Raw genomic sequence first — 55,583 nt, 5'->3', positions numbered from 1 at the left:
CCCGGTCGAACGTTCGCGATGTCGCGCAATGCCTGCAATGCCGTCATGGCCGACGTGGGCACCGCTGCCGCGTCCACGTCCGACAGATTGGCAGGCACGGACACGAGGTGGTCCGCCGGGACGCAGGCGTACTCCGCGAGCGTTCCTGTGGTGCTCCAGCCGAACACCTTGTCGCCGGGTCGGAGAGCGGTGACGTCCTTCCCGACCGCTGCCACCACGCCAGCGAGGTCCCTGCCAGGGATGCCGTGGCGCGGCCGGCGGAGCCCGAACACCAGGCGCACCACGTACGGCTCACCGGTCATGACGAAGTAGTCGCCAGGATGTACTGAGGTCGCGCCCACCTGGACGAGCACATCGCCTCGACCGGGCAGCGGTAGCCCGACCTCGGACGACTTGAGCACCGAGGGCGGGCCGTAGCGGTGCTGGACGGCGGCCCGCATCGTCGCCGCCCCGGCCGGACTCGCCCCCGGCACCAGGCCGTCTCCGGTATTCGATCGCTGTTCGATCCCCACAGAAGCCTCCTCCTCCGAACCGCGACACTCGCTGACTCGTACACCGTACGTCGTACGCCGTACGAGTGCGTCTGCTGTACTGTGCTCGTACGCTGTACGATTGTCAATCTGTACGAGCAAGCGAGGAGACCCGTGCCCGGGAGGGAACAAAGGCAGGTCGCGTCCGACGCGGGGCTGAGCAAGCAGCGGGTGGTGGTGGAGGCGGTCCGGCTCGCCGACCGCGAGGGGGTCGACGGGCTGAGCATGCGCCGGCTGGCTCGCGCGCTCGGCGCGGGCGCGATGTCGCTCTACTACTACGTGGCGAGCAAGGACGAGCTGCTGGACGCCATGATCGACGTCGTGTTCGAGGAGATCGAGCTCCCGCCCGAAGGGACCGACTGGCAGTCGGCGATGCGACGGCGGGCGGTATCCGCCCGACAGGTTCTCGCACGCCACCCGTGGGCGAACGGCCTGATGGAGTCGCGGACATCGCCCGGGCCCGCGAACCTCCGCCACCACGAAGCGGTCACCGCCTGCCTGCGGAGGGCCGGCTTCTCGGCCTTGATGGCGACGCACGCCAACTGGTTGCTCGACAGCTATGTCTACGGTTTCGCCCTGCAGGCGGCCAGCCTGCCGTTCGACACCGCCGATGAGTTCGCGGACATGGCCGAGGACGTCTTCCTGCCCCAGCTCCCTCCTGACGAGTTCCCCTACCTCAACGAGTCCGCCGCGGCGCTCGTCTCTGCCGGCTTCGACCCGGCGAAGGAGTTCATCTTCGGCCTCGACCTCGTCCTAGCCGCCCTCGAGTCCCTGAGGGGGCCAGACCAAGTACGAGAGAAAGGGGCAGCGTCCCCTCCCACTCGGAGAAGTTCCTGATCAGTGGGTACGGCGGCGGGGTGCCAGGACCTCGGTGACCTTGGCGATGGCTTCTGCGCCGGGTTTGACGTAGCGCAGGGCGGTGCGGGGGTTCTTGTGGCGGGTCTTGCCCATGATGAGCTGCAGCGGCACTTCGGCCTCGCCGAGGTGGGTGGCGGCGCTGTGGCGCAGCTGGTGCAGATCGAGCCCGGCGTACTTCTCCAGCAAGACGCGGGCGCGGTCGTAGCCCAGGCGGGCGCGGCCGGTGTGCGGGCAGATGTCGGCGGCGGCCGGGCGGCGGGCGGGGACCGGGCGCCGCTCGGACAGAAACAGCGGACCGTGCGTGCGCGTGCTGCCGTCCGGTAGGCGTAGTAGCCGGGGCAGCAGGTGGGCGGTGCCGCGGTCCCAATACACCCACTCGGTGGCCCCGCCCTTAGAGCGGACGGGGGCGCGGCGGTGCTCCAGGTCGAGGTCTTCGACGTTCAGCGCCAGGATCTCCGCTGCCCGGGCCGCCGTCTCGTACAGCATCCGCCACAGCGTCTTCTCCCGGAGCGGGATGTCGCGGCGTGACAGCAGCTGGTGGATGGTGGTCTTGGCGACCGCGCGGGTCTCGTCGGCGCTCTCCTTGCGGCGTTCGGCGTCGGCCGGGACCGAGGGGGCGGCCCAGTGCTTCTTGGTCTGGCACCAGGCGAGCCAGGAGGTGATGGCGGCGCGGTTGCGGTTCCAGGTCGCCGGCGCGCTCGCTCCCCACAGTTCGGTGAGCGCGGTGCCGATCTCGGTGTCGGTGACGTTGGCGAGCGGCCGGTCGCGGCCAAGGAGTGTGGTGACGCGGTCGATGGCTGAGGCGTAGGCGCGGTGGGTGTTGGGGTTGGCCGTGTGCGGGGTGGCCAGGAAGGCGTCGGCCGCCGCGGCGAGCGTGACGTGCCCACCGCGAAGGGCGGTGATCTTCGGTGCGGCGCTCATGCCGCCCCCCGCGCGACGCCTGCGGCGATGTACCGGATAACGTGCCGGAGTCGCGCGCCGCCGCGGCGGGCAGTTCGCCTGGTCGCGGCGCCGCCGTGATCGCTCATGTACGTGATAATAAACCGTTATCACGTACATGTGGCCGAATGGCGATCTGGTGCACGATCGCCATTCGGCCCGATGGTTCCAGACTCCCGAATCAGCGGAGTTTGCGGAAGAATTCGCGCAGGTCGCCGATCATGAGGTCGGGGGCCTCCATCGGTGCGAAGTGGCCGCCGCGGTCGAACTCCGACCAGTGCACTACGGTGTTCTGCTTCTCGGCGATGCCGCGAATCGTGTTGTTGCCCGGGAAGACCGCGATGCCGGTGGGGACACCGGAATCGGGGAGCTCCGCGCCCCAGTGCTGGGATTCCTTGTACAACCGCATGGACGAGCCGGTGGTGTTGGTGAACCACAGGATCGAGAGATTGGTGAGCAGCATGTCGCGGTCGATCGCGTCGGAGGGCGTGGCCTTGGCGGGATTCTTGAAGGTGTTCACCACGTCCAGTACCCACGCCAGCATGCCCGCGGGCGAGTCGGCGACCGCCGGCGCGAGGGTCTGCGGGCGGGTGGCGTGCATGCCCGCATAGCCCGAGGTTTCCTTGCTGCTCCAGTCCTTCATTTGCGCCAGCTTCTCCTGATCGCTTGCGCTGTAGCCGGATCCGTCGTCGCCCCAGGAGGGAATGGTGATCGGATCGTTGAGGTGGACTCCCGCCACGTGCTCGGTGTCGATGCGGCCCAGCTGGGGTGCGATGAACGAGCCCGCATCGCCGCCCTGGGCGCCGTAGCGCTCATATCCCAACTCCGCCATGAGTCTTGCGATGAGCTCCGCGCTACGCTCGGTCGACGCCGCACCGGCCGCGCGTGTCGGGCCGGAGAAGCCGAACCCCGGGAGCGTCGGAATCACCAGGTGGAAGGCGTCTTCCGGAGCAGCGCCGTGCGCAACCGGATCGGTGAGCGCGCCGATCATGGCAGTGAAGTCCTCGAACGGCCAGCCGTGCACCAGGACTAGCGGCAGCGCGTCGGGCTCGGCCGAGCGGATATGCAGGAAATGCACACGCTGCCCATCGATTTCGGTGACGAACTGCGGATACCGATTCCAGGCAGCCTCCTGCGCCCGCCAGTCGAAGCCGGTACGCCAGTACTCGGCCAACTCCCGCACATAGCCGGTCGGGATGCCGTAGGTCCAGCCGACGCCGGGCAGTTCCTCGGGCCAGCGAGTGGCGGCCAATCGCCGGTTCAGATCCTCGAGGTCGGTGTCGGGGATATCGATGCGGAAGGGAGCGATTTTCGTCATGTCTTGAAGCTAGGAGGGCCTTAGGACAGGTTCGTTCCTAAGTTGGTGGCATTCTTGAATCATGCTCGAAACCTCGGCTCGGCTCCTGCGCTTGCTGTCCCTGCTGCAGATGCATCGCGACTGGTCAGGCGGCGATCTGGCAGAACGCCTCGGCGTCAGCGCCCGGACCGTGCGCCGGGACGTGGATCGGCTGCGCGAACTCGGCTATCCGGTGGACGCCGTCCAGGGCGCGGCGGGATACCGGCTGGCCGCGGGCAGCACCCTGCCGCCGCTGCTGCTCGACGATGAGGAGGCGCTGGCCGTCGCGGTCGGCCTGCGCACCACGACGGGCGGGACCGTGGCCGGCTTCGAGGACTCCGCGCTGCGCGCCCTCACCAAACTCGAACAGGTCATGCCCTCGCGCCTGCGGCACCGTCTGCAAGCCTTGCAGCGCTCCTTGATCCGTGTGGAGGCGACCGCGCCACGCGTGGAACCCGACACGCTCATCGCCATTTCCGACGCCTGCCACCGCCACGAGCGGCTGCGCTTCGAGTACACGAATTTCCATGGCCACCAATCGATCAAGGATGTCGAACCACACTCGGTGGTCAACTTCAACCGGCACTGGTACCTGGTCGCGTGGGACGCGGCGGCCGCGGACTGGCGTTCCTATCGGGTGGACCGGCTGCACGCTCGCACACCCACTGGCCCGCGCTTCCCACCCCGCGAGGCGCCGGAAGGGGATGTGGTCACCTATCTTTCGAATCAGCTCTCCGCGCGCGCGTGGCCCTACCGTGCCACCGTCACCCTGCACCGCTCGGCTGCCGGACTGGCCGACCGCATTTGGACTGGTATGGGCGTGCTGGAGGCGATCGACGACGCCAGTTGCCTGCTCCATGTAGGTGCCGACTCCCCGTGGGCGCTGTCCTGGATGATCACGTCCATCGACACCGACTTCACCGTCACCGATCCCCCGGAGCTGGTCGAGCAGATCGAAATCCTCGCTCGCCGTTGCGCAGCCGCGATCCGGGCTTGAGAACACGGCACCGCCCGCTGCCCGGCCAGGCACAGGCCCGCCGGTCAGCGATCACCATCAATGAACCAGGCCCTGCACCCCCAACATCACTGCAGGTCGCGGCTATATCCGACCGAAACTTCGTCAGTGCTACCGGGACCCCCGCCGACCTTGGCGTCGGCTGGTGGGCGCTTTTCCACGGTGCGGCCGTTCCTGTCGCTGCTGACCCAGGTCGTCGACTTCGGCGCGAGCCCGGAAGGGGCGCCGGTGCTGAAGGCCTTCAAGGCGCTGCTGGAGCTGATGGGCCGGAAGAAGGTCACCGGGAGGAAGGAGATAGCCGCCGACCCCGGCCGTTGTCTGGCGGCACACGGCCGCCGGACAAGGTCGCCCACCGACGAAATCAGACGTCTTCGCGCAGGTACAGGTCGCGCAGCAGGCCGATTTCGCCGCCGTGATGTGTGACCTCTTTCAGAGCGTGCAGCGCGAGCTTCAGATAGGTCTCATCGGCCCAACCGCCGGGGCCCATGCCTATCGGCGCCAGCAGGCGCTTGTCGCCGAGGGCTGCGATACGGGAGATGAAGTGCTCCCAGTCCTCGGCCAGCGCCTGGACGCCATCCTTCGCGGTGCCCGGCCACTCGTGGCGGTCGCCGAGCTCGGGGACGTCCTCGAAGCAGTAGATCACGTAGCCGCGCAGGCAGAGGTTGCCGATGTGCCAGATGCGCCAGGCGATTGTCGTGACGGGGTCCGGTTCCTCCGGACCTGATTCCGGAAAGAGCGTGGCGACGCGGAAGACACCGTCGTCGCCGGGGCGGATGCTGATGCAGTCGCTGACCGGCTCCCAGTGATACTCGGCGTCGGTCAGGCCCTCTAAGCGCCGGAACAGCCGGGATCGCACGCCTTCAAAGGTCGCGAGAACGTCGCGGGTGACGGGGTCGGTCACGATCATGTCAGCCATGTCAGCTCCAGGGCTCGGTGGTTTCGGGTCGGTCGGGATGATCAGGATCGACGGGTCGGCCGGCTCGGTTACGTGCCGCCGCCTCGGCGTGTGTCGCCGGGTGCGAGCAGGCTGGTGAGTTCGGCGATGGCGTCCGGCGACGGCTTGAAGTAGCGGCGGACGTTCTCCGCCTTCTTGTGCCGCGACTTGGCCATCAACATCAGCAGGCTCGCCCCCTGCTCCCCGAGGTGGGTCAGCCCGGAGTGCCGGAACTCGTGCAGATCCCAGCCTGTGCCCGCCCCGTGCAGCGCGGTGTGCTCGTCCAGCAGGGCGCGGGCCTGGCCGTACGACAGCCGGGCCAGCCCGGAATCCGGGCACACGTCCCGCGACGAGACGACCTTGCCCGGCCCGGGGCGGCGGTGAGTGACGAACACCGGGCCGCGGGTACGGTTCTTCAGCAGCCGCGGCAGCAGCCGGGCGGTGCCGGCCGCCCAGTACACGGGCTCCAGCACGAAATCCTCGCGGGCCTGGCCGCGGCGGCGGGCCTTGGACTGCGCGCCTTTGGCCTTCACCAGTGCGCGGCGGCCAGCGAAGTCCAGGTCCTCGATGTTCAGCGGCAGGATCTCCTCCGCCCGCGCCACGGTCTCGTACAGCATCCGGTAGAAGCACTTCTCCCGCAGGTGCACCTCGCGGCGGGCGATCAGTCGGTCGATCGCCATCTTCGAGCGCACCGGCGTCTCGGAGTCCGGCGGGGTCAAGCGCTTGGCCCAGGCCGGCACCTCCGGGCCGTCGAAGCCACGCTCGGCACACCAGGCGAGCCAGGACAGCACCGCCGCCCGGCGGGCGTTCCAGGTGTTCACCGCCGTCGAGCCCCACAGCGCTTCGAGGGCCTCGCCGATCTCGTCGTCCGCGACCTCCCCGAGCGGCCGGCCCTCGCCGACCCGTTCGGCGGTCTTGCCGACCCCGATCGCGTAGTTCCGCACCGTGTTCGGGTTGCCGAGCGCGTCGAGGAAGGCGTCCGCGGCGTCGCGGACGGTGAGCGCCTTCCCGGCGGGCAACTGCGCGACGGTGGCCACCGCTTCCCTCTTGCCACAGATAACAGGGCCGCTTCGCGTAGCGGCCTGGAACCGTCGCCGCAGGTCGCGATCAACGATGCCTCAGATAATAGGGCACTATCCGCGATAACCCCCTGATCATCTCTGACCGGTGTCGGGAAGGGTCATTCCGCGAGCGCCCATCCCGGGCTCAGCCGCGCGGCGCGTACATGATCACTGCCACTCCGGCCAGGCAGACCAGGAGAATCAGTACCCGACATGATCTTTCAACGGGTTGGTGCTCGTGGTGGTGGATGCTGTCGTGAGCACGTTCGATTGATCAATCACTCCAAATTCGTTGGACGTCCGTCGGACATTCCTGCGACCATCCGCACTGTGACAGATGAAGCCGATCGCCAGACGTCGTTCCCCACCAGTTCGAAGCATGTGCGCTTTGTCGAGTTGTCGAGCACTGCGATGTCCGCTCTGCTCGAGGGGGATCTGCCCGCGGCCGGCAACACGGCTGGGGTCGCTCTGACTGAGTACTTCGTGACAGACAGAGCACAGTGGCTGTGGCGGATTCGGATCGACCAGATGGCCGCCGACCCCCGCCACGCACGGTGGATAGCGCGGCAAGCGGTAACCGGGCCCGAGGGTGTCGTCATCGGTCATGCCGGGTTTCACGGACCGCCCGATGAGGCGGGCATGGTCGAGATCGGCTACGCGGTCGCTCCTGACTTCCGTCGCCAGGGGTACGGCCGAGCCATCCTGATCGAGTTGCTGCGCCGGGCCGCGGCCGAACCGGCGGTCAAGACCGTACGGGCGACGATCAGTCCCGACAATGTGGCGTCCCTGGCCACGATCGCCGGCTTCGGCTTCGTCAAGGTCGGAGAAGACTGGGACGAAGAGGACGGTCTCGGACTCATCTTCGAAGTCCCCGCCAACCGCAGCTACTAGGTGCAACCAACCCGGTGAAGGTTACCGGTCACAGCATTAGCGCCAAGGGCCGGCATTGGCGGCGGACCCGCCCGGGCTTGTCGTTGATCAGTTCGCCAGCGGGTACGAGCCGGTGTTGTGCAGGGCTCCGTCGGAAGTGTGCACCCTGACTTTGCCCGTCTGGACGTTCCAGGTCACGATGTCCAGGTTGCCGTCGCCGTTCATGTCGCCGAGCCGAAAGAGTCCGACGGGAACCACCCGATGTTCCAGTCCGGAACGATCGGGGCGGAGGTAACCTGGCCAGCTCCATCGAGCAGCCAGAAGCCGATGTGGCTGTTGCCGATCGAGTTGACCCCGCCCCAGGCGATGTCGGTGTGGCCGTCGTGGTTCATGTCGCCGACGCCAACGACGCGCCACTCCTTCACACAGGCGTAGCCGCAGCTCGACCCGTTGATCCACTGGTCGCCGATGACGTGACCGTTCCCGTCCAGGAGCCACGACGCCAGCAGCCCTTGCGCGGACAGATTCCACCACAAGATGTCTTCGGTGCCGTCACCGTTCATGTCGGCGAACCCGACCGGCGCCCACACGCCTGCGCATCCCGCGCAAGGCCGGTCGACGAGGATGGTGCCAACGTGTGTGGTGTCTGCGCTCTTCCAGATCCTGACCTGTCCGGTGTCTCGGTTCCAGGACAACAGGTCGTGTTCCTTCTGGAACCGGTGCCCGGAAAGCACGGTGTGGCCTCGGCTGACGGCCATCGTCCCGGTCCGGTACCACAGGTCCCCGCGGGTCGCGCACGAGTCCCGGCTCGTGCAGTCGATAGGCCAGTAGGAGTCCCCGGAGACCGTTCCGGTGGGGCCGGTGTTCCACATACCGACCAAGCCGTTGTTGTCCTTGTTGTTGCTCCACAGCACGCCGCTGGCAGGGAACGCCGCAGCAGCGGCCGACCTCCAACCTGCTGGCCCGGGCGGAGCGGGCGGGCAAGGCCGAGCAGCTGCGCACGTTCCCGAATCTGCGCAAGGCGGCGCGCACGATGGCCTCGGCGGTGGAGGTGCTGATGTCGGCGCCGGAGGCGACCGAGGATCGGCTGGTGTCGCTGGTGGAGGGGTGGAAGGCCATCGAGGAGGTGGTGCCGCGGGACAAGCTGGCTCGGCGGTGGAGACGGTCGCGGCCTTCGTGCCTGCCACCGACGATGACGCGGCCGCGCAGTGGCGGGCCGAGCTGGTCAAGCGCTACCGCACGGTGCAGGGGCTTCATCGAGCTGCTGCTGGAGGTGATCCGCTTTCGCGCCGTCGAGGCCGGCACGGCGGTCTTGGCGATGGTGCGCACCGCCGCGGCGATGGCCAAGAACCGCCGCCGCTACGCACCCGGCGACATCGCCGCGTACGAGCAACGGATCAGCGGGTCGTGGCGGCCGCTGGTCTACCGCAACCCGGACCTGCCCGACGGGCAGATCGACAAGGCCGCGTTCGTGCTGTGCGCGATCATGCACCTGCACCAGGCGCTGCGGCGGCGCGATGTGTTCGCCGACGGGGCGGAGCGGTGGAGCGACCCGCGGGCCCGGCTGCTGGACGGGGATGCGTGGCAGCAGGCGCGTCCGCGCATCCTCACCTCGCTGGAGCTGGAGATCGAACCCGCTGGGCATCTGGCCGAGCTCGCCGGCGCGCTGGAGGGCGCCTATGCCCGGGTCCTGGCCGGGCTCGGCGCCAACACCGCGGTGCAGTTCGTCGGCGGCCGGCTGCAGATGGACAAGCTCGGCGCGGCCGAGGAACCGCCGCTGATGAAGGAGCTGCGCGAGCTGCTGGACGACATGCTGCCCCGGCCGGACTTCCCCGAGCTGCTGCTGGAGGTGTTCGACCGCACCTGTCCGCGTACTTCTTTGAGTGCTCCACCAAGTACGGAGATATGTGCACCAGCTCAGGCGACCTCAGTCGCTTGTTCGATGTTCCTGAGCCGGTCTCCTGTCACATTCGGCGCCTTCGCGGGTTCATGTCCTTGAGCCTTGACGAGGGGATGATGTGACCGATGGAGGAGACCGAGTGGCTGGCCGGGCGTTTCGAGCAGCACCGGCCCCGGCTGCGGGCGGCGGCCTACCGAATGCTGGGTTCGATGGCCGAGGCCGAGGACGCCGTCCAGGACGCCTGGCTGCGACTCTGCCGGTCCGACGCCGACCAGATCGACAACCTCGGCGGCTGGCTGACCACCGTTGTGGCCCGGGAATGCCTGCACACGCTGCGTTCCCGGCGGCAGCGGCGGGAGGAGTCGCGCCTGCCCGAGCCGGTCGTGATCCTGGACGGCAATCTTGACCCCGAGCAGGAGGCGTTGCTGGCCGACTCGGTGGGGCTGGCCCTGCTCGTGGTGCTCGACCGGCTTAGTCCGGCCGAGCGGTTGGCGTTCGTGCTGCACGACATGTTCGAGCTGCCGTTCGACGAGATCGCCGGGATCGTGGGCCGCACGCCGGCCGCCGCGCGGCAGCTGGCCAGCCGGGCACGGCGGCGGGTGAACGGCGCCGAGATCCCATCGCCCGACGCGCATCTGGTGCGGCAGCGGCAAGTGGTCGACGCCTTCTACGCGGCCTCACGGGGCGGTGACTTCGACGCCCTGGTCCAGATCCTCGATCCCGATGTCGTCCTGACCTCCGACTTCGGGGCCGACGGGCAGCGTGTCGTCGTCCGCGGCGCGGCGGCCGTGGCCGAGCAAGCCCGCGGCCCGCACGGCGGGCGGCTGCAACCTGTGCTGGTCAACGACGCGGTCGGCGCGTTGATCACCGTCGACGACCAGCCGTTCGCTGCGCTGGTATTCACCGTCGCGGGCGACCGGATCGTCGCCATCGACGGGCTCCGCGACCCCGAGCGGGTCCGCCAGTTCGCCGACGCCGCCGGGATTCCTCCGCCGCCTGTCACATCGACGGCACGCGAGGGCTCATAGGGGCGACAACATTTCCCGAGCACTATGGAGGACACCGTGGGACCACGGATCCCCGACGCCAACACACACCTGCCCGAGATCCAGGAGTTGGCCGGCGCGATGGTCAAGGCCACCGGCAACGGCTCGGTGCCGGCAACCACGACCAGCCTGGTCTACCTGCGTGCCGGCCAGATCGTCGGCAGCACCTACCAGGTGATGCGGCACTCGGCCGACCTGCGTAAGGCAGGCGAGTCCGAGGCCAGGATCGCCGCCGTGGCGACCTGGCGGGACGCGCCGTACTTCACCGACGCCGAGCAGGCCGCACTGGCGCTGACCGACGCCGTTTTCCAGCCCGGCGCGCGTGGCGAGGAACGGGTACCGGACGACCTGTACATCAAGGTCGCGAAGCACTACGACGACAAGGCGATGGCCACCCTGATGATGGTGCTTGCCTCGGCCGGCTTCTGGATGAACATCGCGCTCATCAACAAGCCGACACCTGTGCCGGCCTGACCGCGGCGTCAGTCCGCACGTTCCGCGTGCAGGTGCCACATCCTGGCGAGTACGAGGTTCTGATCGTGGGCGGGGATGTTCGACAGGTCGACGGACATCCCCGCCCGGCCAAGCCGTTCGTTACCGATCTGCGCGATGGCCTTCGTGGTCAGCGCGACGGGCGGTCGAGCCGGCCGACGCCACCCCCAGCCGTTGGCGGCTCGCGTCTCATCTGGCATCGCTCGCGAAGCGATGTTCGAACGAGAAGCTGGGTACGTTCATCCGTACACGACTGAGCAAACAACCCAGTACGCCGACGGCACCGGCCTGCCCGCCAACTTCACCCACATCTCCGGCGCCGACTCACCCATAGAGGACTTCGGCGTCAGCCTGGCTGCGCTGATCGTGGCCGAGGCGTGCAACGTCGGCCTGGTCCCGATCGAGAAACCGAACGTGCCCGCGCTCACCCGGGCCCGGCTGCTCCAGGTCGACCAGGGCTACCTGCGCGGCGAGACGATCGCGGCGGCCAACGTCCGCCTGATCGCCGCTCTGGGCGTCTGGTACTTTATTCCGCCAGATTGGTTCCCGCGCAGGAGAGCGAGGGGAATCCGGCGCTGGTGGGGCAAACCCTGGCGGGTGAGCGCTTCGGAGGCGCAGTGGCTGTCGGCCTGTTCTAACACTGACCGAGGTGCTCACACCGCCGTCCCCGAGTTGCAGCGGTGGCTGCGCGAGCAGCGGGGCGCGTCATGCCGTGGCGGAGCTTGCGGTCGGCGCCGCGTAGATGATCGTGACGGAGCTCAGACGCAGGGGGCGACGGCGTCATCAGCTCCGCGAAGCCGGACGCCCTGCCCGATGGAGCGAAAGCCCTTGGACCCCCTGAGCGGGGATTCAAGGGCTTCACCTTTCACTCCGGCTTACGTGACCGGCACCAAGGCGATGCCCGTCAGCGGTGCCCGAGCCTCAGAAGGGGCTCAGTAACCACTGCTGGTTGGCGCCGTTCCAGCAGGAGGACTGGAGGATGTTGGCGCCGTCGGCGTAGCTGGCCCAGGCTACGTCAAGGCACTTGTCGCTGTGCTTGGCGACTACCATCTGGTATCCGGAACCGTACGTGCCGCCAGGCAGCCACCATCGCTGGTTGTTGGCATAGCTGCAATTGGCCTGGATCACGTTCGCCTGGGCAGCCGTGGCCGTGAGGGTTCCGGCCATCGCGCATCGCACGGTCAGCGCACCGGCCAGACCGGCCGCGATCACAGTCATGGTGCTCGGCGCAGCGTTGGAGAGGTTGCGGGATGTGGGCGGGGTGATGAGGCCATGCTGGGCCCCTCCTCGAGTCGCGATGGTGTTGATGGGGGTGGAGTAGTGTGCGCGGGAGATGAGCAGGTAGCCTCCGGGATCGAACGTCATGGCCGAGGTCCTTGCTGGTCGGAGCCCTGGCCGGGTTAAGGGTGCGGGCTGTAGAGGCGGATCTCGATGCCGTCGGGGTCGTGCAGCCCGACCAGTACGTGGCCGACGGCGCCGGTGACGATGCCGCCGTGCGACTCGCCCAGTTCCTCCAACCGGCCGCGCCACGCCTCCAGCTCTGCCCGGCCGGATCGCGAAGCGGCGTGGTGATCACAACCGGCTCGGCTTCGCTCTCGAGATGTGCGTCCAGGAGTCCCGGCACAAGCTCGCCCGCGACATCTGCCACGGCAAGAAGGGCACCATCCACCAGGCGTACCGGGACGGGATGGAGGACCGGCTCGGCTCACTCGGCCTGGTCCTGAACGCCGTGGTGCTCTGGACGACCCGCTACATCGACGCCGTCGTCGTCCAGCTTCGCGCGGAGGGTCATGAGATCCGTGACGAGGACGTGGCCCGGCTGTCCCCGCTCAAGCACAAGAACCTCAACGTCCTGGGCCGCTACAGCTTCACCCCCACCCAGCCGGCGGGCGGCACCCTGCGCCCGCTGCGCGACCCGGACGCGGCCGGACCCGATGACGACGAGGACGGCGCTGAGAACTGACGGCGTCAGGTGCCGACCAGGCGCACCGATCAGCTTGTGAGCCGCCGCCTTGGTCAGCCGCTTCGCAGCCGTGACGGTCTGCTCCCCCCGCGGCCCCGAGGCCACCACTGCGTGGTTGTAGCCGTTGGCGGGAGGCATGCCCCGGGGCGTACGAGGTGGCACATCGTCACGTCCTACTCATCCGGCTCCCAGGCGCTGAGCTGCTCGAAGAGACGCCGGTCGCCGTCGAGCTTCAGGGAGTTGATCGGGATACGGTCGTGCAGGATGAGGACCAGCTCGCTGGCCGTGCCCCGAGCGGAGAAGAAGGCGGCGGCCGCGTTCGGGTCCTGGCCGGCAGCGGTGGCCGGCACGGTGCCGGGCCCGGGGAGGCGGGCGGTCCGTGCGCCGTCGGCGGAGAGCGAGAGGCGCCAGGAGCGGCCCTCGGAGGCGTGGAAGTCGACGGCAGCGGGCTCGTGCGGCCAGGCACTTGTCGTTGCGACGCAGGTGGACAGGAACTCGTCGACACCGTCGAGCGCCACCTCGTCCGGCAGCGGCTGCGGGGCACCTACGGTGATCTGGGCGTCGTACGTGTGCACCGCCATCTGCTGGAGCTGGTGCCGAGCTACGGCACCGGAGGTCTGCGGCGACTGCGATGTCTCCCACCACGTCCAGCAACCGCGATCCGGGCCGGCCTTCCGCAATGCGTCCAGCAGTTGCTCCGTGGACTCCGCCAACCAGGCCAGCAGGGCCTCGCGCTCCCGAGGCGCAGCCGGGGCGCCCTCCGCTGCGGACTTGGCCGGAGCAGGCCCTGCGGCGACGGTGGCGGCCCAGTCGCGGCGCCCCTCGCCGATGTGCTGCGCCAGATCGAACAGCGTCCACTCGGGGCAGGTCGGCACCTGTACGTCGAGGCTGGGCGCGGAGGCGACCGCGGCGCGGAAGGCAGTCGACCGTTCGTCGATCAGTCGCAGCAGAACGGGGAACTCGAGTGTCATTGTCACCCTGAATCTCTATCACTGCGTTCCAACAACAGCGATTTTCACAGCCGCCATCGCGGGCGGACCCTCACCACCGCGGAGAAAAGAGCGCCGACAGCGCATCGGAGGCCTGCTGCGGTACCACCGCCTGCTGCACCCCGGACGAGGAAGCCCTCGACCCGGCCCAGAGCCCGGCCGAGGCGAAGGCCGCCGCCGGCTGCGCGTGCGCCAGCTGAGGCACAGACCGGACGGGAGTCCTCGGCCGGGTCGCGCAGGGGCCGAAGCACGCCGCCGGCAGGGGTGGAGCCGCGGAAGCTGTAGCGGTCCAGCACGTTCAGGTTGGCGTGCCGCAGCGGGCAGAGCCGGGCCACGTCCTCGTCCAGCACCTGGTGCTCGCGCTGGTCGGCGGGCAGGGCCCGCAGCTCGGCGACGGCGGCGTCCAGGTAGCGGGTGGTCCACAGCACCGCGGCGTTCAGCACCAGGCCGAGCGCGCCGAGCTGGTCCTCCTGCCCCGTCCGGTAGGCCTGCATGATCTGCCCACGCTTGCCGTGGCAGATGTCGCGGGCGAGCTTGTGCCTGGGCTCCTGGACGGTGAGCTGACGGTTCATCTGCCGCCGGTAGGTGTCGTCCACCGGGTCGACCGCCCGCAGCAGGTGCAGGGTCTTGGCGATCCGCCCGTACTCGGCGAACGCCTGCCCCAGCGGGGTCGGGCGGCCTTCGCGGCCGAACATCCGCAGCAGGTCGTAGGCGCGGACCTGCCCGGTCACCAGGGAGCCGGCCACCCGCAGCATGTCCGGCCAGTGCGTGACCACCTTGCCCAGGTTGACCCGGTTACGGGCCAGCGGCTCCAGCGGCCCGTAACCGCCGGTGGCCACCCCGGGCAGCTCGGCCCGCCAGAACCGCTGATCGGCCAGGTCCCGGAAGCGGGGCGAGAAGTTGTAGCCGAGCAGCGAGAACAGCCCGAACACCATGTCGGAGTACGAGACGTTGTCGGTGGCGACCATCTCCGGCCGCGCGCCGGCGTCCAGGTTCAGCAGGGTGTCCAGGATGTGCGGCGAGTCGCGCGGGGTGCCCGGCACGACCATCTGCCCGATCCCGGCGACCTGGTCGTTGACCGCGTTGAGCCAGGTGATCCCGCGCTTGAAGTGGTAGTACTTCGGCGACTGTCACCGGCATCGTGCCGACGGCCACTGCCGTCGGCACGGCCTGGTCAGCTTGCGGCCTGCTGGCCGCAGAACGCCGTCTTGACGAGCCCGTCCAGCAGCTTGGGATAAGTGGTGAGGTCGAATGCGGCGTCGCCCGCGGTTAGCGAGGCGGTCAGGGTCTTGGCGCCGTCGGGCGAGCTGTACATCAGCGCCGCGTAGCCCGCCGGAGGGCTGCCGTTGTGGTTGAGAACGGTGCCGCAGCCGGAGCCCACGTCCCTTGTCCGGGTGGCCAGCTCGATCACGTTGAGAAATTCCCTGGCGTTGTTCTCCATCGGGGTGCCGCCCATGAGCAGGCGTCGCCGTGCTCGGGCGACGAGGGCGGCGGTGCAGGAGCTCGGAGCGGTTCAGTGAGCCCCGGTCTCCCCGCGCTGTGGGCCACCCCCGCGGGACCACGGCAACAGCGGCACCGGAGGGCCATTCGGGCCTCTGCACCGTTCCCAAGAAGTCCATCTGGAAATAGTTCGTTCCACTAAAGAATAGGGTCTGGCGTGGTTTCTCTTCGTGATCTACCTTTCGGACAAATGATCAACGTGGTCGCCCGACGCGCGACCCTCGAGAAGGGTAGGGCTCCATGGTCCGGACGATTGCGCGGATTGCCGCTATCGGCACACTCTTCATCGCCAGCCTCACCATTACACCCACGACCGGCGCGTGGGCGGCGTCCGCCTGCTCCTCGCCGCAGGAGAAGACCTTCTCACTGCCCGGAAAGCCGGACGTGTGGGTGGGCGCCGAAATGTGCATCTACACCAGGGGTACGGGCAACAATCAGAAAACGGGCATGCTCAGCATCAACTGGTCAGGGTCGTTCCTGGGCGGCAAGCGGTTCGACAAGTTCATCGCGGAGGCACGCGTCGAGCGCAACGACGTCATCTACGGGAACGAGCAGTGCGACTGGACGAGCGATCTCAACAGCATCAGCGACTCCGAGGGCGTGATGTGGGACTGCTACGCGTACTACAACTCGTCTCTCAACGGCGGGTGGACCGCCGACGGGAGGATCATCTACAACATCAACAACGACGGCAAGGGCGACTACGTCTGGAACCTCACCGGCTCACCCCGGGTCGCCATAGCGCCGGACGGCACTGAGACCCTGGAGCCCTCGGCCGAGGCGCCTTCGGTCGAAGAGGCACCCGACGATCCGACCTCCTGAGCCCGAACCGGGTGGCCCGAAGGCCCTCACCTACGGGCCACCCCACCGTAGTGTTCGGGGACGGGTGAGGGCGGATCCCCGAGGCGGAGGAGGGCCTGGTCGCCGTCGCGGGTGAGGTCGTCGAGGGTGAGTCGGAGGATGCGGCTGATGGGCTGGGCGTAGAGCAGGACGAGCAGGGCGATGATCCGGTCGCGCTCGGGGATGCTCTCGTCGCTGAGGGCCTTGCGAATCAGGGCGAGTCGTTGCCGCTGGCTGATCGGCGCTGGGTTGAGGGTGCTGCGGGTCGGGATGGTCAGTTTGGGCATGTGACCGGTGGTCGTGCACCAGCGTAGGAACGCCTGGGCGGGTCGTCGGGCCAGGAAGGCGGTGGCGTGCCAAGCGTTCAGGTCGGCTTGGGTGCAGCCGCCGAGGCGGGTGTGGTGATCGTCCAGCCAGGTCAGGAAGGCAGCATCAACCTCTTCGCCACTCCCGTGGCCGCCCAAGCGTGGAGCGCGGCCCATCCGAACGTGGCCGGGCAGATCCTCACCCAGCGGCAGGCGTTGGAGATGGGCGTTCGTGTGCGCGCCACGGCGTCCCCGAAAGCCCGATCTTCACCAAGATCGCCTCCCAGGTCCATCGGTCCCGCGACACCCAGGTCCGCTCAGGCTTCACCTGCGTTCCGGACTGCACCGCCGCCCTCGCCTGGTAGGAGGGCGGCGATGAGGACCTGGGTGGTTTGGTGTTGCCATTGGTCGAAGGTCCAGCCGCAGATGTCGCTGTAGCCCAGGTAGCTGTCGATGTTGGCCAGGACGAAGGCGACGTCGCGGGCGTGGTCCAGGGTGAGGGCGGGGTTGAGCGCGCCGCGGTCGTTCAGGAGCTGGACGAGCACGGCGTAGGCGGCGCGGGTCTGCTGCTGTTTGATGTGCCATTGGGCGGCCAGTTCGGGGTCGGTGCCGGTGGCGCCGCGGGCGACGCGCATGAGCGGGGCCGCACGTTCGAGGATGGATCGGCTGTTGGCCAGCCACATCCGGATGATCTGCCGTGGGTCGGGTTCCTGCCGGATCGGGATCAGCCAGGGGCGGTCCAGCAGCGGGACCGGTTCGTCGTCTCCGGCGGCGGCCACGTCCAACGCCTCTTTGAGCAGGGTGTGCTTGTTGCCGAAGTGGAAGTACACGGTCTGGGTGGCGACCCCCGACTGCTCGGCCACCTGGTCAAGCCGCGTCGCTCCGTAGCCGTGGGTGACGAACAGTTCGGTGGCCGCGGCGATGATGCGCCGACGGGTGGCCCGCGCCTGTTCGGCCCGCCGTGTTCCGCGCTTGACTGGATCCGTCATTCACTAGAGAGTACTCTAGCGAATGACTAGAGGCACCTCTAGCGAAACTAGGGAGAAGATCATGATCGACTTTTTGCGCATCGACGGCGCCGAGATCTCCTACGCCGACTCAGGCGGAGACGGCGCGCCCCTGTTGCTGATCCACGCCGCCGGATCCGGCGACTGGTTCACCCCCCTGGCCGCCACCCCCGAGTTGTACGGCTACCGCGTGATCCGCATGGTGCGCGCCGGATACACCGGTACCCCCGCGCCGGCCGGCCTGACCATCGGCGACCATGCGGGGCACGCCGCCGCACTGTTGCGGCACCTGGACGCGGCGCCCGCCCACGTGCTCGCCCACTCCTCCGGCACCACGATCGCGTTCCAGCTCGCCTTCGACCACCCTGAGCTGGTCCGAACGCTCCTGCTCAGCGAGCCCCCGCTGCTCGAAGCTCTGGCCGACCCCAAGGACCTGGACGTCATCAGTGCCACCCTCGGCGCGGCGATCGGAGCCGCGATGGGTGCCACCGCCCGGGGCGACCTGCCGGCGGCGTTCGACCTGTTCATGACGGGCGTGTGCGGACCCGCCTACCGCCAGGCCATGACCGAGGCCCTGGGAGCCGACCTGGTCTCCCAAGCCGAAGACCGCTGCCGATACCTGTTCACCGACGAGATCCCCGCCCTCGGCGCCTGGACCTTCACCCCGAAGGCCGCCGCCCGCCTCCACCCACCGGTGATCCTGATCCAGGGCAGCGCCAGCCCACCCCCCTTCCATCGCCTCATCGCCCGCCTGGCCACCCTCATCCCCGGCGCCACCACCGCCACCATCGCCGGCGGAGACCACCTGTACCCCTTCACCGCCCCCAAGGACCTCGCCAAACTCATCACCAACCTCTGCGCCACACCCTGAGAACCCACGCACCCGGACCCCCGCGAATCCGCCGAAGGCAGGACGCGCCGACGGCGGTGGCCTGGTCGAGGCCACCGCGATTGCGGCGGCTGGTCCCGAAGAAGCCACGGTTGATGGAGATCCTGTCGTGGTGCACGCCGAGGGCCTGGAGCTGCTCAGTCCGTATGATCACGTCTTGCTCATCGGTCGAGCAGCGGGCGTAGCCGGCCTCTGGCCCGCCGCCGCACGGCTGACCGACCTACTGGCCGAACACGGGCGAGTGGAAGAACTGCGGAGCCGGGTTGAGGCAGGTGACAGGGCCGCCGCCAACCAACTAGCCGATGCCCTGCTGGTGGCGGGGCGAGCGGAGGAGGCGGAGCGGGTGCGCCGGTTCGGGCTGCCGCTGGAGGATGACCGAATCGGGCCCTTGATACCTCATAAGAGACGACCGAGGAGGGCACTCTCGGCCACTGGATCCGGTGGCAGACCGTCGACTACATGGCTGAGTTGCCAGCCGCGTACGACTGGGTACAGTCCCGCCACTTCTGCGAGACGCAAAGCACGCACGGCTGGTGGTGTTCACGACCGGACGGTCATGAGGCCGGGCACGCCTTCCGGACACAGGACCTCTGACCCGGCATCGGGTACCAGGGCGGCCGGAGCGCGGGTTGATCCACACACGCTGGAGCGCCGTCGTATCAGCAGCCGTGGTCGTCGTCGTGAGAGACCATGCCCATGCCCGCGATCGCGGCCACCTTGGCGACCGCCATCTCGATCGCCTCCAGCGCGGCGGCCAGGCGCTCACGCTCGCCCTGGGCCAGGCAGGTCTCGCCGAGCTGGTGCGCCGGCAGGTCCAGGTGTGTGGCGAGGCGCCTGCAGGCGTCGGCGGCGACGTCGACCCGGTTCCGGGTCGGGGGAGCGAAGGTCACGACCGTGACGGTACGCCGTAAGGCTGGTACACGCCCGGCCTTTGCGATCGACCATCGAGCCCGGTTGTGCATGTACACGGGTGGTCAACGCGCTGAGCCGGTCGCCGAGGAGCGATTGCCCGAGGTCCCGGGTACGGCCGATGATGACCGTCATGAGCGGTCCAGAAGGGGTGCGCCGGGTTCACCAGCACGCAACCGGCTCGGGGTTCGCGCGCATCTACCAGGCCGCCGGCGACATGATCGTTTATGACGGCGGGGAGCCGTACCGGCTGGCGCTCTGGCCGGCCCCTGCCGCCGCCCCACCGCCGGAGCAGGCGCGGGCGCGGCCCAGCGGCCTGCTGCAGGCGGCGAACGGGCTGATCGCGTTCACCGGACGCCGCGACCTGCTGGACGACCTGCGGCACTGGCGGGACGGGCCAGGCCTCGCGGTGCGGCTGATCCACGGAGCGGGCGGGCAGGGCAAGACGCGCCTGGCCCACGAGGTGGCGCGGACATGGCAGCAAGACGGGTGGGTGGTGCTGGCGGCACATCACCGGCGCGACCGCTCCGCGCCCGAGCCCTTCGTCGTTCCCGATCTGGCGCGGGCTGCCGGGGTGCTGCTGGTGGTGGACTACGCCGAGCGGTGGGACACCGCCGACGTGCTGTCGCTGCTGGCCGACACCCGCGTCGGCACGGGGCTGCCGGTACGCGTGCTGCTGCTGGCCCGCCCGTCCGGCACCTGGTGGCAGGGCCTGGCGTACCGGATCCAGCGTGACGTCCACCTGACGCCCGGCCGCACGGAGTTGGGGCCGCTGGAGGACGGGCCCGGCGTCACGCGCGCCGGGCTGTTCGAGGCCGCGCGTGACCGGTTCGCCGAACTGCTCGGGATACCGGACGCCGGGAATGTGGACCCGCCACCCGCGTGGGCCCGCCACGAGGCCTACCGGCTGGTACTGACCGTGCACATGGCCGCACTGGCCGCGGTGCTGGCCTACGACCGCGGTGATCCCCCGCCCGCCGACCCCGTGACCGTGTCGGCCTTCCTCCTGGCCCGCGAGCGCGATCACTGGGAGGCGATGTCCGCGCCCTCTCGCGACAACCCGCTCCGTACGACTCCCGACGCACTGGGGCAGCTCGTCTACACCGCCACGCTGACCGGCCGGCTCGGCCACGCCGACGGGAGGGCGGCGCTGGCCCTGGCCGGGATCGACTCCAGAGAGGCTTTAGGGCAGCTTCTCAAGGATCACGCGGTCTGCTACCCGGGGGCGCGGGACACGGTCTTGGAGCCCTTGTACCCGGACCGGTTGGGCGAGGACTTCGTCGCCTTGATGACCTCCGGCCATTCTCATGAGTTCCCGGCCGACCCATGGGCCGACGGCGCACCGGCCCGGCTGCTCGCGCCGGCGGAGGAGGCGCCGGCGGAGGACCCCGGCCGTGTGTGGGCGCCCCACGCGCTGGCCACCCTGGTGGAGGCCGCGCGCCGATGGCCGCATCTGGCCGCCGGCCAGCTGTACCCGCTGCTGGATGCGTACCCCGAGCTGGCCCTGCAGGCCGGGGGCGCCACCCTGGCCGCCCTGGCCGCGCTGGACGGGATCGATCCCCATCTCCTGGAGGGCATCGCGGCCGTCCTGCCGGATCACCGGCACATCGACCTGGACATCGGCATCGCCGCCGTGACCTCCCGGCTCGCCAGGCATCGGCTGGCGGCCACCACGGAGCCCGCCCTGCAGGCCCGCGTCCACGAGGATCTGGCCATCCGCCTGGGCTATGCCGGGCTGCACGCTCGCGCCCTCGCCGAGGGCGAGCAGGCCGTCCAGATCATGCGCGAGCTGGCGGCGCTCGACCGCGCCAGGCATCTGCCCAACCTGGCCGCTTCCCTGAACAACCAGGCCACGAGGCTGATGTCGCTGGGCCGACGGGACGAAGGGCTCCCGCTGCTCGAAGAGGCCATCGCGTTCCGGCGTGAGCTGGCCGCCGCCGACCCGGCCACCCACCTGCCGGACCTGGCAACCGCCCTGGCGAACCACGCTGCCTCGCTGGCCGAAGCGCGGCGGCTGGACGAGGCGCTCCCGCACTCCGAGGAGGCCCTTCTCCTGCGGCGGCGGCTGGTGGCGCTCAATCGCGCCGCCCACCTGCCCAACCTGCCCCCGTCGTTGATCAACCACGCCCTCCAGCTCGCGGACATGGGGCGGCTGGCCGAAGCGGTCCTGCTCTCGGAGGAGGCCGTCACCATCGGCCGGGAGCTGGCCGCACTCAACCCCGCCGCCTACCTGCCCGACCTGGCCACCGCCCTGGAGAGGCACGCCGGACGGCTGGCTGAGGTAGGGCGGCTGGACGAGGCACTTCCCCTCTCCGAGGAGAGCCTCACCCTGTACCGGGAGCTGGCCGAGCTCAACCGGGCGGCCCACCTGCCCGACCTGTCCGTGTCGCTGAACAACCACATCGGGCTGTTGGCACAGGCCGGACGGATGGACGAGGCCATCCGGCTCTCGGTGGAGACGATCGACGTGTGCCGGGAGCTGGCCGATTCCGACCGGAGGGCCTACTTACCTCTGCTGGCTACCTCGCTGCACAACTACGCGCTCAAGCTCGTCCCGCCTGGGCGCGAGGCGGAGGCGGTCGGGTTCTTCTCGGAGGCCGTCTCGCTGCGGCGGGAGCTGGCCGGGCGGGACCCGGCCGTTCGCCTTCCTGAGCTGGTGTCCACGCTGAGGAGCCTGGCGGACCTGTCATCCAGGCACGCGCTGCGGCTCGTGGGCCAGGAGCGGCGGGCCGAGGCGCTCCCGTACTCGGAAGTGGCGGTCGCCTCGTGGCGGGAGCTGGCCGAGCTCGATCGCCCGCCTCACCTGCCCATGTTGGCGAGCGCGTTGAACAACCACGCCGGGCGGCTGGCCGAGGCAGGGCGGGCGGCGGAGGCGGCCCCGGTCGCCGAGGAGGCGGTGGCCCTGTGGCGGGAGATGGTGGAGCTCGACCGGGCCGAGTATCTGCCGGATCTGGCGCTCTCGCTGCGCAACTGTGCGCTTCGGCTGGCGGAGGCCGGGCGGCGCGCCGAAGCCGTCCCGCTCGCGCAGGAGGCCGTTGTCCTGTACGCGCAGCTGGCCGAGCTCGACTCGGTTACTCATATGCCGTCGTATGTGCAGGCTCTGACAGTCCTCGGGCTCATGTTGGTGGAGGAGGCCAGGTTTCGCGAAGCGGTCGCACCCCTGCTGCACGCCTTGCCGGCCAGTCGCTACCTGCCTGACCACGGCCGGGACATCATCATCACGATCATGGCACAGCTGTACCTTGCCTACGCGGGCGACTCCGCGGGGGTCTCCCGCGAGTACCGCGCGATCACCGGCCAGGACGTTCCCGGCTGGATGCGTGGGTGATCCGCCTCGCTGTCATCCGCCGTCGGACAACCTGAAGGCACGACACGAGCGAGTACTCCCTGTGGCTGACAACGCGGCTTCGCCTCGTTAAGGCAAGCGTGACCGCGTATGCGGACGGCCATCTAGGTCGTCCCGCATTCGACCGTTCTTGGGACAGCAATCGCTGCTGAGCGTGCGGAGGCTCGGCCGCCTGCGGTGCGCCCGCCCAGGGCGGCGCCGATTGCCATGACCATGGATACGTAGTGTAATGATCTAGTTACTATTAGTGACGCTGCCATGGATATGGCCCGTCAGGCACCCGGAGACCCCCATGCGACACATCCGCCCAACCCGCGCCCTCCTCACCGGCACACTCCTCACTCTGGCCCTCGCCGGACTCTCACCGGCCAACCCGGCCCACGCGGCGGAGATCATCATCATCGACGGCTACACCCAGACGGTGAAGGAATCGTCCGGCATCCCCGTGACCTGCCCGACCAACCAGGTCCTGCTCGGCCGCGAGCACTTCGGCGACGAGAACGGCAACACCACCTACTACTGCGGCCTGATCCTCATCGACGGGCAACAAGTCAGGGTTGGCACACCGTCCTGGAGCGACTCCCAGCGCGAAAGCAACTCCTTCTTCGCCGCCCCGACCAACGAGGCCCTGGTCGGCCGCCAGCACTCCGGCGACGAGAACGGCCCCACCCGCTACGCCACCGCCTCCCTGACCGCGTGGGGGCGGACCGTCGAACTGACCTCCTACCGCTGGACCCCGGGACAGCGGGAAAGCAGCAGCTACTCCAAGGCCGGCGAGTACGAGGTCATGACCGGCCGCCAGCACAGCGGCGACGAGAACGGCCAGACCAGCTACCAATACGCCAGGATCGCCGACTAGACCGACCGCAGCCAGGCGATCAACAGCAGCACGCCTCAAACGACCTTGAAAAAGAGGAACCCCCGGCTCCGGCCGGGGGTTCCGTCGCGCAGGGAGCCCGCCCGGTTCGTCAGGTGTCCTGAGGACGGAACCCGTCGATGCCGGTCGCGACCGGGGCGGGGGCGGGCGCGATGTACTCGGCGACGGCCCGGCGGGACCAGGCGGTCACGTCGGGGGCCCGTCGATGCCTCGATCCGCGCCGGGCGTTTGCACAGGTCAGCGCGCCGCGCCCGGAGATCGATGCCGAACAGAATCTGCGCACTGTGCCGTTACTGGCCGGTAGCGTCTCCGGCCGGTTCCTCGCTGGAGACGACGGCGGCGGATCCGTCCGCCTGCTCCGGCTGCAAGTCGTGGATGGCGCCGATCTCGGCGACGATGGTGTTGATCGAGCGCGGCGACAGCCACCCGCCGGGCCGGCGGGCGGCGATGGAGGAGGCTGCCGGAAACGGCGCGGCCGCCTCGGGCGTGAGGTCGAGGCCGCGTTCGTGCTCGAGGCACTCGGCCGGCGCGGTGCGGGCGTCCAGGCCGAGGAAGACGCTGCGGCTGGTGCGGCCCTTGCCGCGCACCCCGCTCAGGTCGGCTTGCCCGGCCACTCGCGTGCGGCGCGCGTGATCGCGCGTCTGATGGGTTCGTAGCCGGTACACCGGCAGATGTTGGAGCCGACCAGGGCGGCGACGCGCTCCGGGTCGTCGCCGATGCCGGGATCGCGCTCCAGCGCCCCGGCGGCCACCATCAAGAAGCCCGGCGTGCAGAAGCCGCACTGCAGGGCGTGCTCGGCGGAGAAGGCCCGCTGCAGGGGATGGGGCTCGCCGTCGGGACCGGCCAGCCCTTCCACGGTACGCACCGAGCTGCCGTCGCACTGCACGGCCAGCATGAGGCACGATCGCACGGCCCGGCCGTCGACCAGCACCGTGCACGCCCCGCAGACGCCGTGCTCGCAGCCCAGATGCGTGCCGGTGAGGCGGCAGTCGTCACGCAGCACGTCGGCCAGCACCCGGCGGGGCTCCACGTCGAGTGGGTATTGCTCGCCGTTCACCGTGAGAGTGATCTTCATCAGTGGCCTCCCTCGCTCGCGGCGACCCGCGCGCGCTGATCGCGCGCCGCCTCGCGCAGGGTCCTGCCGACCAGGACGGCGATGGCCTGCCGCCGGTACTCCACGTCCGCGTACGGCTCGGCCACGGGAGCCGCGTCCTGCTCGGCGGCGATGCGGCCCGCCCGGGCGAACGGGTGGTCGCCGGGCACCCGGCGTCCTGCCGGGGGCGCGAGGTCGGTACCGATCAGCGCCCGCTCGGCGGCCCTGGCCCGCACCGGCCTGTCGGCGCAGTTGACGAGTCCGATCCTGGCCCCGATGATCACCCCGTCGCGTGCGGTGAGCGTCGCCGCCACGGCCACCTGGGCGAAGCAGAAGTGCGTGCGCCGGTGCTCGATGAAGCCGACCCCGGTGTCGCCGGTGAGCAGCGGGAACCGCACGGCGGTGATGAGCTCGTCCGGCCTGCGGCCGGTCTGGAACGGCCCATGGAAGTAGTCGCGGGCCGAAATCTCGCGTGGGCCGCCGGTGCCGTGCAGCTCGAGGTCGGCGTCGAGCGCGAGGGCGAGGGCGCACCATTCCGAGGCGGGGTGCGCCCAGGCGAGGCTGCCGACCATGGTTCCGCGGGAGCGGATGGGCGGGTGGGCGATGCTGGCGACAGCGCGTGCGAACAGCCTGCCGAGCGGGCCCGGCACGGCCTGCTCCGACTCGAAGGCGTCGTGGCGGATCAGGGCGCCGACCCGCACCGTGCTGTCGTCCCCGTCCATTTGCACGTCCATGTGGTCGAGCTCGGCGACGCGGTTGATGTCGACGACCAGTTCAGGGCGGATGCGTTGCAGGTGCATCTCCAGGATGAGGCTCTGTCCACCGGCCAGGACCTGGGTCTTGCGCCCGTTGCCGGCGAGCGCGTCGACGGCCTCGCGCACGGTGCGCGGCGCGACGTAGTCGAAGGCGGCGGGCTTCACCGGATCTTCTCCAGTTTCGGGGCGCGGGCCGCTCGCCACACCACGTCCGGGGTGAGCGGCATCTGCAGCAGGTCGGGGTCGGCGACGCGCAGCGCGTCCGCCACGGCGTTGACGATCGCCGCCGGCGTGCCGATGCAGCCCGACTCGCCCGCCCCTTTGGCACCCAGCGGTGTGGTGGGGCTCGGCGTGCAGGTGTCCTTGATCTCGATGGGCGGGATCTCGGTGAACGTCGGCAGCAGGTAGTCCAGCAGGCCGTTGGCCAGCAGGGGAACGCCGTCCTGGTCGAAGGGGATGCCCTCGTACAGTGCCTGGCCGATGCCCTGCACGACCGATCCGAAGGCCTGCCCGTGCACCACCATGGGGTTGAGCACCCGTCCGCAGTCGTCCACGGCCACCACCCGCAGCACGCGTACGGTGCCCAGCTCCGGATCGACCTCGATCACGGCCGCGTGGGCGCCGAACGGGAACGCCATGCCCCCCTCGAACCGGTCGTCAACGCGCATCGGCCCGGTCGCCTTCACCAGTTCGGCCAGGTCCATGGCGGCCAAGCCGTCCCGGACGGGGTGCACGGTGCCGTGGGACCACGCCACCTCCTCCGCCGGCACCCCCCACAGGGCTGCGGCCCGCTCGCGTGCCTGCTCGATGAGCAGGGTGGCGGCGTGCTGCAGCGCCGCTCCGTCGACCTGCGCCGAACGGCTGGCGAAGGAGCCCAGCCCGTCGGGCTGGGCGTCGGTGTCGCCCTCGACCAGCCGCACCCGCGCAGCATCCACGCCGAGGGTCTCGGCGACCAGCGCGGGGAAGACCGTCTCGTGGCTCTGGCCGCTGGGGGAGGCGCCGCATCGGGCGGTGAACGTGCCGTCCTCGCCCGCCTCGACGCTGACGAACTCGTGCAGCCCTCCGGGTTCGCCTCCAGAGCGCTCCACGTAGCAGGACAGGCCGATCCCCACCGGCAGGGCGTCAGGATCAGCCCGGCGGCGGTCCTGTTCGGCCCGCCACCCGTCGTAATCGAGAGTCTGCAGCGCCAGGTCGAGCGCGGCGGCATAGTTCCCGCTGTCGTAGCGCCGCCCAGTGGGCGTCTGGTACGGGAAGTCGTCGGGCGAGATGAAGTTGCGCCGCCGCAGCTCCGCAGGATCCATCCCCAACCGCCGGGCCAGCACGTCCATTGACCGCTCCAGCGCGATCGCGGCCTCCGGCCGGCCCGCGCCTCGATACGGGTAGGTCACCATGGTGTTGGTGAGCACCGAGCGCACGCCGGCATGAACCCGGGGCGTGGCGTACGGCCCGGTCGCCATCCAGGCCGTCTGCATGGGCAGGCCGACCCCGAGGTGGGGGTAGGCGCCCACGTCGGCGTCGATGGTCAACTCGTAGGCGAGCAGGCGCCCATCGGCGTCCGCGGCGAGCCGGACCCGCTGATCCTGCCCCCGGCCCCGGCTGGCGACCAGCATGGACTCCAGCCGGTCCTCCACCCATCGAACGGGACGGCCGAGCCGCACCGCCAGGAAGGCGACCGCGACGAACTCCGGGAACGCCGCGCTCTTCGACCCGAACGCGCCCCCGGTGTCCGGCACCACGACCCGTATCCGCTCGGCCGGCCAGCCCAGCAGCGTGGCCAGCTCCCGGCGCAACCGGTGTGGCATCTGGTGCCCCGACCACACGGTCAGCCGGTCGTGTCCAGGCACGCACAGAATGGCCCGGCACTCCATCGGCGTGGGCATCAGCAGTTGCTGGCGATATCGTGCCTCCACCACGACCGCCGCCTCCCGCCACACCGACTCCTCGATCGGCTCCCCGGCCTCCCCTAGAAACGCGATGTTGCTCAGACCGTCGAACAGGCGAACGGAGTCAGCCGCCGCGGCTGACGGCGACACCACCGCCGGCAGGGGATCAATCTGGAAGACGACCTCGGCGGCCCCGTCCTCGGCCTGGTAGCGGTCCTGTCCCACGACCACCGCCAGCGCCTCACCGGAGTATCGCACCCGATCCTTGACCAGCACCGGCCACTCCCGGCCGGCCACGGCCTCTTCCGTGGACAGCTTGGCCAGCAGCGTGTGCGGAACCGGAGGCAGATCCTGCAACGTGGCGGCCGAGTGCGGGCACACGGGAAGATCCGCGAGTCCCGCGGCGGACCAGGCCCCCACCACACCCGGCACCTCACAGGCGACGGAGCAGTCCACCTCGCGCAATATGCCGTGCGCGACATCGCTTCTCACAAAGGCGGCGTCCAAACAGCCCGGCACGTGCATATCGGCGACATAGCGGCCCGCGCCGGTGAGCAATCGTTCGTCCTCACGCCTCGACCAATGCTCCACAACCGAGACCTCCGCTCCGCCCGTGTTTCACGGTTGGCCAGATTTTATTTTTCGACGTGAATAAGAATCGAATATCAGTATCCGACTCGCCGTGTCGGCGCGGATCATTGACTCACAGAGCAAGCTGGTCCCGATTCGACGGTACATGTCAGCTCGAAGAGTCCTCGATAGGCCGGGGGAAAGCTTCGAACCGATTTTGCCTGACCTGTACCGATAAGGGACTTACGACGCAGGTCCGCTCTCACGGCGCGCCATGCTCCGTCTCCGCACCAGGCAGCCCATCTCCTCCCGCGCCAGCCGCCCTCCTCGGCAACCGCAACCACGACCTCCATCTGCCGCAACATTCGAGGAAGGAGGATCGGATGGCACGGGGGTGAGCACCTACCCGAATGGCATTCCATCCCATGCCCGATCACGTCGATGTCCTTCGTCGGAATTCACCGACCCGGAAAAGCACGCAACTGCTACGGGCAGGGCAGACCCCACCGTCCACCTCCTTGGACGACCCGGTGATAAGGCGCGCGTTACTTTGACTTTCCCTCAGGGCGATTAGCGTACGAAGCGAACGGATCCACCAGACCAGCCATCTATATGTTCGAAGGGTGCGTCGACATGCCCACGACGGACGCCAACTCACCAGGAACGACGTGGTTCATCACCGGCACCTCGCAAGGCTTCGGGCTGGAGCTGGTCAAGCAGCTCTTGGCCGGCGGGCGCCGCGTGGCGGCCACCGCCCGCGACACCGCCCGTCTGCGTGAGAACCTCGGCGAGGAGGCCTCAAGCGACTTGTTCCTTCCCCTGCAGGTCGACCTCGCCGATGCGAGCAGCATCGACAGTGCCGTGCATCGAGCCGTCGAGCACTTCGGCTCCATCGACGTCCTCGTCAACAACGCCGGGTACGGCCTGCTCGGCTCCGTGGAGGAGACGAGCGACGCCGAGGCCCGTGCGATGTTCGACATCAACTTCTTCGGCCTCTGGAACGTGACACGTGCCGTACTCCCGCAGATGCGCGCCCAGCGCGGGGGGCGCATCATCAACATGTCCTCCATCTTCGGTCTGGTCTCCGGGGCCGGATGGGGTCTGTACAACGCGACCAAATTCGCCGTAGAGGGCCTCTCCGAGGCGCTTGCGCAGGAAGTCGAGCCGTTCGGCATCTCGGTCACACTCATCGAACCCGGATACTTCCGGACCAGCTTCCTCACCGGCGGATCTATCGCGCTGCCCGAGAACACCATCGATGCCTACACCGCGGTTCGCGACATGACCGAGGAGCACAACAAGATGGAAGGAAATCAGCTCGGCGACCCCGTACGTGCGGCCGAAGCCATCATTGACGTAGCCTCACGCACTCCCGCCCCGCTGCGACTCCTGCTCGGATCGGATGCGCTGCGACTGGCGACCCAGAAGATCGAGAACCTGGCGGCCGGGATCGAGCAGAACAAAGAGATCACCCTGTCCACGGACCTCCGCTAACCCGCCCCCGCTACGGGCCACCGCGGGTCCTTCGCCGGCACGCGCGAGCGGGACTCGCCCTCAGCCCGACGGCTCACTGACCAGCGAGGAAATGCCGGTCCAAGACGTCTCTACTCCCGCGACCCTTCCCGTACGCCGCCGCGAAGGCCTCCTCGCCCAGCGCGGCCCGCCCCCGGCGGGTGAGCTCGCGAACCTGCTGATCGGTGCGGTCGTGCGTGCCGCGCAGCCGGGAGGCGGCGCCGAGCAGCACGGCCGACTCGTCATGCCGCCCGTGCGCCTCGGCGAGCGCGGCCGCGTTCACCGCCACCAGCGACAGGATCGGCAGGTCCCCGGTCTCCAGCGCTACCGCGTACGCCTTCGCCAGCATCTGCTCCGCGCCGGCCAGGTCGCCCAGCTCCAGGCAGAGCGAGGCCCGTACGTTGCTTACCAGCGTCCGCACGTGGTCACCGGGGAACGTGGCGTCGCCGTGCAGACCCCGTTCGGCGTCGTCGAGCAGTTGCCGCGCCCGGTCCAGGTCGCCGTGCCGCAGCCAGAAGCCGGCCTCGCGCGCGTCGACCAGGATCAGCATCTCGTCAGAGGCCGCGCGCCGGGCCCGCTCCCGGGTCGAGTCGATCATGGCGATCGCCACGTCGGTCTCGCCGCGCCGCAGGTGCAGGTCGATCCAGCGCAGGTCCCTGTACACCTCGTCGCGCAGGCTGAGCGAGCCGAACTCGCCGGCCAGCGTCCGGGCCTCGTGCAGGTCGGCCAGCGCGCCGTCGAGGTCGTCGTCGTACTGCCGCAGCTGGGCGCGCATCGGCAGCGCGCCGGCCTGGCCCCAGCGGTCGCCGGCCTGCCGGAAGCAGGCCAGGGCCGCCTCCACGTCGGTGCGCATCGTGTCGAGCTCGCCCGCGTTCTCGGCGAACCGGGCCCGGAACAGGCGGGCCAGCCCGGACAGCCAGACGTCGTCGCCCTCGGCCAGGCGCTCGATGATCGCGAGCCTGGTCTTCTCCTCCTGCATGAGCGCGGTGATCACGCCGTACGGTCCCGGCAGCTCCGGGTACGCGAGCAGCCGGTCGGCCAGCTCGCGCATCTGCGCCTGGTCGTCGGCGACCTCCTCGGCGGTCATCCCTGGCCGGGTCTCGACCCGGTCGATCAGGTAGATCGCGTGGGCGCAGTCGCGGGCGGGCGTCGGCCCGCCGCCGGGCACCGCCAGGGCCTCGCCCAGCCAGTAGGCCGCGTCGGGTTGCCGGCCGAACATCTGCCAGTACCAGGTCAGGTTCAGGGCGAGAGCGACCGCGCCGGGGGCGTCGCCGATGTCGCACCGCCGGCGCAGGGCGGCCAGCGCGTTGTCGTACTCGGCGCTGATGACGCGCATGGCCGCCAGCTGGCCGGGCCCGCGCAGCTGCGGGTCGTAGCGGGCTATCAGCTCGGCGAAGTATCGGGCGGCCAGGTCGCGGACGGTGCCGAGGTCGCCCGTCTCGGCCAGGCGGTCGGTGCCGTACGCGCGCAGCGTCTCCAGCATGCGGTAGCGGCCCGGGTCGGGCGCGAGCTGCAGCAGCGACCGGTCGACCAGGCCCGCGAGCAGCTCGGGGATCTCGGCGGCCGGCACCGCGGTGCCGGCGCAGAGCGCGGTGGCCGAGGCCGGCGTGACGCCGCCGGGCAGGATCGAGACGCGTTCGGCGACCGTACGCTCGTGCTCGCTCAGCAGCTGCCAGCTCCAGGCGATGACCGCGCGCAGCGTTCGGTGCCGGGGCAGCGCGGTGCGGCTGCCGGTGGTGAGCAGCCGGAAGCGGTCGGACAGCCCGTCGGCCAACTCGGGCAGCGACAACGTCCGCAGCCGGGCCGCGGCCAGCTCCAGCGCCAGCGGCATCCCGTCCAGGCCGCGGACCACCCGCCGGACCTCGGGCAGCGTCGCCTCGTCCACGTCGAAGCCCGGGCGCACGGCCGCGGCCCGCTCGGTGAACAGGCGTACCGACGCCGCCCGCCGGGCCTGCTCGACGCCGTCGTCCGGCCCGGGCAGCGCGAGCGGGCCGAGCGGCACCAGCGCCTCGCCGTCGACCGCGAGGGGTTCGCGGCTGGTGGCGAGCACGCGCAGCCCGGCGCAGCGGGACAGCAGCGCCGCGACCAGGTGGGCCACGGCGTCGATCAGGTGCTCGCAGTTGTCGACCAACAGCAGGCTCTCCCGGCCACCGAGCCGGTCGGCGAGTAGGTCCAGGTCGTCGCCCTCGACCCGCATCCGGGCCTCGAACATCGCGCCGCCGCGCAGACCGATCCCGGCGAGCACGGCCGCGCCGACCTTGGTCGGCTCGGTGACCGAGGCGAGGTCGATCATCCAGGCGCCGTCGCGGTACTCGTGGCGGTGGCGACGGGCGGCCTCCAGCGCGAGCCGGGTCTTCCCGGCGCCGCCGGGGCCGAGCACGGTGGCCAGGCGCCCGGTGGCGAGCAGCGTGTCGATCCGGGCCAGGTCGTCCTCGCGCCCGATGAAGCTGGTCAGCGGCGCGGTCAGGTTGCCCGACCTGGTCCGCGAAGCGTCCGGGGCGGGCCGCTCGGCGCGCAGCAGGCGCAGGTGGCGCTCGTGCAGGGCGGTGCCCGGGTCGGCGCCGAGGGCGTCGGCCAGGGTTTCGCGGACCCGCTCGTACAGGGCCAGGGCCTCGGCCTGGCGCCCCTGGGCGGCGAGCGCGTCCATGAGCAGCGCGGCCGCCCGCTCGTGGACGGGGTGCTCGGCGAGCAGGGCGGTCAGGCGGGCGGCGGCCGCGTCGGCACGGCCCAGGGACAGCTCGGCGTCGGCGAGGTCGGCGACGGCCTCGACTGAGGCGTGGGCCAGCCGGGTCGCGGCGGCGGGCGCCACCGCGGCGACGACCGCGGGCTCGGCGCCGGGACGGTCGCCCCACAGCGCCACGGCCTCGCCGAGCACGGCCGCAGCGGCATCCGGGTCGCCGGCGCGCAGGCGGTCACGGCCGGCCGAGGTGAGCTGCTCGAACCGCAGCGCGTCCACGTCGGCCGCGTCCACCTCCAGGCGGTAGCCGCCCACGACCTGCGCGACGTCGGCTGCCGAGCCGAGGGTCCGGCGCAGGCGCGAGACGAGGGCCTGCAGGGCGTGGGCAGGGCCGGTCGGCGGGTCCTCGGCCCAGATCGCGTCGATCAGGATGCCTGGCTCGACCGCGCGCCCGCCGGCGAGCGCCAGCCGTACGAGCAGGCCCTGCAACCGCGCACCCTGAACGGGCAGGGCCACGTCACCGCGAGACGCCTGAAAGGCGCCGAGCAGCGTGACGCGAAGCCGCGCATCCCCGTCCATCCCTCGATCCTCGCGCACGCACCCTCGAGTCCCCAAATCCGTGTCAGCGCCGTGTGCGCCCCGTGTGAGCGGCCCGCGTCAGTCTTCACCTGCCTCGGAGAAGAGGCTTGTGAAGGGAGTTCTCGTGCATGACGTAGTGATCGTGGGCGCCGGCCCGGTCGGTCTTTTCCTCGCCTGCGAGCTTGGCCTGGCGGGCTGCTCTGTCTTGGTGCTGGAGCGGGAGCCGGAGCCGCGCTCCCCGTGGAAGGCGGACCCGCTCGGGATGCGGGGTCTGTCCGCCACGTCGGTCGAGGCGTTCTACCGTCGCGGGATGCTGGACCCGCTGCTGAAGGCGTCGGGCGTCGACGACTATCCCGGCGCCGACGAGCAGGGACCTCCTCGTGGCGCGGGCCACTTCGCCGGCATGATGCTCGATCCGGCCAAGGTCAACGTCGCCGCCCTGCCCTTCCGGCTTCCCAGCCCGGCGACGGAGGGCGTGATGACGAACCTCGAAGCGGTCGAGACGGTGCTGTCCGAGCGGGCCTCCGCGCTCGGCGTGGAGATCAGGCGCGGCGTCGAGGTCTCGGCCATCGCGCAGGACGACGAGATCGCGGTCGCGCGGGCCGGCGAGCATGAGTACGCGGCGCGCTGGGTCGTCGGCTGCGACGGCGGGCGCAGCGCGGTACGCGGGCTCGCGGGCTTCGGCTTCGCCGGCACCGAGCCGCAGTTCACCGGCTACGTCGTGCTCGCCGGCATCGCCGATCCCGGGAAGCTGCGCCCCGGGTTCAATCTGACGCCGACGGGCATGTACCTGCGCACGCCCGCGGAAGGGTACGTTGGCATGCTGGAGTTCGACGGCGGCGCCTTCGATCGCTCGCAGCGGTCGACCCGCGAACACCTCCAGGCGGTTCTGCGCCGTGTGTCCGGCACCGACGTGACGCTGAACGACGTCCATCTCGCTTCGAGCTTCACCGATCGGGCGATGCAGACGACGACCTACCGGCAGGGGCGCGTCCTGCTCGCCGGCGACGCCGCGCACATCCACTCTCCCCTCGGGGCGCAGGGCCTCAACCTCGGCCTCGGCGACGCCATGAACCTGGGATGGAAGCTCGCGGCGACCGTGCACGGGTCCGCACCGGACGGGCTGATCGACACCTACACCCGCGAGCGCCATCCGATCGGCGCCCGGGTGCTCGACTGGACGCGCGCCCAGACGGCGGTCATGAGGCCGGACCCGCATGCCCAGGCGATCCAAGGACTGATGCGCGACGTGCTCGGGACCCGCGACGGAACGACCTACGCGTTCGACAGGATCTCGGGATCGTCGATCCGCCACGACCTCGGCGGCGAGCATCCGCTGGTCGGCCGCAACGCCCCGGACTTCCGTCTTGAGGACGGCACCCGCCTCGGCGACCTGATGCAGGACGGACGAGGCGTCGCGCTCGATTTCAGCGTCGGCCGACGCCTGCATGGTTCGGCGACGGGCTGGGAGAGCCGGATGCGGTATGCGGCCGGGCCGGCGAGAGACGACCTCGGGCTGGGTGCCGTGCTCGTCCGGCCTGACGGCGTGGTCGCCTGGGCAGGTGATCGCGCCCCTGATCGTGAAGCGTTCGAGCGGGCTGCCGGCCATTGGTTCGGCAGCCCGTGAAGGGGGGTCGAGGAGCTGCCGTCTCCTTGAGGTCCTCGATGAGCGGCAGGTCAGGACTCCAGGAAGTGCAGCACGGCCAGCACCCGGCGGCTGTAGCCGGTCGTGTGCGACAGCCGCAGCTTGTCGAACAGCGAGTTCACGTGCTTCTCCACCGCGCTCTGCGACACGTGCAGCGCCTGGGCGATCGAGGCGTTGGTCAGCCCCTGCGCCATCCGTTCCAGCACCTCGCGCTCCCGCGCCGTCAGCCGGGCCAGGGGATCCACCTGCGTCGTACGGGCCAGCAGCTGACGCACCACCTCCGGGTCGAAGGCCGCCCCGCCCGCGCCAACCCGCTCCAGCGCGTCCAGGAAGTCGCCGACCTGCGCCACCCGGTCCTTGAGCAGGTAGCCGACGCCCTCGACGTCCGCGCTCATCAGCTCGGTGGCGTACCGCTTCTCCACGTACTGCGACAGCACCAGCACCTTCACGGCGGGCCAGCGCCGCCTGATCTCCAGCGCCGCCCGCAGGCCCTCGTCGGTGTGGGTCGGCGGCATGCGGACGTCCACGACCACGATGTCCGGCCGGTGCTCGGCCACCGCGGCGACCAGCGCGTCGCCGTCGCTGACCGCGGCCGGCACCTCGTGGCCCTCCTCCAGCAGTAGTCGCACCAGGCCCTCGCGCAGCAGCGTGGAGTCCTCGGCCAGGATCACCCGCACGGCAGCACCGCCGTGATCGTGGTCGGCCCGCCGATCGGGCTGCTCACCTCGAAGCCGCCGTCCAGCGCCGCCACCCGCCTGGCCAGCCCCGACAGGCCGCCGCCGGCCGCCCGCGCGCCGCCCGCGCCGTCGTCTCGCACCCGTACGAGCACCGCGGCGTCCTCCTCGTGCACCTCGACCGTAATGAGCGTGGCGCCGGCGTGCTTGGCGGCGTTGGTGACGGCCTCGCACACCACGAAGTACGCCGCCGTCTCCACCGCCATCGGCGGCCGACGCCGCAGGTCGCAGGCTACCCTGACCGGAACGCTCGACCGTTCGGCCAGCCCCGCCAGAGCCTCGCCCAGGCCCAGGGTGTCCAGGCCGGTGGGATAGACCCGCCAGGCCACCTCACGCAGCTCGGCCAGCGCCTGCTGCGCCTCCTGGTGCGCCTGCTCCAGCAGCTCCGGCCGGCCCCGCCTGGCCCGTCCGACCAGCATCGACAGCGCCACCAGCCGCTGCTGCAGCCCGTCGTGCAGGTCGCGCTCGATCCGGCGGCGTTCGGAGTCCACGGCGGTCACGATGCCGGCGCGGCTCTCGGACAGTTCGGCGATCCTGCGTTCGAGGGCCTGGGTCGGGTCGGGGGCGAGCATGCGCACCGCCAGCCGCCGTTCCAGCGCGTGCACGCCCACCACGCCCGACAGGGCCAGGAACAGCAGGACGATCCCGCCGACCGCGAGGTAGGTGACCAGCGGGAGCGAGGGCGCCATCCCGTCGAACCGCTCGCCGCGCGCCCAGGCGGTCAGGAGGAGGACGTAGGTGCCGGCCCCGTACACGAGCAACGTGATCACCAGGCCGCCCAGCACCCCGACCGGGACGCGGGCGGCCAGGTAGGGCACGGGCCTGCCGTCCTGGAGGGCGTCGGGGTCCAGGCGCAGGCGGCGCGCCTCGAGGCGGGCCAGCCGGCGGGCCGCGGCGGTGACGTTCGGATTGCCCAGCAGCGGCAGCGCCGGCAGCAGGAAGACCAGCTCGGCCAGGGCGGTGACGGCGCCCAGCGTCACCGCGCCCAGCAGCCGCAGCCCCTCAGCGGCGACTCGCATGCCTGCCCTTGCGCCGCTCGGCCAGCCGCACCCCGACGAACACCACGAGCGCCAGCACCACCAGCGCGAGCACCACCTTGGAGCCGATGCCGACGTACGCCTCCACCAGCGACCAGTTCTCGCCCAGCAGGTAGCCGGCCATCACGAAGATGGTGTTCCAGATCAGGCTGCCGGTGGCCGTCAGGAGCGTGAACGGCACCAGCGGCATCCGCTCGACGCCCGCCGGCACGGAGATGAGGCTGCGGAAGATGGGGATCATCCGCCCGAAGAACACCGTCTTGCGGCCGTGCCTGAGGAACCACGCCTCGGTCTTCTCGATGTCGGACGTCTTGACCAGCGGCAGCTTGGCGGCGATGGCCAGCGTGCGCTCGCGGCCCAGCAGCGCCCCCACCCAGTACAGCGCCAGCGCCCCGATCACGGAGCCGAGCGTCGTGCACACCAGCACGTCCAGCAGGTCCATCTCGCCTCTGGACGCGGTGAAGCCCGACAGCGGCAGGATCACCTCGCTGGGCAGGGGAGGGAAGAGGTTCTCCAGCGCGATCGCGAGCCCGGCCCCGGGCGCGCCGAGAGCCTCCATCAGTCCAACCAGCCAATCAGTCATGGGCTCAAGCCTAGGGATGATCGGATATGCCCGGAATGAGGCGGACTTCTGATCGCGGGGTGCGGTAAACCACACCCCTACGTACCGTACACTGTACGGTCGTGAGCTTCCCGACGGATCTGGCCCAGCACGCGGCAGTGTTCCAACCCGGCGACCCACCCAGGTCCGGTCATGTCACCTTCCTCGACCCGGACGGGCCGTCCGCGGTGACGGTGGCCGACGAGCACGACGGCACGATGCGCACGCGCGAGGTCGCGGCCACCCACGTCCCGGTCGGGGAGGCGGTGGCGGGGCTGGCCAGGGCCCGCATGGACGCGCGGGCCCACCCGGCGACGCGCTTCTGGGGGGCGGCCGCGCTGGTGGCGCTCCAGCTGGTCACGCGGGGCCGCATCCTGCCGGGGGTGTCGGCGGGGGAGCACGACTCGTGGCGCGCGGGCCCGCTCGACGCCGCCGACATCCAGCGGGTACGCGAGCTGGCCGCCGCCATGCCCGCCGCGGCCCGCGCCATCCCTCTGCAGCCCGGGCAGCAGGCGGAGCCGTGGCTGCCGGAGGCGGAGCCACTCGTACGCGCGTTCCTCGACGCCGTCGCCGACGCCATGCCGCGCTCGCCCGGCGCCGTACGGGCCACCGGCGCCACCGCCTTCGCCGCCGCCAAGCCCGTCAAGGTTCCGCACCTGCGCCCCTGGGCCGAGGAGGTCGCGGCCGGCCTCGACTCGGGCGTACGGCTGTCGCTGCGCCTGGAGGCCGACGACCTGGCCGCCGCCGAGTTCCGCGCGATCGTCCAGCTGCACAGCCTGGCCGACCCCTCGCTCGTCGTCGACGCGGCCGACCTGTGGCAGGGTCGCGAGGCGGGTTTCGGCCCGCGCGCCAGGATCGAGGCCACGCTGGCCGTGCGCCGGGCCGCCCGTATCTGGCCGCGCCTGGAACGGCTGCTCGACAACGCCGTCCCCGACGAGCTCGCGCTCACCGACGGCGATGTCGAGCAGCTGCTCGCCGGCGCCGCCGAACGCCTGGCCGCCGCCGGCGTCGAGGTGCACTGGCCCAAGGCCCTGGTACGCGGCCTGAGCGCGCGAGCCGTCATCGGCGAGCGCGACACCAAGCCGTCCGACCTGCCGTCGTTCCTCGGCGGACAGCACCTGACCAGCTTCAACTGGCAGCTCGCGCTCGGCGGCGAGCGCCTGAGCGCGGCCGAGATGGACCGGCTCGCCGAGGCCCACCGCCCGGTGGTGCGGCTGCGCGACCAGTGGGTCCTCATCGACCCCGACCTGGCCCGCAAGGCCCGCCAGCGCGACCTCAAGCCCCTGACCGGCATCGAGGCGCTGGGCGCGGCCCTGACCGGCGCGGTCGAGGTCGAGGGCGAGCAGGTCGCCGTGGAGCCCACCGCCTGGCTGCGCGAGCTGCGCGAACGCCTGGCCGAACCCGCCGACGCCGGCCCTCCCGAAGGGCTGGCGGCGACGCTGCGCGACTACCAGCTGGCCGGGCTGCGCTGGCTGGCCCAGATGACCTCGCTCGGGCTGGGCGGCTGCCTGGCCGACGACATGGGCCTGGGCAAGACGATCACACTGATCGCCCTGCACCTGCACCGCTCGGGTGCCGACGCCGGGCCCACGCTCGTGGTCTGCCCGGCCTCGCTGCTGGGCAACTGGGAGCGGGAGATCGCCAAGTTCGCGCCGGGCGTGCCGGTGCGCCGCTTCCACGGGGCGCAGCGCACGCTGCCTGACGAGGGCTTCCTGCTGACCACGTACGGCACCATGCGCCTGGACGCGGCCCGCCTGGCCGCGCACCCGTGGGGCCTGGTGGTGGCCGACGAGGCCCAGCACGTCAAGAACCCCGCCTCCGGCACCGCCAAGGCGCTGCGCGAGATCCCGGCCACGGCGCGCGTCGCGCTGACCGGCACCCCCGTGGAGAACAACCTGTCGGAGCTGTGGGCCATCCTCGACTGGACCACGCCGGGGCTGCTGGGCCCGCTGGGCAGGTTCAGGGCGCGGTGGGCCAAACCGGTCGAGTCCGGCGACAGTGAGGCGGCCGAACGCCTGTCGCGGCTGGTGGGGCCGTTCCTGCTGCGGCGGCGTAAGAGCGATCCCGGCATCGCGCCGGAGCTGCCGCCCAAGACCGAGACCGACCGCCCGGTCGCGCTCACCACCGAGCAGGCCGGCCTGTACGAGGCCGTCGTCCGCGAGAGCATGGCCCAGATCGCCGACGCGAGCGGCATGGCCAGGCGCGGCCTGATCGTCAAGCTGCTGACGGGCCTCAAGCAGATCTGCAACCACCCCGCCCAGTACCTGCACGAGGCCGCGCCTCGCCTGGCCGGCCGCTCGGGCAAGCTGGAGCTGCTGGACGAGCTGGTCGACACCATCGTGGCCGAGGACGGCGCGGTGCTGGTGTTCACCCAGTACGTCACCATGGCCCGCCTGCTGGAACGCCACCTGACCGCCAGGGGCGTGGCCATCCAGCTGCTGCACGGCGGCACCCCGGTCGCCCGCCGCGAGGAGATGGTCGAGCGCTTCCAGGAGGGCCGGGTGCCGGTGTTCCTGCTGTCGCTCAAGGCCGCCGGCACCGGCCTCAACCTCACCCGCGCCGACCACGTCATCCACTACGACCGCTGGTGGAACCCCGCCGTCGAGGACCAGGCCACCGACCGTGCCTACCGCATCGGCCAGACCCGGCCCGTCCAGGTGCACCGGCTGATCGCCGAGGGCACGATCGAGGACCGCATCGCCGAGATGCTCGGCGCCAAACGCGCGCTGGCCGAGGCCGTGCTGTCCTCCGGGGAAGCCGCCCTGACCGAGCTGACCGACGCCGAACTCGCCGCCCTCGTGGAGCTCAGATGACCGCCGCCCGCGGCTTCGCCGCCTTCCCTCCGCAACGCGCCGGAGCCCGTTTCGCCACCTCCTGGTGGGGGCTGGCCTGGGTCAAGGCCATGGAGGACACCTCGCTGGATCACGGGCTGCTGCGCAAGGGCCGCGCGTACGCCAAGACCGGCCAGGTCGGCCCCATCACCGTCAGCCCCGGCCGCATCGCCGCCGTGACCGAGAGCGAGTACGACACCGTCGTACGCGTCGAGCAGCTCACCGAGGCCGCCTGGGAACGTTTCCTCGACCAGGTGGCCGCCAAGAGCGGGCACATCGCGGCCCTGCTCGACCGTGACATGCCGCACGACCTGGTGGAGGCCGCCGAGGACGCCGCCGTGCCGCTGCTGCCGGCCGTCGGCGACCTGGAGCCGGAGTGCTCCTGCCCGGACTGGGGACATCCGTGCAAGCACGCCGCCGCCCTGTGCTACCAGGCGTCGTGGCTGCTGGACGCGGACCCGTTCGTGCTGCTGCTGATGCGCGGGCGCGGCGAGCAGGAGCTGCTGGAGGCGCTGCAGGGGCGCGAGGCCCCGGAGAAGCCGGCCGCGGCCGCGGGGGCGCCGGCGGTGGAGGCGTTCGCGGCGGGCGTGGCCGCGCTGCCCGAGCCCCCGCCGTTCGAGGCCGCCTTCGCTCCGCCCGTGCTGGACCCGGCGCCGGGCGTGGACGTGACCGCCCTGGGGGTGCTCATCGCCTCGGCCGCCTGGCGGGCGCGCGAGGTGCTGCTGCACGGGCGGCTGCCGGAGCTTTCCGAATACCAGGACCGCGTCCGCCTGGCCGCCGAGCACGACCTTGACCTCGGGCTGGAGGCGCCTGTGCGGGCGTGGCGGTACGGCGGCGCGCACGGCCTGGAGGTGCTCGAGCACGCCTGGACACCGCCCCGCCAGGATCTGGCCAGGTCGCAGGCCCTGCTGGAGGCCGGTTGGGAGGGCGAGCAGCCGCCGCCGCTGGAGGCGTGGCGCAACCGCTGGACCCTCGGCCCCCTGCAACTGCGCTACGGCCGCGACGGCCGCTGGTACCCCTTCACCCGGGTCGAGGGGGAGTGGTGGCCCGCCGGCCCGCCGGAGCGTGACCCGGCGGCGCTGGTCAGCGGGTGAGCCGTCAGGCGCGGCGGCGGTAGGCGGCCACGGCCAGCGGGGCGAAGACGGCCAGGAACAGCGCGCCGGAGGCCAGCGTCCACCACACCGACGCCCCCGCCGGCCCGCCCAGCATCAGCGCCCTGGAGGCGTTCATGGCGTGGTTGACCGGGTTGATGTCCAGCCAGGCCTGCAGCCAGCCCGGCAGGGTGCTCTTCGGGGTGATCATGCTGGTGCCGAACGTCAGCGGGAACAGCACCATGAACGCCATCCCCTGCACCCCGCCGGGTTCGCGCATCAGCACCCCCAGCAGCACGAACGCCCAGCTCACGCAGAAGGCGAAGAACACCGTCAGCAGACAGGCCGCCAGCACCTCCAGCGGCCCGGTCTTCGCGCGGAACCCCAGCGCGAAGCCGAACCCGAGCAGCACCACCACCGCCACCAGATACCGGATCAGATCGCCGAGCATCGACCCGATGAGCGGGGCCGAGCGCCCGATCGGCAGGCTGCGGAACCGGTCGAACACCCCCTTCTTGATGTCGGTGTTGAGGCTGACGCCGGTGGCCATTCCGCCGAACAGCACCGTCTGCACCAGGATCGCGGGCAGTAGGAACTGCAGGTAGTCGTGGGTCGAGCCGGACACGGCGCCGCCCAGCAGGAACACGTAGATCAGCACGAAGATGATCGGCTGCAGGGTGACGTCCAGCAGTTGCTCGGGCGTGCGCAGCGTCTTGAGCACGCTGCGGCGGGCCAGGGCGAGGCTGTGACGGGCCAGCCCGAACGGCCGCCGCTCGGGGCGCGCCGGGGCCGCCGGGCGGGCCGGCTGAGAGGGGAGCGTCCCCTCTCGTACGGCGATGGGGTTCATGCCGCGGCCTCCTGTTCGGTGTGGTGGCCGGTGAGGGTGAAGAACACCTCGTCCAGGCTGGGCAGCCGGAGCGACAGCTCGTTGACGGCGACGCCGGCGGCGGCCAGCCTGGCGACGATCTCGGTGAAGGCGGCGTCGCCGTCCACCGGGACGGTGACGACGTCGCGGCCGGGCGATTCGGCGGGCCGGCCGGCCACGGCGGCGACGATGGCGGCGGCCTCGTCCAGCCGGGCGGGGTCGGCCGGGCGCACCAGCACGGTCTGGCCGCCGACGACGCGCTTGAGCTCGGCCGCGGTGCCGTGCGCGATCACCTTGCCGTGGTCGACGACCGAGATGGCGTCGGCCAGCGCGTCGGCCTCCTCCAGGTACTGGGTGGTGAGCAGGACGGTGACGCCGTCGGCGACCAGGCGGCGGACGATGGCCCACACGTCTTCGCGCTTGGCCGGGTCCAGGCCGGTGGTGGGCTCGTCGAGGAAGATCACGTCGGGCCGGCCGACGAGGCTGGCGGCCAGGTCCAGGCGGCGCCGCATGCCGCCGGAGTACGTGCTCGCGCGCCGGTCGGCGGCCTCGGCCAGGCCGAAGTCCGCCAGCAGCCGGGCGGCCGTGGCCTTGGCGTCCGCGATGCGCAGGTCCAGGAGGCGGCCGATGAGGACGAGGTTCTCGGTGCCGGTCAGGTCCTCGTCGACGGAGGCGTACTGGCCGGTCAGGCCGATGAGGCGGCGCACGCGGGAGGCGTGGCGGACGACGTCCAGGCCGCTGACGGTGGCGCGGCCGGCGTCGGGGCGCAGCAGCGTGGCCAGGATGCGGACGGCGGTGGTCTTGCCGGCGCCGTTGGGCCCGAGCACGCCCAGCACCGTGCCGGGCGGGGCCGAAAGGGTGATGCCGTCCAGGGCGGTGGTCGCGCCGAAGCGTTTGACCAGCCCTTCGGCTTCGAATGCGTTCATATGACGCATCGTGGGAGGCGCCGCTGTCAGCGCGCGCACAGATCGCTGTCAGCCGGACAGGACGGCTCGTTATCAGCCGGACAGGACGGCGGCCAGGTCGGCCGCCGGGCCCGGGGGCAGGGCGCCGTGCAGCAGCTCGACGCGGTGCACCAGCCGGGGCGCGGCCAGCGGCACCCCGCGCGCGGCACCGGACAGGGCGGAGGCGGGCAGCAGGGTCAGGCCGTGGTCGGCGGCGACCAGGTTGAGCACGGTGTGCACGTTGTCCCCGTGATAGTCCAGCCCCACCGGGAACCCGTCGCCCACCAGGTCGCGCAGCCGGGCCAGCGGGCACAGCGGGGTCTGCAGCCAGCGCGCGTCCACCAGGTCGGCCAGCGCCAGCACCGCCCGCCCGGCCAGGGGATGACCGGCGGGCAGGGCCACGACCAGCTCCTCCTCGCTCACCCCGACAGCCGTCATCGGCCCGGCGTCCAGCAGGCGCAGCGGGTCGGACGGGGCGGCCAGCCCGTCGGCCAGGCCCAGGTCGGCCCGCCCTTCGGCGACCATGGCGACGGCCTGGTCGCGCCCGCAGGTGTGCAGGCTCACCTCCAGGCGCGGGTTCCCGGCACGCGCCCGCGCCAGCCGGGCGGCCACGACGGGGTTGACGGCCAGCGGGGTGGCGGCCAGCCGCAGCCGGTGCCCAGGCCGGGCGGCGGCGCGCAGCACGTCGGCGCGGGCCGCCCGGTGACGCAGCAGCAGCGGCCCGGCGTGCTCCAGCAGCCGTCGGCCGGCCTCGGTGGGCTCGACCGGGCGGCGCAGCAGCAGCGGCAGGCCGAGGTCGGCCTCCAGCGCGGCGATCTGCTGGGAGACGGCCGACTGGGTGTAGCCGAGCTCGGCGGCGGCCGCGGAGAACGAGCCGTGCCGGGCGACGGTCACGAACGTGGTCAGCAAATGAGGGTCCATCAGTGTTGCTTATAGCAGGTCCAGAAATCATCGTTGGCGCTTAACCAGGGGTGGCCCTCAGGATGAGGGCATGAAAATCGCCCTTGTGGGGGATCGGTCCCCCAGTGTTCGTTCGCATGTCCGGATCCCGCTGGTCGTCGAGGCGCTGCGGGAGCGGGACGGCATCGCGCTCGACCCGTACTGGATCGCCACCACCGACGTGTCCGGCCTGGAGCGCTTCGACGGCATCTGGATCGTGCCGGGCAGCCCGTACCGGGACGAGGAGGGCGCCGTGGAGGCGGCGCGCGTCGCCCGGGAGCATCGGATCCCGCTCCTGGGAACCTGCGCGGGGTTCCAGCACATGCTGCTGGAGTACGCGCGGCACGTGTGCGGGCTGGACGTGGCGCACGCCGAGAACGAGCCGGACGCGCGGGAGTTCCTGCTGACGCCGCTGGCGTGTTCGCTGGCCGGGCACGAGGGGCGGGTGCGGATCTCGCCCGGGACGCTGATGGAGCAGATCATGGGCGAGTCCATCACGATGGAGTCCTACGTCTGCTCCTACGGGCTCAACGAGACCTACACCCGGACGCTGGCCGAGCACGGGCTGGTGTTCTCCGGGCACGCCGACGACGGGGCGGTGCGGGCGGCCGAGCTGCCCGGTCACCCGTTCTTCCTGGGCACGCTGTTCCAGCCGGAGCTGTCGGGGGACGGGCGGCGCGCGCACCCGGTGATCTCCGCCTTCGCCGCCGCGGTGGCCCGCCAGGCGGTTCACACCTGACCCTTACGGGTTCAGGCGCGGCGCCTGGGTTCCCGGGGCCAGCAGGGCGGGCAGATTGCGCAGCGAGTGGCGCAGGAGGGCGACGCCGACGGGGCGGGCGAGCGGCCACAGGGCCCGGCCCAGCGGCCCGAACGGCACCTGCAGCCGCTCGGCCCAGATCACGCGGCTGCCGCCGTCCTGGGGCCGGATCCGGATGGCGCCTTGGCCGCGTACGAACCGGCCGGTGTGGGTGACCAGCACCAGGAACGGGGGCTGCCAGGTCGTGATCGTCATGGTGTCCAGGAATCCGAACGGCCGCACTCCGGTGTAGGCCTCGACCGCGTGCTCGCCGACCTGGCGGGCGTCGGTCATGAACATCCACTCCCGGTGCCGCGGCCAGTCGGTGATCAGCGCGAACACCTGCTCCGGCGGCGCCGGGACGTGCACGGCGGCGCCTGCATAGACGTACCTCACCATGGACCTCCGGTGGCCAGCTCAACGGCACGGGCGCGGTCGAGGGCGCGGCCGCGGGCGAAGGCCGCGGCGAAAGCCTCCTCGCCGAGGTCGTCGCGCAGGCGCGCCGCCACGCGGGCCACGTCGGGGTTGGCGGCGTCGGGCGCGCCGCGCAGTTGTTCGGCGGCGCCCAGCGCGGTGGCGCCCGGCAGCAGGTCCCCGCGCGCCGCGCACAGCTCGGCCACGGCCACCGCGACCCGCGCCAGGACCGGCATGTCGGCCGCCGCCACGACCAGCTCGGCCGCCCGCTCCACGTGGCGGGCCGCCGCCTGGTGGTCGTGCGTGGCCACCGCCAGGTGGGCCTGTCCGACCAGCAGCAGCGCCCGGAACTGCGGCGCGATCGCCGTCCCGTCCTCCATCGCGTGGCCGGCCGCGGCGTAGTAGCGCTCGGCGGCCCGCAGGTCTCCCTCCTGGCGGGCCAGATGGCCCAGCTCGACCTGCGCGAACGCGACGTTGCGGGCGGGCGTCTCCCGGCCCTCCGGCGCGTCGATCAGCCCTCGCAGCACGGCCCTGGCCCGCTCGACGTCCCCTTGGCGCACCAGGATGGAGGCCTGCCAGACCCGCTGGTGGGCGACGTCGGCCTCGGGGTTGAGCTCGAGCAGCAGCCGTACGGCCTCGTCCATCGCCTCCAGCCCCTGGCCGAAGTCCCCGAACACGGCGTGCGTCTCGGCCAGCGACGTCAGCGCCATCGACAACCCCCACCGTTCGCCGGCCTGCCGCAGCTCGGCGCAGCCGGCCAGCAGGTCGGCCCGCGAGCCGGCCATGTCGCCGCCGTTCTCCTTCAGCGCGGCCCTGGTCACGTAGAGCATGCCGCGCGTCCACGGGTCGGGGTGCGCCAGCCGCTGCTCGATCACGGCGAAGCCGAGCTCGGCGTCGTCGGTGAACAGCGCCAGCGCCGGCTGCAGCATCGCCAGCACCGGATGCCCGGCCTCCTCCCCGTCCTGCAGGCTCGCGGCCCGGCGCAGCTCGCGCGCCGCCGAGGCGACCATGGTGTGGCCGCCGTCAAGGCTGGCGTTGATGATGTAGACGGCGCTGGCGATCAGCCGCTCCCGCGTGGGCGTCTCACCGGGTACGTCCAGCGCCCGCCCGATCCAGCCGGCCGACTCGGCGCGGGTGCCGCGGATGGTCCAGAAGATGCCCATGGCGGCGGCCAGGCGGATCGCGGTGGCGGCGTCGGCGCTGTCGACGGCGTGGTGCAGCGCGGCCAGGATGTTGTCGTGGTCGGCCAGCAGGCGGGCGATCCAGGCGAGCTGGTCGCTGCCGCGAAGCCGCGGCTCGGCGTGTTCGGCCAGGTCGCGGAAGTAGGCGGCGTGCCGGGCGCGGACGGCGGCGATGCGGCCGTCGTCGGCCAGGCGTTCGAGCCCGTACTCCCTGATGGTCTCGAGCATGCGGTAGCGGCCGTCGTCGGCGGGCTGGACGAGGGATTTGTCCACCAGCGCGGCAACGAGGTCGAGGCTGCCGCCGACATGTTCGGCCGCGGCCAGGTCGAACCCGCCGGCGAAGACCGCCAGCCGCTCGGCCAGCCGGCGCTCGGGGCCGTTCAGCAGGTCCCAGCTCCAGGCGACGACCGCGCGCAGCGTCTGGTGGCGGGGCAGCGCCGTACGGCTGCCGCCGGTCAGGAGCAGGAAGCGGTCGTCGAGCCGGGCGGCCAGCTGCCGGGGCGTCAGGGTGCGCAGCCGGGCGGCGGCCAGCTCGATCGCCAGCGGCAGCCCGTCGAGGCGGCGGCAGATCTCGGCGGCCACGGCGGGCTCGATGCTCAGGCCGGGATTGCCGGCGGCGGCGCGTTCGGCCAGCAGCCGCACGGCCGGTTCGGGCGGCAGGGGCGGCACGGGGCTGAGGGTTTCGCCGAGGATGCCCAGGGGTTCGCGGCTGGTGGTCAGGACGCGCAGTGCGGGGCAGCGGCCCAGCAGCTCCTCGGCCAGGTGGGCGGCGGCCTCGACGAGGTGCTCGCAGTTGTCGAGCACCAGCAGCACCTGCCCGGCCGACAGGGCTTCGACCAGGGCGGCGGTGGTGTCGACCGGGCGGATGGGGTGGCCGGTCACCCGGTGGTTGCCCAGGGTGGCCAGCACGGCCTGGGGCAGGTCGCCGGGGTCGGTGACGGGGGCCAGCTCGACGAGCCAGGCCGCGCCGCACTCGCCCAGGAGCTCGGCGGCGACGGTGGTGGCCAGCCGCGTCTTGCCCGCGCCGCCGGGGCCCACCAGGGTGACCAGCCGGCCGGCGCGCAGCTGCCGGCGGACGCGGGCCAGCTCGGCGTCGCGGCCGACGAAGCTGGTCAGCGGGGCGCGCAGGTTGGTCCGCGGCGGGCGGGGCGGCTCGGAGCGCAGCACGGCCAGGTGGATCTCGCGCAGCTCGGCGCCGGGGTCGGCGCCGAGCTGGTCGGCCAGGTGGCGGCGGCACTCCTCGTAGGCGGCCAGCGCCTCGGCCCGCCGGCCGTCGGCGTGCAGCGCTTGGACGCGCAGGGCATGCAGGCGCTCGCGCAGGGGGTGGCGGGCGGCCAGCTCGCCGAGCTCGCTCGCCAGAGCCGCCAGCCCTCCTGGCGGTTCTCGCGGTTCCGGCCGGGTGAGCAGGGCCAGTTCGGCCTCCGCGCGGTCCTCGACGGCCGTCAGGCGGGCCTCCTCCAGGCGCGTGGCGTACCCCAGCGCGAACGGGGCCGCCGCCACCTCGCCCAGCGCGGCCCCCCGCCACAGGCGCAGGGCCTGCTTCAGCAGCTCGGCCCTGACCGCCGGGTCACCGTGCTGCCTGGCCCTGGCGGTGAGCCGATCGAACTCGCCCGCGTCGGTGTCGGCCTCCAGCCGGTAGCCGCCCGGCACCGACACCAGCGCGCCGGCCTCCGGCAGCGCACGGCGCAGGCGGGAGACCAGCGACTGCAGGGCGTTGCCGGGCTCGGCGGGCGGCTCCTCGGGCCACAGGTCGGCGGCCAGCTCCTCGACGGTGACGGTGCGACCGGCCGCCAGCGCCAGGCGCACCAGCAGCCGGCGCAGCCGGGCGCCCCCGACCGCGGCGGACTCGACCTCCAGCGGCCCCAGGATCGCCACGCGCACACGACCATGCTGCCACCTCCGCGGCGGCGTGCCCGTCCCTCAGGCGTGCCAGTCGCCGGGCCCGCCCGGCACCGGCGCCTGCGGGTCGTACGGGGTGCGGGTGAAGATGAACGTGTTGAGGTCGAGGTGGTCGGCGGCCACCCGCAGCGTCTCCCCGGCGTAGTAGCCGTCCAGCCCCAGCCACGTCCCGTCGGCCTGCGGCACGAACCGCGAGGCCCGCCCGCCGCCCCCGACCGGCTCCAGCGACAGCGCGCGCTCGGGCAGCAACCGCAGCGTGTACGGCTTGGGCCCCCAATGCCAGAGCCCCGTCAGCGCCAGCAGCCCGGGATCGGCGGCGACCGGCTGCCACTCGTCCGGCAGGCGCGGCTCGTACTCCTCCAGGATGTCCAGCAGGTCGGTCAGCAGCGAGCCGTTCATCCCCGAGGTGGTGTTGGCCATGAACAGCACCCCCACCCCGTCGGCCGGGTCGGCCCACACCGTGGCCAGGAACCCCGGCATCGACCCGGAGTGCCCCGCCAGCCGCCGCCCGCCGGGGCGCGACAGCTGCAGGCCCAGCCCGAACCCGACGGTCCAGGAGTCCCCGTCGTCCACCCCGACCGGCTCGCGCATCTCGGCCAGCGTGTCGCCGCACAGCACCCCCGCGGTGTCGCCGCCCAGGAACGCGGCCCATCGCGCCAGGTCGTGCGGCGTGGACCACAGCTGCCCGGCCGGCCCCATCGCCTCGGCGTCGTGCTCCGGCTCGGCCAGCACCACGTCGGCGTACGGGTGCACGGCGTATCCCGTGGCGTGCGGGATGCGCGGCCGGGCGGTGGTGTCGTTCATGCCGAGCGGGTCGAGCACCTCCAACTGCAGCGCCTTGAGCCAGGTGGTGCCGCGCAGCCTGCCCACCAGCTCGCCCAGCAGGGCGAAGCCGACGTTGGAGTAGTGGAAGCGCCGCCCGGGCCGGTGCTTGAGCTCGTCGGGCCCGAGGCGCTCCAGCAGCTCGGCGACGGGGACGCCGGGGGTGCGCTCCCACCAGGCGGTGGGTGGCTCGGCGGTGAGGCCGGCGGTGTGCGACAGCAGCTGGGCGATGGTCAGGTGGCCCAGCGGGGTGCCCGGCAGGTGCGCCTCCAGCGGGTCGGACAGCCGCAGCGCGCCCTCGTCGCGCAGCCGCATGACCACGACGGCGACCATGCTCTTGGTGATCGACCCGATCCGGTACTGGGTGGCCTGGGTCGGCGGCGCGCCGTCCACCCGGCCGCGCCCGCCGAACCACGCCGGCCTCCCGTCCCGCACGATCGCCGCCGCCAGCGACGGCACTCTGCATTCGGCCTGTTCGACGGCCAGTCTGCGCAGCAGAGCGCGCGCCGTCGCCTGTCCCACCTGGCTCATGAGCGACAAGATTAGCCGCTAGATGAGCACCAGCTGCGGGCCTATCAGCTCACCTTGGTGCGGCTGCGGGTGGGCCTGGTCGTGGTAGTAGTGCCCGGCGTACCAGACCACGACGTTGGTGCCGTCCAGGCTCTCGCCGTTGAGGAAGCGGTTGAGCGCGGCCCGGTCGCGCGGGCCGGGGTTGCCGTCGTCGAGCTCGCGGGGGTGGTGGCGCAGGAACCACAGGTCGGACACGCCGTAGGCGTCGGCGGTGCCGTCGAACTCGCCGGGGTGGATCTGGTAGCCGCGGCCCGAGGACTTGTCGCGCACCTGCCAGTACAGGGCGGGGTGGCGGCGTTTGCGGGAGGTCTCGCGGATGATCGGCACGGGTTCGGGGATGATCGAGCCGGTGTCGTCGATCTGCTCGACCACGTCGTTGCCCGAGCCCTCGATGTCGAAATCGAGCCGCCAGTAGGCGTGGTGGCGGTGCACCATGCACGTCATCGGGTTGGCGGTGGCGGCGAACCCGAAGCGGGGGCTGATGTCGCCGTTGTCGGCCAGGCGCCAGTCGCTGGCGTAGCGGTACCAGCCGGCGGCCAGCTCGCTGACGATCCGCAGCTGCTCGCCGTCGTAGTGGAAGGCCACGCCCTGGAAGTTGCCGGCGTCGGTCGAGGGGCGTTCCAGGATGGTACGGGGCGGGCTGTCGCACAGCCGCCACCCCCAGCCGACCGGATCCGTGCCGACCGCGTTGAAGCGGGTCTCGAAGCTCGCGTCGTCGCGGAAGGTCGTGCCCTCCTCGTACTCGACGTTCAGGACGGGCACGTGGGCCTGCCGGAGCACGAGCCGGCCGCGGTAGCGCACGTCGCGCAGCTCGACGCCGCCGCCGACGCCGGGGTTCTGCGGGGCCGAGGCGCGCGGGCGCACCACCAGCAGGTTCCACAGCTCGGTGGAGCCGCGGTGCACGCGTACCCGTACCTGGTCGGGGCCGCCGCGGTCGGTCAGCGCGTCGACGCCCTCGGGAACGGTGTGCTCGCAGTCGTGGTGCATGCGCACGTTGATCCCGGACGGCGTCCAGTCGACGGCGCGGTTGACCAGGTCGACGGCGACGACGCGGTGGCGCAGCCCGGTGGGCTCGCCGGGGGTGTAGACGCCGAGGGTGGGGCGGCGCACGGTGGTGCCGTCGGGGTTCTCCAGGTCGGCCAGCGGCGGCATGGGCCGGTAGACGACCACGTCCTCGCCGGCCGGGAAGCCCGGGTCGGCGCGCAGGATCTCGGCGGCAGCCGCCAGCTCCGCGCGGCTGGGCTGCGGCCGGTAGGCGCTGGGGCGCAGCTCGGCGCGTTCGGGCCGGTCGAGGGTGCCGCGCAGCTCGACGGCGCGGTTGCCGACCGGGTCGAACACGGTGGCCTGGAACGGGGCGTTCTCCCCGGGGTCGTGGCCGAGGCCGGGCGCGAAGGCCACGGTGAGCCGCTCGGCGTCGGCGACCTCGAGCGCGGCCAGCGCGTCCGGGTGCTCGGCGACCGCCTGGCGCAGCTGCTGCGCGGTCAGGCCCGCGCGGGGAACCGCTTCGATCGTGACGCGTACATCGTCGCTCATGGGCTGTCTCCTCGGCACGGCTGGTCGGCAAGGGCCGCTGGTGCGTTATCGGGCCGAGACGCCGCGACGTTAGCCCGCCGCGGCGATCCTGAGACTCATGCGGCCCTACCATTTAAAGAGGATATCGACGCGTATTTCGCTTATCCGTTGAGGCGAAGGCGGGCGAGAATACAAATAGCCTGATCTGTGAATATCTCCGGAAAGGGCTGAAGATTTCCCGGCTGAATTATGCTTGACATCGCCAGTCAGAAGAATGACCATGCTGTTCTGTGACCCCTCCAAAGAATGGCATGACCGGGCCGCCTGCCGTCGAAGGTCGCAGCAAACGGATCTGGCGGCGCGACGACGGCACCTGCATGGTCGAACTGATCCCCAGCCTGCGCAGCTACACCTTCGACCGCGACGAGCTCGTGCCGGCGACCGCGCGCCTGCGCCTCGACTTCTACGAGCGTGCGGCCCGCGCGCTGCACGCCTCCGGCATCCGCACGGTGTTCAGGGAGCGGCTCGGCGAGACCACCTATCTCGCCGACTACGTGCCGGCTCCACCCTTCGAGGTCATCGTCAAAAACCGGTCCGTCGGATCGACCGTCCGCAAGTATCCCGGCCTCTTCCCCGAAGGCCATGTCTTCCATCCGCCGGTGGTGAAGTTCGACTTCCGGATCGATCCCGAGGATCAGCCCATCGGCGAAGACTATCTGTGGGCCTACGGAGTGGATGTCGAGGAGTTCCGCCGCATTGCCCGAGAATGCAATGACTGCCTCCGCAAGTGGCTGGAGCCGCTCGAACTCTGGGATTTCTGCCTGATCATCGGCCCGAGGTCCGAAGGCGATCTCACCATCAACTCCGAAATATCGCCCGACTGCATGCGGCTGCGCGACCGCCAGGGCAACTCTCTGGACAAGGACCTGTTCCGGCAGGGGGCCGGCCACGAGCACATCGTCTCCGTCTGGTCCGAGCTGGTCGGCAGGCTCCCGGCATGACCGAGGCGCACCGCCCGGTCGCCATCGTGACCGGGGCGAACCGGGGCACCGGTCTGGCCATCGCCGCGGAGCTCCACGCGGGCGGCTGGGACGTATGGGGGCTCAACCGCACCTCGGCGGGGCGGTCCTGGCTTCCCGAAGCCCGGTGCGACCTGGAGTCGGCCGATGCGGTGACAGCCGCCGTCGAGACGGTCGCGCGCCGGCGGGAGCGGATCGACGCGCTCGTCGTCAACGCGGTGGCGCGGTCACTGGGCAGGATCGGCACGCTCAGCCTGCCCGACTGGCGGGCCGCGTTCGACGTCAACATCGTCTCCGTGCTGCCGCTGCTCCAGGCGGCCCTGCCGTACCTGCGCCCGCGCAAGGGCAGCATCGTCCTGATGGGCAGCCACGCCGGGAGCCGCTACTTCGAGGGCGGCGGGGCCTACTGCGCCAGTAAGGCGGCCCTGAAGGCGCTGGCCGAGGTGCTCCTGCTGGAAGAGCGACCGAACGGGGTCCGCACCACGCTGATCAATCCCGGCGCGATCGCCAACGAGATCGGTGACGACTCACCGTTCAAGCTGTCGACGTCCTCTGTCGCCCAAGCCGTGCGGTGGGTTGTCGAAGCACCCGCCGACACCGCGATCGGCGAGATCGAACTGCGCCCGGCGCAGCTGCCCGCCATGGCCGTGACCGGCCTGAACCGGCTCCAGGCGGTCTGAAGCCGCCCGCCCGGCGTCGAGCCGCGCCGCAATCTCTCCATCTCTCCGAGGGGGACCTCCCATGACATCGATTCTCGAGCGCCAACCCCTGCCCTCACGCGCCGGGCACGCGTCGCGTGCCTGCGACCTGCCCGTCCTGCGCAGCGCCCAGGCCGACTGGCCGATGCCGCCCGCCCGCACGATCCTGATCGCGCACCTGCTCGACACCGCGGTGCCGTACGTGCGGTCGCTGAGCCGATCCACCGAGCTCGCCCAGATCGTGCCGGTGCCCTACAGCGCCCAGCCGGAGGCGCTGTCGCTGCTGGGAGACCTTCCGGTGAGCATGCCGGCCTCGATCGAGGAGGTCGGGCCCATGGCGGTCGCCGCCGCCCAGCGGGCCGCGCGGCAGGGCGGGCCGCCCGTGATGATCCAGGAGGTCGGCGGATACTGCGCCGGGGCGGTGCGGGACCTGGCCGGGGTGCCGGGCTTTCGCGGCATCGTGGAGGACACCAAGCAAGGACAGTGGCAGTACGAGCGCGCCGCGCCGCTTCCCCTGCCGGTGTTCACCATCGCCGACAGCCCGCTGAAGGCCCTCGAGGACGTCCAGGTCGGGCGGTCCGTGGCCTACAGCGTCGAACGCCTCCTGCGGCTGCGCTTCTACCGGCTCCTCAGCGAACGCCGCGTCCTCGTGCTCGGCTACGGCGGGATAGGAACGGCTCTGGCCGAGCACCTGCGACGCACCGGAGTCCAGGTCGCCGTCTACGATCCCGACGACATCCGGATGTCCGCCGCCCTGGTGCACGGATTCCGCGTGGGCCCGCGCCAGGACCTGCTCTCCTGGGCCGAGGTGATCATCGGCGTCTCCGGCCACCGCGCCCTCACCACGGCCGACGTGCCGCACCTGCGCGACGGCGTCGTGCTGGCCAGCGGAAGCTCCAAGCAGGTCGAGTTCGACGTCAAGGGCCTGCGGCGCGCGGCGTCGACGTCGGCCGAGGTCGACGAGGTGCTCGAACTGCGGGTGGCCGACCGCACCGTCTATCTGCTCAACGACGGCAAGCCCGTGAACTTCATGGAGCACAGCATCCTCGGGTCGGTCCTTGACCTGGTCTACACCGAGCTGTATTTGTGCACGCGTGAGCTGGCTCGGCAGACCTGGGCGCCGGGGCTGCACCGCCTCGACCCGCGGCTGCAGCAGGAGCTGGCGCAGCGCTGGCGTGAGGAGTACGGACAGCGGTGAATGCGATTCTCGAGAAGGTGCGGGCCCGCGTGGTCGTCGACTTCGCGACCGCCGATTCGGCCCACGACATCGGCCACGTCGACCGGGTCGCCGCCCTGGCGGGGGAGATCGCGGTCCGGACGGGCGCCGACCCGTGCATCGCGCAGGTGGCGGCGTACGTCCATGACTATCACCGGGTGGAGGAGGCCCGGCAGAACAGGCGGCCCATCCGGCCCGAGGATGCCTGCGCGGCCGTGCTGGACGTGCTGGAGGGGTGCGGAGTGCCGCAGGACTGGCATCCGCCGATCCTGCGCGCGGTCGAGCTGACGGGCCGCTACCGCTTCGCCGACGAGGAGCTCGACGACGGGTGCGCGATCGCCGCGGCGGTGCACGACGCCGACAACCTCGACGCGATGGGGGCCATCGGCATCGGCCGGGCCTTCGCCTACGGCGGGTTGCTCGGCGAGCCGCTGTGGGACCCGGCGACCGCTCTCAAGGAGATCTACAAGGAGGGTGAGACCTCGTCGGTGCTGGCCCATCTCTACGAGAAGCTGATCCGGCTGGAGCAGGACATGCTCACCGAGCCCGCGCGCCGGATGGCGGCCGACCGGGCGCTGCTGCTGCACCGGTTCGCCGCCGGGTTCCGATCCGAGTGGGACAGGGGGCAGGCCGCCGGCTCGCGGGTCCGGTGGGATTCGCGCACCCGCTTCCTGTCGGTGGAGGAGCCCCGTGGTGACGCCGAGGAGCCGGTCGTCCGGGTCGGCTTCCGCGGGCCGGTCTCGCTGACCTTCGACGAGCAGGGGCAGCCGACGGCGGTCCACCTGGTGGACGCGCCGGACCTGCTGGCCACCGACGGGCGGATCGTCCTGTCCCAGGGCCGGCCGCACCACCGCATCGAGGGGATCGGGGACATCGAGCTGCAACTGCGCAAGAACCGACCGGTGGCGCTCCATCTGCACCTGCGGGGCGAGTGATGGGCTATTTCAGCCTGCTCCAGGCCCCGTACGTGACCCGGCTGCTGCTGGGGACCCTGATCGGGAGGCTGCCCAGCGCGATGGCGGCGCTGGCGATCCCGCTGGTCCTGCGGCAGGCGGGCGCGAGCTACGACTTCGTCGGCCTGGCCGCCGGAGCCTTCGCCATCGCCGCCGCCGGCGGCGGTCCGGTGCTCGGCCGGCTGGTGGATCGGGTCGGCCAGGTCCGGGTCCTGGTGCCGGCCGCCGTCGCGGCCGGCGCGGGCCTGATCGCGATCGCGATGGCCCCCTCCGAGCCGGTGGCCGTGGTCGCGGGCGCCCTCCTGGCGGGGGCGGCGACCCCGCCGCTGGAGCCCTGCCTCCGGGTGCTGTGGCCTGATCTTGTTCCGCCCGCCCGGCTGGAGTCGGCCTACGCCATGGACTCGGCCTCCCAGGAGCTGGTCTTCGTCGGCGGTCCTCTGGTCGTGGCCGGTTGCGTGGCGGCCGGGTCCGCGACGGGTGCCCTGTGGGTGGGGGCGCTGCTGGGCCTGCTGGGCGTGTTCGTGGTCGCCACCGCGTCGCCCACCCGCGACTGGAAGGCGCCGGTCCGCTCGCCCGACTGGCTCGGTCCGCTGCGCAGCCGCGGTCTGACCGTGCTGCTGGTGAGCCTGACCGGGGTCGGCGCCGCCATCGGCGGCCTCAACGTCCTGGTGGTCTTCTACACCGAGCACCGCTACGTGGTGGGCGGGGCGGCCACTCTGCTGGCGTTGAACGCCTTCGGCGCCCTGGTCGGGGGTCTCGGCTACGGCGCCGTGCGCTGGTCGTCCTCGCCGCCGCGGCGGACGCTGCTGCTGACCGTCGGGCTGGCCGCCGCGTACGCGTTGCTGTGCCTGGTGCCGTCCCCGCCGTACATGGCCGGCCTCATGATCCTCACCGGGCTCTTCCTCGCGCCCGTGCTGACGGCCGCGTTCGTCCTGGTCGGGAAGCTCGCGCCGGCCGGTACGGTCACCGAGGCCTTCGCCTGGCTGGTCACGCTGATGACGACGGGGATCGCCCTGGGATCGACCGCGGCGGGCCTCGTCCTGGAACACGCCACGGAGCCATGGGCCGCGTCCGTCGGGGCGCTGGGCGTGGCCGTGGGCGTCGTCGTGCTGGCGGCCGGGCAGCGGTGCCTCGCGGTCGG

General features: G+C 71.5%; 50 protein-coding genes and 2 pseudogenes (2 of these 52 running past the window's edge). 22 read left to right on the top strand and 30 right to left on the bottom strand.

Translation table 11 applies throughout. The features are described 5' to 3' along the window. Positions 1 to 512, bottom strand: partial view of an NAD(P)-dependent alcohol dehydrogenase gene (locus ACWDRB_RS46990; RefSeq protein WP_449905431.1) — the 5' end (the start) only. The gene continues 529 nt to the left of window position 1, outside the view; only the first 512 of its 1,041 coding nucleotides appear in the window; it begins with the start codon at positions 510 to 512; the stop codon falls past the left edge of the window. A gap of 132 nt (positions 513 to 644) precedes the next feature. Here ACWDRB_RS46990 and ACWDRB_RS46985 point away from each other — a divergent pair, with 132 nt between their 5' ends. Continuing rightward, complete coding sequence (locus tag ACWDRB_RS46985) at positions 645 to 1,367, top strand: TetR/AcrR family transcriptional regulator C-terminal domain-containing protein (protein ID WP_449905429.1); 723 nt, start codon at positions 645 to 647, stop codon at positions 1,365 to 1,367. Here the strand turns inward: ACWDRB_RS46985 and ACWDRB_RS46980 are convergent, their stop codons facing one another. Next, a complete protein-coding gene (locus tag ACWDRB_RS46980; protein ID WP_449905427.1) occupies positions 1,368 to 2,309 on the bottom strand; it encodes a tyrosine-type recombinase/integrase in 942 nt (313 codons plus the stop codon). It abuts the gene before it with no gap. A 199-nt stretch (positions 2,310 to 2,508) separates the two neighbouring features. After that, positions 2,509 to 3,645 (bottom strand): epoxide hydrolase family protein, encoded by a 1,137-nt coding sequence (locus tag ACWDRB_RS46975; protein WP_449905425.1) that lies wholly within the window; start codon positions 3,643 to 3,645, stop codon positions 2,509 to 2,511. A 61-nt stretch (positions 3,646 to 3,706) separates the two neighbouring features. Here ACWDRB_RS46975 and ACWDRB_RS46970 point away from each other — a divergent pair, with 61 nt between their 5' ends. Continuing rightward, on the top strand, positions 3,707 to 4,660 hold the full coding sequence (locus tag ACWDRB_RS46970) for a helix-turn-helix transcriptional regulator (RefSeq protein ID WP_363984495.1): 954 nt from the start codon (positions 3,707 to 3,709) through the stop codon (positions 4,658 to 4,660). A gap of 86 nt (positions 4,661 to 4,746) precedes the next feature. On the opposite strand, the gene ACWDRB_RS46965 is transcribed toward ACWDRB_RS46970, so the two are convergent. From ACWDRB_RS46965 to ACWDRB_RS46955, 3 genes are all read right to left on the bottom strand, one after another. Further along, the gene (locus ACWDRB_RS46965) at positions 4,747 to 4,959 is read right to left on the bottom strand and encodes a hypothetical protein (protein ID WP_449905423.1); all 213 of its coding nucleotides are present in this window, start codon (positions 4,957 to 4,959) and stop codon (positions 4,747 to 4,749) included. Positions 4,960 to 5,039: 80 nt separating this feature from the next. Beyond that, the gene (locus ACWDRB_RS46960; RefSeq protein ID WP_449905421.1) at positions 5,040 to 5,594 is read right to left on the bottom strand and encodes a DinB family protein; all 555 of its coding nucleotides are present in this window, start codon (positions 5,592 to 5,594) and stop codon (positions 5,040 to 5,042) included. Between the two features lie 68 nt (positions 5,595 to 5,662). Continuing rightward, positions 5,663 to 6,649: a tyrosine-type recombinase/integrase gene (locus ACWDRB_RS46955; RefSeq protein ID WP_449905419.1), complete on the bottom strand. Its 987-nt coding sequence runs from the start codon at positions 6,647 to 6,649 to the stop codon at positions 5,663 to 5,665. A 354-nt stretch (positions 6,650 to 7,003) separates the two neighbouring features. Between ACWDRB_RS46955 and ACWDRB_RS46950 the strand changes: the two genes are divergently transcribed. After that, positions 7,004 to 7,564, top strand: a complete 561-nt coding sequence (locus ACWDRB_RS46950; protein ID WP_449905417.1) for a GNAT family N-acetyltransferase — start codon at positions 7,004 to 7,006, stop codon at positions 7,562 to 7,564. 200 nt (positions 7,565 to 7,764) lie between these two features. On the opposite strand, the gene ACWDRB_RS46945 is transcribed toward ACWDRB_RS46950, so the two are convergent. Further along, positions 7,765 to 8,301: an FG-GAP repeat domain-containing protein gene (locus ACWDRB_RS46945; protein ID WP_449905415.1), complete on the bottom strand. Its 537-nt coding sequence runs from the start codon at positions 8,299 to 8,301 to the stop codon at positions 7,765 to 7,767. A gap of 275 nt (positions 8,302 to 8,576) precedes the next feature. Between ACWDRB_RS46945 and ACWDRB_RS46940 the strand changes: the two genes are divergently transcribed. From ACWDRB_RS46940 to ACWDRB_RS46930, 3 genes are read left to right on the top strand one after another with little or no spacing between them, the layout of a single operon-like run. Beyond that, positions 8,577 to 9,542, top strand: coding sequence for a hypothetical protein (locus tag ACWDRB_RS46940; protein ID WP_449905413.1), 966 nt, complete (start codon positions 8,577 to 8,579; stop codon positions 9,540 to 9,542). 26 nt (positions 9,543 to 9,568) lie between these two features. Beyond that, a complete protein-coding gene (locus ACWDRB_RS46935; RefSeq protein WP_449905411.1) occupies positions 9,569 to 10,471 on the top strand; it encodes a sigma-70 family RNA polymerase sigma factor in 903 nt (300 codons plus the stop codon). Positions 10,472 to 10,507: 36 nt separating this feature from the next. Next, positions 10,508 to 10,963 carry a carboxymuconolactone decarboxylase family protein gene (locus tag ACWDRB_RS46930; RefSeq protein ID WP_449905409.1) on the top strand — a complete coding sequence of 152 codons (456 nt, stop codon included), beginning with the start codon at positions 10,508 to 10,510 and terminating at the stop codon, positions 10,961 to 10,963. An 8-nt stretch (positions 10,964 to 10,971) separates the two neighbouring features. Here ACWDRB_RS46930 and ACWDRB_RS46925 read toward each other — a convergent pair whose 3' ends face one another. Next, positions 10,972 to 11,181, bottom strand: coding sequence for a hypothetical protein (locus ACWDRB_RS46925; protein WP_449905407.1), 210 nt, complete (start codon positions 11,179 to 11,181; stop codon positions 10,972 to 10,974). A 13-nt stretch (positions 11,182 to 11,194) separates the two neighbouring features. Between ACWDRB_RS46925 and ACWDRB_RS46920 the strand changes: the two genes are divergently transcribed. Continuing rightward, positions 11,195 to 11,920, top strand: coding sequence for a Tn3 family transposase (locus ACWDRB_RS46920; RefSeq protein ID WP_449905405.1), 726 nt, complete (start codon positions 11,195 to 11,197; stop codon positions 11,918 to 11,920). Here the strand turns inward: ACWDRB_RS46920 and ACWDRB_RS46915 are convergent. Next, complete coding sequence (locus ACWDRB_RS46915) at positions 11,903 to 12,346, bottom strand: RICIN domain-containing protein (RefSeq protein ID WP_449905403.1); 444 nt, start codon at positions 12,344 to 12,346, stop codon at positions 11,903 to 11,905. The two genes, ACWDRB_RS46920 and ACWDRB_RS46915, sit on opposite strands and share 18 nt — an antisense overlap. 232 nt (positions 12,347 to 12,578) lie before the next feature. Between ACWDRB_RS46915 and ACWDRB_RS46910 the strand changes: the two are divergent. Continuing rightward, a pseudogene (locus tag ACWDRB_RS46910) lies at positions 12,579 to 12,944 on the top strand (Tn3 family transposase); the annotation flags it as partial. Positions 12,945 to 13,117: 173 nt separating this feature from the next. On the opposite strand, the gene ACWDRB_RS46905 reads toward ACWDRB_RS46910, so the two are convergent. The 3 genes and pseudogenes from ACWDRB_RS46905 to ACWDRB_RS46895 all read right to left on the bottom strand — a co-directional run bounded on the left by ACWDRB_RS46905 (position 13,118) and on the right by ACWDRB_RS46895 (position 15,389). Then, a complete protein-coding gene (locus ACWDRB_RS46905) occupies positions 13,118 to 13,915 on the bottom strand; it encodes a maleylpyruvate isomerase N-terminal domain-containing protein (protein WP_449905476.1) in 798 nt (265 codons plus the stop codon). 242 nt (positions 13,916 to 14,157) lie between these two features. After that, a pseudogene (locus ACWDRB_RS46900) lies at positions 14,158 to 15,060 on the bottom strand (Tn3 family transposase); the annotation flags it as partial. Positions 15,061 to 15,107: 47 nt separating this feature from the next. Then, positions 15,108 to 15,389 carry a hypothetical protein gene (locus ACWDRB_RS46895; protein ID WP_449905401.1) on the bottom strand — a complete coding sequence of 94 codons (282 nt, stop codon included), beginning with the start codon at positions 15,387 to 15,389 and terminating at the stop codon, positions 15,108 to 15,110. 284 nt (positions 15,390 to 15,673) lie between these two features. On the opposite strand from ACWDRB_RS46895, the gene ACWDRB_RS46890 reads away from it, so the two are divergent. Continuing rightward, the gene (locus ACWDRB_RS46890) at positions 15,674 to 16,255 is read left to right on the top strand and encodes a hypothetical protein (protein ID WP_449905399.1); all 582 of its coding nucleotides are present in this window, start codon (positions 15,674 to 15,676) and stop codon (positions 16,253 to 16,255) included. A 26-nt stretch (positions 16,256 to 16,281) separates the two neighbouring features. On the opposite strand, the gene ACWDRB_RS46885 is transcribed toward ACWDRB_RS46890, so the two are convergent. Then, positions 16,282 to 16,560, bottom strand: a complete 279-nt coding sequence (locus ACWDRB_RS46885) for a hypothetical protein (RefSeq protein ID WP_449905397.1) — start codon at positions 16,558 to 16,560, stop codon at positions 16,282 to 16,284. Between the two features lie 335 nt (positions 16,561 to 16,895). Then, the gene (locus ACWDRB_RS46880; RefSeq protein ID WP_449905395.1) at positions 16,896 to 17,567 is read right to left on the bottom strand and encodes a TetR/AcrR family transcriptional regulator; all 672 of its coding nucleotides are present in this window, start codon (positions 17,565 to 17,567) and stop codon (positions 16,896 to 16,898) included. Positions 17,568 to 17,628: 61 nt separating this feature from the next. On the opposite strand from ACWDRB_RS46880, the gene ACWDRB_RS46875 reads away from it, so the two are divergent. Beyond that, the gene (locus ACWDRB_RS46875) at positions 17,629 to 18,456 is read left to right on the top strand and encodes an alpha/beta fold hydrolase (RefSeq protein WP_449905393.1); all 828 of its coding nucleotides are present in this window, start codon (positions 17,629 to 17,631) and stop codon (positions 18,454 to 18,456) included. Between the two features lie 677 nt (positions 18,457 to 19,133). Here ACWDRB_RS46875 and ACWDRB_RS46870 read toward each other — a convergent pair. After that, complete coding sequence (locus ACWDRB_RS46870) at positions 19,134 to 19,364, bottom strand: hypothetical protein (protein ID WP_449905391.1); 231 nt, start codon at positions 19,362 to 19,364, stop codon at positions 19,134 to 19,136. Positions 19,365 to 19,516: 152 nt separating this feature from the next. Here ACWDRB_RS46870 and ACWDRB_RS46865 point away from each other — a divergent pair, with 152 nt between their 5' ends. Together ACWDRB_RS46865 and ACWDRB_RS46860 are read left to right on the top strand one after the other, a co-directional pair. After that, a complete protein-coding gene (locus ACWDRB_RS46865; RefSeq protein ID WP_449905389.1) occupies positions 19,517 to 22,711 on the top strand; it encodes a tetratricopeptide repeat protein in 3,195 nt (1,064 codons plus the stop codon). 310 nt (positions 22,712 to 23,021) lie between these two features. After that, positions 23,022 to 23,588: a hypothetical protein gene (locus tag ACWDRB_RS46860; RefSeq protein ID WP_449905387.1), complete on the top strand. Its 567-nt coding sequence runs from the start codon at positions 23,022 to 23,024 to the stop codon at positions 23,586 to 23,588. 308 nt (positions 23,589 to 23,896) lie between these two features. On the opposite strand, the gene ACWDRB_RS46855 is transcribed toward ACWDRB_RS46860, so the two are convergent. From ACWDRB_RS46855 to ACWDRB_RS46840, 4 genes are read right to left on the bottom strand one after another with little or no spacing between them, the layout of a single operon-like run. After that, positions 23,897 to 24,220 carry a hypothetical protein gene (locus ACWDRB_RS46855; protein ID WP_449905385.1) on the bottom strand — a complete coding sequence of 108 codons (324 nt, stop codon included), beginning with the start codon at positions 24,218 to 24,220 and terminating at the stop codon, positions 23,897 to 23,899. Continuing rightward, positions 24,199 to 24,681 (bottom strand): (2Fe-2S)-binding protein, encoded by a 483-nt coding sequence (locus tag ACWDRB_RS46850; RefSeq protein WP_350742241.1) that lies wholly within the window; start codon positions 24,679 to 24,681, stop codon positions 24,199 to 24,201. The genes ACWDRB_RS46855 and ACWDRB_RS46850 overlap by 22 nt, the downstream gene beginning before the upstream one ends. Beyond that, on the bottom strand, positions 24,681 to 25,619 hold the full coding sequence (locus ACWDRB_RS46845; RefSeq protein ID WP_449905383.1) for an FAD binding domain-containing protein: 939 nt from the start codon (positions 25,617 to 25,619) through the stop codon (positions 24,681 to 24,683). Before ACWDRB_RS46845 ends, ACWDRB_RS46850 begins: the two co-directional genes overlap by 1 nt. Continuing rightward, positions 25,616 to 27,829: a xanthine dehydrogenase family protein molybdopterin-binding subunit gene (locus ACWDRB_RS46840; protein ID WP_449905381.1), complete on the bottom strand. Its 2,214-nt coding sequence runs from the start codon at positions 27,827 to 27,829 to the stop codon at positions 25,616 to 25,618. The genes ACWDRB_RS46845 and ACWDRB_RS46840 overlap by 4 nt, the downstream gene beginning before the upstream one ends. Before the next feature lie 711 nt (positions 27,830 to 28,540). Here ACWDRB_RS46840 and ACWDRB_RS46835 point away from each other — a divergent pair. Then, entirely contained in the window at positions 28,541 to 29,401 is an 861-nt protein-coding gene (locus tag ACWDRB_RS46835; RefSeq protein WP_449905379.1) for an oxidoreductase, read from the top strand. 73 nt (positions 29,402 to 29,474) lie between these two features. Here the strand turns inward: ACWDRB_RS46835 and ACWDRB_RS46830 are convergent, their stop codons facing one another. Continuing rightward, positions 29,475 to 32,675, bottom strand: a complete 3,201-nt coding sequence (locus tag ACWDRB_RS46830) for a BTAD domain-containing putative transcriptional regulator (protein ID WP_449905377.1) — start codon at positions 32,673 to 32,675, stop codon at positions 29,475 to 29,477. 124 nt (positions 32,676 to 32,799) lie between these two features. Between ACWDRB_RS46830 and ACWDRB_RS46825 the strand changes: the two genes are divergently transcribed. Continuing rightward, positions 32,800 to 34,302, top strand: coding sequence for an FAD-dependent monooxygenase (locus ACWDRB_RS46825; protein WP_449905375.1), 1,503 nt, complete (start codon positions 32,800 to 32,802; stop codon positions 34,300 to 34,302). 50 nt (positions 34,303 to 34,352) lie between these two features. On the opposite strand, the gene ACWDRB_RS46820 is transcribed toward ACWDRB_RS46825, so the two are convergent. The 3 genes from ACWDRB_RS46820 to ACWDRB_RS46810 are packed head-to-tail and all read right to left on the bottom strand — an operon-like array spanning position 34,353 to position 36,674. Beyond that, the gene (locus tag ACWDRB_RS46820) at positions 34,353 to 34,997 is read right to left on the bottom strand and encodes a response regulator (protein ID WP_449905373.1); all 645 of its coding nucleotides are present in this window, start codon (positions 34,995 to 34,997) and stop codon (positions 34,353 to 34,355) included. Beyond that, positions 34,988 to 36,073 (bottom strand): sensor histidine kinase, encoded by a 1,086-nt coding sequence (locus ACWDRB_RS46815; protein ID WP_449905371.1) that lies wholly within the window; start codon positions 36,071 to 36,073, stop codon positions 34,988 to 34,990. The genes ACWDRB_RS46820 and ACWDRB_RS46815 overlap by 10 nt, the downstream gene beginning before the upstream one ends. Continuing rightward, positions 36,057 to 36,674, bottom strand: a complete 618-nt coding sequence (locus ACWDRB_RS46810) for a DedA family protein (protein WP_449905369.1) — start codon at positions 36,672 to 36,674, stop codon at positions 36,057 to 36,059. The genes ACWDRB_RS46815 and ACWDRB_RS46810 overlap by 17 nt, the downstream gene beginning before the upstream one ends. A gap of 101 nt (positions 36,675 to 36,775) precedes the next feature. Here ACWDRB_RS46810 and ACWDRB_RS46805 point away from each other — a divergent pair, with 101 nt between their 5' ends. Then, the gene (locus tag ACWDRB_RS46805) at positions 36,776 to 39,505 is read left to right on the top strand and encodes a DEAD/DEAH box helicase (RefSeq protein WP_449905367.1); all 2,730 of its coding nucleotides are present in this window, start codon (positions 36,776 to 36,778) and stop codon (positions 39,503 to 39,505) included. Beyond that, complete coding sequence (locus ACWDRB_RS46800; RefSeq protein ID WP_449905365.1) at positions 39,502 to 40,617, top strand: SWIM zinc finger family protein; 1,116 nt, start codon at positions 39,502 to 39,504, stop codon at positions 40,615 to 40,617. The genes ACWDRB_RS46805 and ACWDRB_RS46800 overlap by 4 nt, the downstream gene beginning before the upstream one ends. 4 nt (positions 40,618 to 40,621) lie before the next feature. On the opposite strand, the gene ACWDRB_RS46795 is transcribed toward ACWDRB_RS46800, so the two are convergent. The 3 genes from ACWDRB_RS46795 to ACWDRB_RS46785 all read right to left on the bottom strand — a co-directional run bounded on the left by ACWDRB_RS46795 (position 40,622) and on the right by ACWDRB_RS46785 (position 43,344). Then, on the bottom strand, positions 40,622 to 41,461 hold the full coding sequence (locus ACWDRB_RS46795; RefSeq protein ID WP_449905363.1) for an ABC transporter permease: 840 nt from the start codon (positions 41,459 to 41,461) through the stop codon (positions 40,622 to 40,624). Further along, complete coding sequence (locus tag ACWDRB_RS46790) at positions 41,458 to 42,405, bottom strand: ATP-binding cassette domain-containing protein (protein ID WP_355203715.1); 948 nt, start codon at positions 42,403 to 42,405, stop codon at positions 41,458 to 41,460. Before ACWDRB_RS46790 ends, ACWDRB_RS46795 begins: the two co-directional genes overlap by 4 nt. Positions 42,406 to 42,477: 72 nt before the next feature. Continuing rightward, positions 42,478 to 43,344, bottom strand: coding sequence for a LysR family transcriptional regulator (locus tag ACWDRB_RS46785; RefSeq protein ID WP_449905361.1), 867 nt, complete (start codon positions 43,342 to 43,344; stop codon positions 42,478 to 42,480). Between the two features lie 70 nt (positions 43,345 to 43,414). Here ACWDRB_RS46785 and ACWDRB_RS46780 point away from each other — a divergent pair, with 70 nt between their 5' ends. Further along, positions 43,415 to 44,101: a CTP synthase C-terminal region-related (seleno)protein gene (locus tag ACWDRB_RS46780; RefSeq protein WP_449905359.1), complete on the top strand. Its 687-nt coding sequence runs from the start codon at positions 43,415 to 43,417 to the stop codon at positions 44,099 to 44,101. 3 nt (positions 44,102 to 44,104) lie between these two features. Here ACWDRB_RS46780 and ACWDRB_RS46775 read toward each other — a convergent pair whose 3' ends face one another. The 4 genes from ACWDRB_RS46775 to ACWDRB_RS46760 are packed head-to-tail and all read right to left on the bottom strand — an operon-like array spanning position 44,105 to position 50,577. After that, entirely contained in the window at positions 44,105 to 44,557 is a 453-nt protein-coding gene (locus tag ACWDRB_RS46775; RefSeq protein ID WP_449905357.1) for an SRPBCC family protein, read from the bottom strand. Next, positions 44,551 to 47,634 carry a BTAD domain-containing putative transcriptional regulator gene (locus ACWDRB_RS46770; protein ID WP_449905355.1) on the bottom strand — a complete coding sequence of 1,028 codons (3,084 nt, stop codon included), beginning with the start codon at positions 47,632 to 47,634 and terminating at the stop codon, positions 44,551 to 44,553. Before ACWDRB_RS46770 ends, ACWDRB_RS46775 begins: the two co-directional genes overlap by 7 nt. A 39-nt stretch (positions 47,635 to 47,673) precedes the next feature. After that, the gene (locus ACWDRB_RS46765; protein ID WP_449905353.1) at positions 47,674 to 49,005 is read right to left on the bottom strand and encodes a serine hydrolase domain-containing protein; all 1,332 of its coding nucleotides are present in this window, start codon (positions 49,003 to 49,005) and stop codon (positions 47,674 to 47,676) included. Between the two features lie 18 nt (positions 49,006 to 49,023). Then, positions 49,024 to 50,577 (bottom strand): hypothetical protein, encoded by a 1,554-nt coding sequence (locus tag ACWDRB_RS46760; RefSeq protein WP_449905351.1) that lies wholly within the window; start codon positions 50,575 to 50,577, stop codon positions 49,024 to 49,026. A 290-nt stretch (positions 50,578 to 50,867) separates the two neighbouring features. Here ACWDRB_RS46760 and ACWDRB_RS46755 point away from each other — a divergent pair, with 290 nt between their 5' ends. The 5 genes from ACWDRB_RS46755 to ACWDRB_RS46735 all read left to right on the top strand — a co-directional run. Continuing rightward, positions 50,868 to 51,557, top strand: coding sequence for a phosphoribosylaminoimidazolesuccinocarboxamide synthase (locus ACWDRB_RS46755; protein ID WP_449905349.1), 690 nt, complete (start codon positions 50,868 to 50,870; stop codon positions 51,555 to 51,557). Then, positions 51,554 to 52,255, top strand: coding sequence for an SDR family oxidoreductase (locus ACWDRB_RS46750; RefSeq protein WP_449905347.1), 702 nt, complete (start codon positions 51,554 to 51,556; stop codon positions 52,253 to 52,255). The genes ACWDRB_RS46755 and ACWDRB_RS46750 overlap by 4 nt, the downstream gene beginning before the upstream one ends. Positions 52,256 to 52,316: 61 nt before the next feature. After that, positions 52,317 to 53,471: an NAD(P)-dependent oxidoreductase gene (locus ACWDRB_RS46745; RefSeq protein ID WP_350742616.1), complete on the top strand. Its 1,155-nt coding sequence runs from the start codon at positions 52,317 to 52,319 to the stop codon at positions 53,469 to 53,471. Then, positions 53,468 to 54,424 (top strand): HD domain-containing protein, encoded by a 957-nt coding sequence (locus tag ACWDRB_RS46740; protein WP_449905345.1) that lies wholly within the window; start codon positions 53,468 to 53,470, stop codon positions 54,422 to 54,424. The genes ACWDRB_RS46745 and ACWDRB_RS46740 overlap by 4 nt, the downstream gene beginning before the upstream one ends. Continuing rightward, positions 54,424 to 55,583 carry the 5' portion of an MFS transporter gene (locus tag ACWDRB_RS46735; RefSeq protein ID WP_449905343.1) on the top strand. 43 nt of this gene lie beyond the right edge of the window, so 1,160 of the gene's 1,203 nt are visible here — the first part of the coding sequence; the start codon lies at positions 54,424 to 54,426; its stop codon lies off the right edge, out of view. Before ACWDRB_RS46740 ends, ACWDRB_RS46735 begins: the two co-directional genes overlap by 1 nt.

This window comes from Nonomuraea sp. NPDC003707, from assembly GCF_053587055.1.
The sequence above is the reverse complement of the archived record's forward strand: the minus strand, read 5'-3'. Positions and strand labels throughout refer to the sequence as shown.

Bases quoted from the DNA above. Each gene is read 5' to 3' on its own strand.
- ACWDRB_RS46885 (WP_449905397.1), bottom strand. From the start codon at position 16,560: ATGCCCAAACTGACCATCCCGACCCGCAGCACCCTCAACCCAGCGCCG.
- ACWDRB_RS46765 (WP_449905353.1), bottom strand. From the start codon at position 49,005: ATGAGCCAGGTGGGACAGGCGACGGCGCGCGCTCTGCTGCGCAGACTG.
- ACWDRB_RS46875 (WP_449905393.1), top strand. From the start codon at position 17,629: ATGATCGACTTTTTGCGCATCGACGGCGCCGAGATCTCCTACGCCGAC.
- ACWDRB_RS46775 (WP_449905357.1), bottom strand. From the start codon at position 44,557: ATGGTGAGGTACGTCTATGCAGGCGCCGCCGTGCACGTCCCGGCGCCG.
- ACWDRB_RS46895 (WP_449905401.1), bottom strand. From the start codon at position 15,389: ATGGGCGGCACCCCGATGGAGAACAACGCCAGGGAATTTCTCAACGTG.
- ACWDRB_RS46925 (WP_449905407.1), bottom strand. From the start codon at position 11,181: ATGCCAGATGAGACGCGAGCCGCCAACGGCTGGGGGTGGCGTCGGCCG.
- ACWDRB_RS46755 (WP_449905349.1), top strand. From the start codon at position 50,868: ATGACCGGGCCGCCTGCCGTCGAAGGTCGCAGCAAACGGATCTGGCGG.
- ACWDRB_RS46880 (WP_449905395.1), bottom strand. From the start codon at position 17,567: ATGACGGATCCAGTCAAGCGCGGAACACGGCGGGCCGAACAGGCGCGG.
- ACWDRB_RS46940 (WP_449905413.1), top strand. From the start codon at position 8,577: ATGGCCTCGGCGGTGGAGGTGCTGATGTCGGCGCCGGAGGCGACCGAG.
- ACWDRB_RS46795 (WP_449905363.1), bottom strand. From the start codon at position 41,461: ATGAACCCCATCGCCGTACGAGAGGGGACGCTCCCCTCTCAGCCGGCC.
- ACWDRB_RS46830 (WP_449905377.1), bottom strand. From the start codon at position 32,675: ATGGACGGGGATGCGCGGCTTCGCGTCACGCTGCTCGGCGCCTTTCAG.
- ACWDRB_RS46970 (WP_363984495.1), top strand. From the start codon at position 3,707: ATGCTCGAAACCTCGGCTCGGCTCCTGCGCTTGCTGTCCCTGCTGCAG.
- ACWDRB_RS46850 (WP_350742241.1), bottom strand. From the start codon at position 24,681: ATGAAGATCACTCTCACGGTGAACGGCGAGCAATACCCACTCGACGTG.
- ACWDRB_RS46835 (WP_449905379.1), top strand. From the start codon at position 28,541: ATGCCCACGACGGACGCCAACTCACCAGGAACGACGTGGTTCATCACC.
- ACWDRB_RS46920 (WP_449905405.1), top strand. From the start codon at position 11,195: ATGTTCGAACGAGAAGCTGGGTACGTTCATCCGTACACGACTGAGCAA.
- ACWDRB_RS46760 (WP_449905351.1), bottom strand. From the start codon at position 50,577: ATGAGCGACGATGTACGCGTCACGATCGAAGCGGTTCCCCGCGCGGGC.
- ACWDRB_RS46810 (WP_449905369.1), bottom strand. From the start codon at position 36,674: ATGACTGATTGGCTGGTTGGACTGATGGAGGCTCTCGGCGCGCCCGGG.
- ACWDRB_RS46975 (WP_449905425.1), bottom strand. From the start codon at position 3,645: ATGACGAAAATCGCTCCCTTCCGCATCGATATCCCCGACACCGACCTC.
- ACWDRB_RS46945 (WP_449905415.1), bottom strand. From the start codon at position 8,301: ATGGCCGTCAGCCGAGGCCACACCGTGCTTTCCGGGCACCGGTTCCAG.
- ACWDRB_RS46865 (WP_449905389.1), top strand. From the start codon at position 19,517: ATGAGCGGTCCAGAAGGGGTGCGCCGGGTTCACCAGCACGCAACCGGC.
- ACWDRB_RS46935 (WP_449905411.1), top strand. From the start codon at position 9,569: ATGGAGGAGACCGAGTGGCTGGCCGGGCGTTTCGAGCAGCACCGGCCC.
- ACWDRB_RS46960 (WP_449905421.1), bottom strand. From the start codon at position 5,594: ATGGCTGACATGATCGTGACCGACCCCGTCACCCGCGACGTTCTCGCG.
- ACWDRB_RS46750 (WP_449905347.1), top strand. From the start codon at position 51,554: ATGACCGAGGCGCACCGCCCGGTCGCCATCGTGACCGGGGCGAACCGG.
- ACWDRB_RS46860 (WP_449905387.1), top strand. From the start codon at position 23,022: ATGCGACACATCCGCCCAACCCGCGCCCTCCTCACCGGCACACTCCTC.
- ACWDRB_RS46980 (WP_449905427.1), bottom strand. From the start codon at position 2,309: ATGAGCGCCGCACCGAAGATCACCGCCCTTCGCGGTGGGCACGTCACG.
- ACWDRB_RS46785 (WP_449905361.1), bottom strand. From the start codon at position 43,344: ATGGACCCTCATTTGCTGACCACGTTCGTGACCGTCGCCCGGCACGGC.
- ACWDRB_RS46800 (WP_449905365.1), top strand. From the start codon at position 39,502: ATGACCGCCGCCCGCGGCTTCGCCGCCTTCCCTCCGCAACGCGCCGGA.
- ACWDRB_RS46890 (WP_449905399.1), top strand. From the start codon at position 15,674: ATGGTCCGGACGATTGCGCGGATTGCCGCTATCGGCACACTCTTCATC.
- ACWDRB_RS46745 (WP_350742616.1), top strand. From the start codon at position 52,317: ATGACATCGATTCTCGAGCGCCAACCCCTGCCCTCACGCGCCGGGCAC.
- ACWDRB_RS46780 (WP_449905359.1), top strand. From the start codon at position 43,415: ATGAAAATCGCCCTTGTGGGGGATCGGTCCCCCAGTGTTCGTTCGCAT.
- ACWDRB_RS46905 (WP_449905476.1), bottom strand. From the start codon at position 13,915: ATGACACTCGAGTTCCCCGTTCTGCTGCGACTGATCGACGAACGGTCG.
- ACWDRB_RS46815 (WP_449905371.1), bottom strand. From the start codon at position 36,073: ATGCGAGTCGCCGCTGAGGGGCTGCGGCTGCTGGGCGCGGTGACGCTG.
- ACWDRB_RS46915 (WP_449905403.1), bottom strand. From the start codon at position 12,346: ATGACGTTCGATCCCGGAGGCTACCTGCTCATCTCCCGCGCACACTAC.
- ACWDRB_RS46790 (WP_355203715.1), bottom strand. From the start codon at position 42,405: ATGAACGCATTCGAAGCCGAAGGGCTGGTCAAACGCTTCGGCGCGACC.